Below are 57671 nucleotides of genomic sequence, written 5' to 3'. Positions count from 1 at the left end.
GTGCAGGGCTTTCAGGATCAGAGTCAGGGCGGCTTTACCGGAGGAAACCAGGAAGCAATGGCGCTGATGGTAATGCAAGGCTAAATCAGCAGCAAAATCATCACGTGACTTATTGCCTTTTGTCAGACCACGCAGACCGAAGGCAAGATTGGTCCAGCCGATGGGTGATGCGGCTGGTGGTAAAATTCTGCCGATACGCATGATTATAACCCGATATACTTTCGCAACGGCGGACCGACGACTTTAGTCAACGAGACCGGCAGCTTTTGCCAGAGCTGCATGGCCATTTCAAATTTGGATTTTTGTTGTGATGATGAGGGTTCAAGTGACAGTGTGCGCGTCAGTGCCAGCCAATGCAGCGGCACCTCCACGGCACCCCACTGCTGTTTAAATTTAAAGGTCCCCTCCCCCGGCGTTGAACGGCCAAAGTCGAACCTTTTAAAGCCATGATCACAGGCGTACTCTAGCATGGCCCAGTATAGCAGCATATTGGGGCTGGAGGCACTGTGTCGCCGCAGGGATGAGGCCCAGGGGTTATAGAGGGTGTTACCGCACCCCAGAGTGATGCTGACGGCGTAGACCTCATCGTTTTTATGAACGAGAAATATTCGCGCTTGATGAGCAAATTCGCTTAAGACAGCGGCGATGAATTTTTTGGCGTGAACCGGTGAGCCCAGATCACGCATGTTCTCGGCAAAAACGCGGTAAAAATCATCCAGCAGTTCCATGCCGCCGCTAACCGTTGTCAGGCCATCTTTCTGCGGACGGCGGATCTGGCTGCGCAGTTTGGCTTTGAAACCGGCCATTAACACATCAGCGGTTTCGGGTAAATCCAGCACCATACGCACCTTGTGGGCACTGGCAGCGCTCTGGTAAAAGCTGCCGGTGTTGTGGTTCAGTTCACTGCCCTGACGTAGTTCAATGACGGGGATCTTGTTGTCTGAGGCGATCTGGGTTGCCTGCTCAATCAGCGCAGTGGCGATTTGATCATCATCAGCGATCACCCCACCGAGATCAGCATAGGGCATGGAGAACAGGGTGTTGCCGAAGATCGGGTGTTTGATATGAACCAGGGGCAGGGTACCGGTGGTATTACCATTAGTGTCAGTCGCCATGAGCTGATAGAGCTTGTGGCCATAGGCGCTACTGATCGCCCTGCTCCACCCTGACAGCAGATAGGGGTTGCTGTGCGGGTGGTTAAGGACGTAGGTGTCCCAGGTAGGGGCATCAGTTTGTGTTGCGAATCTTATTTGCATTGGTACAAGAAAACCTTATCGTCCACGGAATACTCGGAAAGACACGGAAATTACTGAAAAAACAAAAATCTATTAGCCGCTGATGTACGCAGATGGTACGCAGATGACAAACACCAGAATACAGGGGTCAGAATTTAGAATTCAGGAGGTTTTCACATTCTGCTTACTGCTTACTGCTTACTGCTTACTGCTTACTGCTTACTGCTTACTGCTCACTGCTTAAAATCAAAGGCGGGCGGGCACAAGGACCCGCCCCTACGGTTACCCTACTCCCTATTCCCCCAGTTCCCATTACCAAGATTCTCATCGTTCATCTGCGGCTAATGCCTATAGATTTTCTCTGCGATCTCTGCGATCTCTGCGCGAGACGGTTTTAATTTTCTTTGACTCGATACACGCCGTGGTGCGCTTCGGTGTCAGCGCGGTGAGCCTTGAGATCCACGGCGATTCCATCGATTTTGGCGCTTAAACGTTGATCTGTTGCTTTGAGATCTGCATCAACACCATCGATTTTGGCACTCAAGCGTTGATCTGTCGCTTTGAAGTCTGCAGCAACTCCATCGATTTTCGTGTTCAGAATATCAATTTTAAAGTTGCACAGTTCAATGTCTTCTTTTAACTCGACCCGCGTCTCACGTATTTCACGCTGAAGGGTTTGATGACCTTCAAGGACCAGGTCAAATTTACCATTCATTTCTTCGAGTAATATTTCGATGTATTCCTGTTTCATTATCCCTCCTCCATTAAAGCTGTCATTGGTCTGCCGCTGAAGCGGCGTCTACCGCCAAGGCGGTGTCATTGGTCCATCGCTAAGCGATGTCATTTGTAAAAATCAGTAAACCGTGAACGGTGAGCGGCAACTGCTTACTGTTTACTGCTCACTGCCTGTTCACTGTCCCTTATTTTCGATAACTATCTTTGCGGTGAGCTGCACGTAACACCAGAATAACCAGTTGATTATCATTTATTTCGTACACAACGCGATAATTACCGGCACGTATCCGGCGAAGGCCGGAAAGATCTCCTTTGAGTGCTTTGCCAATATGCGGGGTATCAACAAGACGGTCGATGGATTCGATGACTCGAATACGCTCGGCTTTGGGTAAGGACTGAATCTCCTTGAGTGCGCTCTTTTTAATCTGAACCGAGTAGCGCACTGCGAGCCTCCTGCCAGTCAATACACTCATCACTCGGATCGCGTAGTCGGTCAAGGGCTACAGAAATATCGGCAAAATCTTCAAGATATGACTCAACCGCCTGACGGATAACGTCAGCACGGCTGCGATGCAGAGTTGATGCCGCAGTATCTAGTGCATCAACCAATTCATCGGATAGTCGGGCGGTAATCTGTGGCATAACAAACCCCATAATGTTGTTGACTGTCATTGACATCATATATTGTCGGTTACAGAAACGCAATCTGCCACCAAGGCGGTGTCTGCCGCTAACGCGGTGTCTGCCGCTAACGCGGTGTCTGCCACTTCGTGGCGTCATTGGTCTGCCGCTGAAGCGGCGTCCTTTGTGAAAAACCGTGAACCGTGAACCGTGAACCGTGAACCGTGAACCGTGAACCGTGAACCGTGAACTGCTTACTGCTTACTGCTTACTGCTTACTGCTTACTGCTTACATCTGCAATTTTTTTAGGTAATCTAAAATCTTCAGTACCTGCAGATTGCCTGACATCCGCTCGGTGGGCAGATTCTTGACAATCTGAACAGCAGGGATGCCGTATTTATGATGAAAATAATGCAAGGAGCGGCTAGCCCTGGTGTCGGAGAGTTTGACTTCGATAAGCTGTTGCGGCGCTTCGTCGATCACTGTCAGGAAACGGAATTCCATGAAGTTCCAAGTCAGTCATTGGTGTATCTACAGACTCTGTCCCCCCTACAACCGCCCATCCGTCAGATGTTTATCGTACATTCCTTTAATGTCGTACACCACGCCCCCATCTCCGACCAAATCGCGTGGATTCAGGCTGACAAATTCCTGGTGGGCTACGGCGACAATAACTGCTTGGTATCCTTGTGATTGCATCTGCTGTTCGCTGACCAGTTCGACGTTATATTCATGACGTACCTCATCGCTATCCGCCCAGGGGTCAAAAATCTCGATAGCACATCCGTAATCCTGCATTTCCTTGATGATGTCGATCACCCGGGAATTACGGATATCGGGGCAGTTTTCCTTGAAGGTGATACCCATCATCAGCACTTTTGCGCCGACGATCGCCAGACCTTTTTTAATCATGATCTTGACCACGCGACCGGCAACATAACTACCCATCCCGTCGTTGATGCGTCGACCGGCAAGGATCATGTGAGGGTGATAACCGATGGATTCGGCCTTGTAGGTCAGGTAATAGGGATCAACCCCGATGCAGTGGCCACCGACCAGGCCGGGCCTGAAGGGAAGAAAATTCCATTTGGTGCCGGCGGCTTCCAGTACTTCGATGGTATCGATCCCCATCCGGTCGAAAATCAGCGCCAGCTCGTTAACAAAGGCGATATTGATATCGCGCTGAGCATTTTCGATGACCTTGGCCGCTTCCGCCACCTTGATACTGCCGGCCTTGTAGGTGCCGGCGGTAATGATTTGACGATAGAGGGTGTCAACCCGCTCAGCAACCTCGGGGGTTGAACCACTGGTCACTTTGAGGATGTTGGTCACGGTATGCTGTTTGTCGCCGGGATTGATGCGCTCGGGGCTGTAGCCACAGAAAAAGTCCTGATTAAAGCTCAAGCCGCTGTGCTGTTCAAGGATGGGGACACAATCATCTTCGGTGCAGCCGGGGTAAACAGTCGATTCGTAAATAACCAGATCACCAGGTTTGAGGACCTTGCCGACACTGGCACTGGCAGCCAGCAGCGGGCGCAGGTCAGGCTTTTTATGATCATCTATCGGCGTCGGGACAGTAACAATATAGACCGTGCACCGGGCAATGTCTTCCAGCTTACTGGCATAGCGCAAATGCTCGGCGGCCTGGAGATCCGTACTTTCCAACTCGCGGGTGCGGTCATAACCACGGCGCAGTTCGTCGATCCGCTGCTGATTGATGTCGAAACCGACGGTAGGAAAATGCTTGCCGAACTCGGCAGCCAAGGGTAAACCGACGTAACCCAGGCCGATGATGGCGATGGAGGTATTATTGCTTTGTGGTTGAGTCGTCATGTATTTTAAAGCTCCTGTCTCGTTGTCTGTCGTCCAGACAAAATATATCGATATCGTAACTCTTCACCCCGGCCCTGGTGCAGGGTCAGGGTTTTTTATGGCAAGGGTGTTTGTCGCCATGAACGGCGACAACAAACGGTCAGGGATGATCCAACGGGAAACAATCGCGTCTCTTGACATAGGAATCGAAGATCCGGTGCTGAAGAGATACTCGATAGCTTCAATAAAAAGGGGTAACTGTGGTTGTTTACTCATAGCGACAAACCAGCAGACAGACTACCCATCGACCTTCTGCCTGACAAGAAGAAAAATCAGGCCGGGCTCGATTTCAAAATCCATTCTTTTTAACGGCAAAGGATGTTAAGATTCCGGCTCTTTGGGAGGTCTTTAGCACACCCTTACCAGCAGGAGGGAACGCCTTGCAGAAGATTGATCAGATTATTCAGGCCAGCTGCCTTAAACACAGCGACCTTGTGGCATTTAAGCATAAAGTCAATGGCCAGTGGAAGGAGATTTCTTACGGCCGTTTTTGGAATAATGTTGAAAAACTGACGGCTGGGTTGCAACAGCTTGGCATCAAGGAGATGTCACACGTAGCGATCCTTGCACCTTCGTCACCGCGCTGGGTCACTTCCTATCTGGCCATCCTCCATGCCGGCTGCGTTGCCGTACCGATTGACAAGGAGCTCAAAGCAGCGGAACTGCGTCATATTCTTGGTGATGCTGATGCCCAGGCGATCATTGTCGGCCAGGTTCAGTTTGACACCTTGCTGGAAATTATTGACGATCTGCCCGATTTGAAGAACATCATCCTGATCGATACTCCGATTGAGGAAATGGGTGATCAGGATGACATCATCGAAACCATGCAGGAGCTCAAAACCCTGTGGCAGCAGCTGGTTGCTGATCTGAATATAGCCCCGGAGCGACGTGAACCGCTCGAAGCCGCCGCGCAACAATTACGCCAGCTGGTTACCAGCAGCCCTGAAACCTCTGAAAAAAAGAAAAAAGAGCGACACTTCCTATCTGATGCCGAGTTGATCCGTAACCGCCTGCTGAAAGAGAAGCGGCTGTTTTCTTACAAGGCCATTTTTGCTGATGATCCCGTGGTTGTCGGCAGCACCGATGCGGATCAGCGCGCGGTGATTCTCTATACCTCGGGCACGACGGGTCGCTCAAAGGGCGCTATGCTGAGTCATCGCAACATTGTCAGTAATATTTATGGCGCCCAGGCGCATTTCAAGCTCGACAGCTCGATCGCCACCCTCTCTTTTCTACCGATCAACCACGTCTTTGAACAGGTCTGTGGGATCCTGTTACCCCTGGCCCTGGGTGGCCGGATCAGTTTTGCCGAATCGATCAAAAAACTGGGGGACAATCTCAATGAAATCAAGCCGACCTTCCTGCTTGGGGTACCGGCGGTCTATCGACTGTTGTACGACCGCATCATCAAAAAGATCGATTCCAATACTTCCTCAAGGATGTTATTCAAATTCTCCCTGACCCGGAAAATTGTCGCTGCCAATGTCAAAAAGGCGGTGGGAGAACACACCACCTTTGTCAGTGGTGGAGCCGCCCTTGATCCAGCTATTTCCGAAGGATTCCGAAATCTTGGGCTGACCCTCTATCAGGGTTACGGCATCACCGAGACTTCACCCGTCATTTCGGCGGAGAGCCCGTTTAAAAACCAACCCGGCACCGTGGGGGAATGCCTTCAGGATGTGCAGGTGCGCATTGATAACCCCAACGCCGATGGTGAAGGAGAAATCCTGGTTAAGGGGCCCAATGTCATGCTCGGTTACTACAATAATCCAGCCGCCACGACAGAGGTGCTACAGGAGGGCTGGTACCGTACCGGCGATCTGGGCCGCATTGATACAAACGGCATGCTCTCTATCTGCGGACGGGTAAAGAATCTGATTGTGACCCCCAACGGCAAGAACGTTTACCCGGAAGAAGTTGAAAATCAACTACTTAAAAGCCCTTATATTGCCGAAATCATGGTCTACGGCCATCGTATCGGCAAGACGGCTGAGGAGGTATACGCCGTCGTCTTCCCCGATGAAGAGGCCCTGTTTACCCTGGCGCGGGAGCAAAAGGACAAGCCTCTTTCTGCCGGAGAAATTGAAAATTTGATCCGCCGCGAGATTCAGACCTATGGCAAGGAACTCGCCGACTACAAACGGGTGAAAAAATTCACCCTGCGTGAGGATGAATTCCCGAAAACCACGACCCGTAAAATTAAGCGCTATATCGTCGAACCGGAGATATCGACGAACTAAAAAGCAGTAACTGCTTTTCACCCACTGGAGAAGACTAATGACGACCGACATCCGCTGGCAGCAGCGCTTTTCCCAGTTTGAAAAGAGTTACAAACGGCTCCAAACCGCCCTGGCCATTGAACGCCCCAGTGAGGTTGAACGCGCCGGTCTCATCCAGTTTTTTGAAATAACCTTTAAATTAGGATGGAAACTTCTCAAGGATTTCCAGGAAGCAGAAGGCTACACCATCACCAGCCCCCGAAATGCGATCAAACAGGCCTTTCAGAATGGTCTGATCACCCAGGGGAAATATTGGCTGCAGGCACTTAACGACCGTAACCTTACGACCCACACCTATAATGAAACCACGGCCCGGCAGGTAGAAAACGACATCCGTACGTTATACGCTCCATTTGTGCAGGAGCTGCACGAATATTTTCTGCCGAGGATGGTTAAATAATGGATCCTTCACCTTTTGGTCTACTTCAAGCTGACTATGATGAGATGCTGCAAGCCATCAGATCTTTTCCTGATATTACCAAGGTCACGCTATTTGGTTCGCGGGCGAAAGGCACCGACAAACCCGGCTCTGATGTAGATCTGGCGATTGAAACAGATAGCACAAATAACCGCACAGCCATCGAGCTGGCGATCCGGCTCAACGAAGAGACCCCCCTGCCCTACATGTTTGACGTGATCGACCATCAACAGATCAATGAACCGGCGCTGCTTGATCATATTGAGCGGGTAGGAGTTGTGATTTATCCCTGAAGATTCCCGACCCTTCGCCAATCAGATAAAAAAACGAAAGTATCCGTTCACCACTGGATCGGGGATCCTATGGCAGGGATAGAGCTGAATAGTTACAAAAAAAAAGAGAAAAAAACGAAAAAAATTTCATTTTTTTTTGCTGAAAAGGGGGTCCTGTCAGATTTTTGTCAGAAATCGTGGGTATAGTGTTACCCATAACAAGGATCTGAACCACTTGCAATGCGATATCATGCAATGCGGTTCGGAGGGGGGGAGCTCCCATCCTGAATGGATGGGGGCTCTTTTTTTGCGACCCTTTTAACCTAGATCATGCTCGACCCGGATCAGGCGCGGATTCTGGCAGGTAATATCAAACGCCTCGATCTCTTTTAATGCTTTGACCACATCTGCTTCTTTGGCGGCATGGGTCATCAGAACAATGGGAACACAATCGGCTTCGTGACGCTCGGGCTGGATCATCGATTGAATGCTGATGTGATGGTCGCCGAGACAGCCCGCGATCCGGGCCAGCACACCGGGGCGATCGAGGCTTTTAAAATGCAGATAATAGTGGCTGATGATCTCACTCATCGGCTGAATCGGTAGCGACTGGACCGCCTCTTCACAACACCCCATAATCGGCACACGCAAACGGGCACCACAGAGGATATCGCGGCCGATGGCCATGACATCCCCCATGACCGCGCTGGCGGTCGGATCCATGCCGGCACCACTGCCGTACAGCAGGGTCGGTCCGACAAAATCACCAGTCAGGCGAACAGCGTTAAAGACCCCGTCCACTTCGGCGAGTTGATCCTCTGCCGGGATCATGGTCGGATGCACCCGCACCTCGATCTGATCACCATGATTCTTACCGATGGCCAGCAACTTGATCTTGTACCCCATCTGCTTGGCAAAACTGATATCAACGGCATCGATATTGCTGATCCCCTCGATATAAACCTGATTAAAATCCACTCTGGTGCCAAAGCACAAGCTGCTGAGCAGGGCGATCTTGTGAGCGGTATCCACGCCTTCGATATCAAAGGTTGGGTCCGCCTCAGCATAACCTAATTGCTGAGCCTCTTTGAGGACCGCAGCAAACTCACTGCCATGATCCGTCATCTTGGTGAGGATATAATTGCAGGTGCCGTTAAGAATACCGAGCACCGAACTGAACCGATTGGCCCCCAGGCTTTCCTTGATCGGAGAAATCACCGGAATGCCCCCACCAACAGCAGCTTCAAACATGACCGAGACACCGGCCTGGTTAGCGGCGGCGATAATTTCCTGACCATGTACCGCCATCAGCGCTTTATTGGCCGTGACTACGTGCTTGCCGTTGGCAATGGCTTTAAGCAGAAAACTTTTTGCCGGTTCATAGCCACCAATCAGTTCGATGACCAGGTCGATATCAGGGTGACTGATGACCTCCTCCACGTTGGTGGTCAAGATAGCTGGTGCGACCTGAACCCCGCGATCGGTGGTAATATCCAGATCGGCAATCTTGAGCAATTGAACCGGCGCGCCAAGGCGCTGCTGGATCACATCCGCGTTTTTTTGCAATACTCTGACCACCCCGGTACCGATGGTTCCGAAGCCGAGCAGGCCGATATTGATGCTGTTTTTCATGGATTGACTCCGTTGATAAATATGTTCAATCAGCTTTTTGTCTGGCTGAGTTCTTTTGGGCGATTTTATCCAGCAAGCCGTTAATGAAGGGAGGTGACTCCTTGGAGCCGTAGCGCTTGGCAATTTCAATCGCCTCGTTCAAGGTCACTGCCGTCGGAATATCGGTCAAAAATTGCAATTCATAGGTCGCCAATCGCAACAGGGCGAGATCAACCGTTGCCATCCGCGTCAGGGACCAGTTGTGGGCCACCGCCTTGATCCGCTCATCAAGTAACGGGCGCTGCTCCAGGACCCCGCGCACCAGTTTTTCGGTAAACAACCGAACCGCTTCCGGGACCGGTTGTGCCCCATCCTCCAAGGGTTCTCCCAGGATATCTTCCGAGTAATGGAGATTATCCCAGAAATTTTCCAGAATCTGATCTACGTTGACCTGATCAGACTGATATTTCAGGGCAAAGAGAATTTTCAGGGCATATTCACGTCCCCGCCGGCGGTTATTGCTCATCTGCGTTAAAAGCTCCCAGCACATTGACCATTTCCAGCGCACTCATAGCGGCCTCTGAACCCTTATTTCCCGCCTTGGTACCGGCGCGCTCGATGGCCTGTTCAACTGAATCGGTGGTCAACACGCCGAAGGCCGCAGGCAGACCATACTCCAGAGACACCTGGGCTACCCCTTTGGTAACCTCGGAACTGACGTATTCAAAGTGTGGAGTGCCGCCGCGAATGACCGCGCCTAAACACACAAGCGCATCAAACTTTTTTGATGCCGCCATCTGCTTGGCCATCAAGGGGATTTCGAAAGCCCCGGGAACCTTAACGACCGTTAATTGAGCATCGACGGCACCATGACGGACCAGGGTATCGATCGCACCTTCGAGCAGTCGTTCACAGATAAAGCTGTTAAAACGACTGACAATAATCCCGAAACGAAAATGACCGGCATCAAATTTTCCTTCAATGGTCTTTGGCATCGATAAACTCCTGTTGGTTGATGGCGTCGCAAAAACTCACCAACTTCTGCGTTGCTGCCAGTGGTTCACTGCTTCGACGTACGTAAGTACGCCTCATTGTTCAACAATGACGCGCCTTGCATTTGGCGCTTTTTGCTTATCCATCTAAATTGATGCTTTTTGCGAAAGCATCTTGGTTGGATCAGATTATAAATGTTCGAGCAAATGCCCCATTTTTTCCCGTTTTGTTGTCAGATACTTCACGTTGGACCCCTGGGCAGGAATCTCCAGTTCGACCCGTTCCACCACCTCCAGGCCGTAGCCTTCGAGACCAATGATTTTTTTGGGGTTATTAGTCATCAATCGAATTTTGCGAACCCCCAAATCAGCGAGGATCTGGGCACCGATGCCGTAATCACGCAGGTCAGCAGCAAAGCCGAGCAGGTGATTGGCCTCAACCGTATCATGCCCCTGATCCTGCAAGGCGTAGGCTTTGAACTTGTTGATTAAACCAATGCCACGCCCTTCCTGCCGCATATACAGGACAACGCCTGTCCCTTCAGTGCCAATGCGATCCATCGCGGTATGAAGCTGAGTACCACAATCGCAACGCGCCGAGGCAAACACATCCCCGGTCAGACATTCGGAATGCACCCGTACCAGAATCGGTTTTTCCGGATCAATGGTGCCTTTAACCAGGGCAATATGATGGGCCTTATCAACCTCATTCTCATAAATAATAGCGGTAAACGGGCCACCATGAGGGGTAGGCATGTGGGTTTCAGCCGCCCGACGTATCAGCAGTTCCTTGCGCATCCGATAGGCGACGATGTCAGCAATGGAAATGATCTTCAGGTCGTGCTCTTTGGCAAACACCTCAAGTTGCGGCATGCGCGCCATGGTGCCGTCTTCATTCATGATTTCACAAATAACCCCGGCTGGTTTGAGTCCGGCCAGACGCGCCAGATCAACCGAGCCTTCAGTCTGCCCGGCACGCACCATCACGCCACCTTTTTTAGCCCGCAAGGGAAAGATATGACCCGGTCGGGCCAGGTCCCTGGCCGTGGTATCATCAGCAACCGCAACTTCAATCGTCCGGGCGCGATCGGCAGCGGAGATACCGGTGGTCACCCCTTTGCGCGCTTCAATCGAGATGGTGAAAGCGGTACCGAAGGAAGAACTGTTGTCGCTGACCATCAGCGGCAGCTCCAGTTGATCGGCCCGTTCTTCGGTCAAGGACAGACAGATCAGGCCCCGGCCGTGGCGGGCCATGAAATTGATCGCTTCCGGGGTCACCAGCTCGGCAGCGATGACCAGATCACCTTCGTTTTCGCGATCCTCATCATCAACCAGAATCACCATTTTGCCGTTACGGATATCCTCCAGGGCGGCATCAATTTTTGCAATTGTCATGATCAAAGTTCCTTTGTATCTCTGTATTTCATCAGCTTGTCAGCTCAAGGCGGAATTTATCTCACACAAACCCGTTTTTAGCAAGAAACTCACGGCTCAATGAGCCGCCGGTTGCTCCGGACGGGGAGGCGACAAACCGTTCAACATAACGGCCGATCAGATCGGTTTCTATATTGACGGCATCACCGACACGCCGCTCTTTCAAACAGGTCTGCTCAAAGGAATGGGGAATAACCATAATGCTGAAACGGTCACTGAATACCTGATTGACGGTTAAACTGACCCCATCAATGGCGACCGAACCCTTGGCAACGATATAACGCAGGGACTCCGCCCCCACAGCAAACTCGAAATACACGGAGTTATGTTCTTTGCGCATTTGCCGCACGGTACCGACACTGTCGACATGACCGGCCACCAGATGGCCACCAAGACGGTCACACATGCGCAAGGCCCGCTCCAGATTCACCGCTGTACGCGGTGACAGGCCTCCCAAGGTTGTGGTCCGCAAGGTTTCCGGCGACACGTCAAGGGTAAAGCTGTCGCGATCCCAGCTGGTGACGGTGAGACATACCCCATTAACGGCAATACTTTCTCCCAGGCACAGATCTTCATGCACCAGGGCACTGGCAATGCGCAAGCGGCCGGATTCACTTCCACCTTCAAGACTGCGCACCTGGCCGATAGCCTGAATCAGTCCAGTAAACATGTCTGCACCTTTGCTCTGATCAACAGATCACTCCCCGATGTTTCGTGACGCACATCTTCCAGCATGGCGCTGTCAGCCATCAAGATCGCTCCGACACCTGAGAACAACCCGCTGGTCGGGCAACCGCCAACCAGTCGGGGCGCCACGAACACCATCAGTTCATCAATCAAACAGGCGTTCCACGCTGATGTCGCCAGGGTACTGCCACCTTCAAGCAGCAGATACTGAACGTTGCGCCGCCCAAGCTCATCCCACAAAGACTGAAGAGGGACGCGACCTGCCTCATCGGCTGGCAGCACCAGGACCTCGGCCCCGGCAGCGGTCAGGGCACTGATCCGTGCCTTATCATCACAACAGGTGGCGATCAGGGTCGCTGCCGGCGAGTCTTGCGCCAGCATCTTCGCGGTCAGGGGAAAACGCAGGCGACTGTCGACCACAACCCGTAGCGGATCGCGGCTCTGCTCACCCGGCAGACGCACATTGAGCTGCGGATCATCCTTCAGAACGGTTTCAATCCCCACCATAATAGCTTCGACCCGGTTACGCAAGCGATGCACCCGCAGCCGGCTTTCCTCACAGGAGATCCAGCGCGAATCGCCAACTGCGGTTGCGGTATGGCCATCCAGGGTCATGGCCGCCTTATAGATGGTCCAGGGGTGGCCACAGCGTAGATGCTTGCTGAAGCCGGCAAGCAGTTCTGCTGCCTGCTCCCGACCCAAACCGACTGTCACCTGGATACCGGCCTCGCGTAACAGGGTGATACCGGCGCCGGAGACCCGTGGATCAGGATCAATGACGGCAACAAAAACGCGACGAATCCCGGCAGCGATCAGAGCCCGGGCGCAGGGGGGAGTCCGACCGGTATGGGAACAGGGCTCGAGGGTAACATAGACATCAGCGCCCTGTGCTTTGGCGCCGGCCTGTTCAAGGGCATAGACTTCGGCGTGGGGCATACCGGCTTTGGGATGAAACCCTTCACCGACAATCTGTCCATCCTTGACAATCACTGCCCCGACCGGCGGATTGGGCGCGGTGCGCCCCCGTCCCTGCTCGGCCAGTTCAAGAGCCCGCTGCATAAATAAATGAGATGAAAATGACGGGTCGATCATGGTTTTAAAGACTTTTCAACGGGAACAGTGAACCAAAAAAAACGTAACTATTCAGCTCTATACTTGCGCAGGGTCGGGGATCCTGTGGCAAGGGTTTTTGTCGCCATGGACGGCGGCAAAAAGCGGTCATGGATGACGAAAAGCGTCCCTTGACATAGGATTCCCGAACCGGTGCTGAACAGATACAAAAAAACTACCTGTGCGACGCCATCACCCTTTGCCGGAGTTTTTGAGCAGGTCGGTAAGTTCCGTCATAAATTCATTAATATCCTTGAATTGACGATACACCGAAGCAAAACGGACATAGGCCACTTCATCGGTCTCGTGCAAGGCATCCATCACCGCTTCGCCGATCAGGCTGGCCGGAATCTCCTTGTCCCCGCACTCTTGAAAATGTCGCTCAAGCCGATCTACCAGGGCTTCAATCTGCTCCATGGAGACCGGGCGTTTTTCACAGGCGCGCTGCATGCCGGAAACAATCTTGGCACGATCAAAAGGTTCCCGGCGACCATCTTTCTTGATGACATAGGGAAGGATTTCCTCTACCCGTTCATAGGTGGTAAAGCGCCGTTCGCACGAGGGACATTCGCGACGGCGGCGGACATTGTTGCCATCCTTGCCGAGGCGTGAATCAACCACCCGGGTGTCTTCATGATGGCAGAACGGGCACTTCATGTAGCACTGGCCGGCTGATAATGATGAAAACGGATTCCGGCCTCACCAAGCATCTCCAGGGACAACTGATCAGGATAGCCTCGACCATAGATGATGTCCGTCACCCCGGCGTTGATCAGCATTTTGCTGCAGATAATACAGGGGGAATCGGTGCAGTAAAGGGTCGCAGCGGCAACATTGGTGCCGTGACGGGCCGCCTGGATAATGGCATTCTGCTCCGCATGCAGACCGCGACAGAGTTCATGACGTTCGCCGGAAGGAACCTTCAGCTGATCACGCAGACAGCCGGTGACATCGCAATGGGTGATGCCGGTGGGCACCCCATTGTAACCGGTTGCCAGGATATTGCGATCCTTAACCAGCATGGCACCAACCTGACGGCGCATACAGGTAGAGCGGGTTGCAACCAACCGGGTAATTTGCATGAAATATTCATCCCAATCGGGGCGCACCATGTTTTGGTTACCCAAGACGCTGAGGATAGAGGGGGAAACGTTGACACAATTGCTTGACCTCGGCCCTGATTTCAGAGAGAACATCGGGATGATCACTATTTTTAAGTGCTCGATCAATCCACCCTGCGACCTGCTCCATCTCTATTTCAGTCAGCCCACGGGTGGTGGTAGCCGGAGTACCGATACGGATACCGCTGGTGACAAAAGGAGAGCGGGTGTCAAAGGGTACGGCATTTTTGTTAACGGTTATCCCGGCATGTTCGAGGGTTGCTTCGGCTACCTTACCGGTCATCTCGGTTCCACTGAAATCAACCAGCATCAGATGATTGTCGGTACCACCGGACACCAGATTGTAGCCACGTGCCACCAGACCTGCCGCCAGAGCCCGGGCGTTTTTCACTACCTGGGCTGCGTAGGTCTTGAATTCGGGCTGGAGCGCCTCTTTAAAGGCAACCGCTTTGGCGGCAATCACATGCATCAGTGGTCCACCCTGGATGCCGGGAAAAATCAGGCTGTTGAGTTTTTTTCCCCACTCTGCGCTGCACAGGATAAGACCACCACGGGGACCACGCAGGGTTTTGTGGGTCGTTGAGGTGACAAAGTCAGCATAGGGAATCGGATTCGGGTGAACACCGGCAGCAACCAGACCGGCAATATGGGCCATATCCACCATCACCAGTGCTCCGACCTCATCAGCGATCCGGCGAAAGGTGGGGAAATCGAGCTCACGCGGATAGGCGCTGGCGCCAACAACGATCAGTTTAGGTCGATGCTCATGGGCCAGACGGGCAACCTCGTCATAATCGATGGTACCGGTCTCGGCTTTTACCCCGTAGGCAACGATATGGTAGAGCTTGCCGGAAAAGTTTACCGGAGAACCGTGGGTTAAATGCCCGCCATGGGCCAGATTCATCCCCAGCACCGTATCGCCCGGTGCACAGGTGGCCATGTAGACCGCCATGTTAGCCTGAGAACCGGAATGAGCCTGGACATTGGCATGTTCAGCTCCGAACAGTTCTTTCGCCCGATCAATGGCCAGCTGCTCGGCGACATCAACAAATTCGCAACCACCATAATAACGCTTGCCGGGGTAGCCTTCAGCATATTTATTGGTCAGTACCGAACCCTGCGCTTCCAGCACCGCTTCACTGACAAAGTTCTCCGAAGCAATAAATTCAAGGCTGTATTCCTGCCGGGCGACTTCCTGCGCTATAACCTGTGCAATCTCAGGGTCAATCGTTGCCAACGTCTCTGCGGTCATGCTTATTCTCCTGTTAAATAATTGATGGCGTCACAAAAAACTGTAATTATTCAGCTGCCGTCCTTCGCGCAGGAGCCCCGACCCGGTGCTGAACAGATACAACACTTTGCCACAAATAAAAAACGGAGCCGTTAACCGCTCCGTATTGATCGTAGCAGCGCCCCTTGAACTACTCCAGCGCTGCGATCTTATCCAACCGGCGCTGGTGCCGCCCGCCCTCATAGCGCGAGGTCAACCAGATATTGACTAACCGCACGCCCTGCTCAACAGAAAGCACGCGACCACCTAAAACCAGGATATTGGCATCGTTATGCTCTGCCGCCATTTGCGCAGTGAACTCATCATGAACCAGTGCGGCACGGATACCGGGGATTTTGTTGGCAGAAATCGACATGCCGATCCCGGTTCCACAAACAAGGATTCCAGCCCTGGCGCTACCGGAAACAACAGCCGCAGCAACCTTCTCGGCAAAGTCGGGATAATCAACCGAGGCGGTACCATCAGTGCCAAGGTCAGTACATTCGATCTGCTGCTCACGCAGGAATGCGACAATCGCGTTTTTCAGATCCAATCCACCGTGATCGCTGGCAAGGGCTATCATCAAAAACTCCTAGATTTTTTTAAAGGCCAGGGTTGCGTTGGTTCCACCAAAACCGAACGAATTGGAGATGGCCACCTGACAGGATATTTCCCTGGCAGTATTGGGGATGTAATCAAGATCACATTCAGGGTCCGGCTCCTGATAATTGATTGTCGGCGGCAGCACCCCGCGATCGAGCGCCAGAGCGGTATAAACCGCCTCCATGCCACCGGCTGCACCGAGGCTGTGACCGGTCATACTCTTGGTGGAACTGATCATCACCTTATCAGCATAGGATCCAAAGACCGATTTAATGGCCATGGTTTCGTAGAGATCGTTGAAATAGGTCGAGGTGCCGTGGGCATTGATGTAACCGATCTGCTCAGGATGAAGACCAGCATTACGCAGTGCCATTTTAATACAACGGGCAGCACCTTCGCCGCCGGGAGAGGGTTGGGTCAAATGATGAGCATCACTGCTCAAACCATAACCAACCAGCTCACAGTAAATTTTTGCGCCGCGCTGTCTGGCCGATTCATATTCTTCCAGCAACATCACTCCGGCACCTTCAGACATGACAAAGCCATCACGATTTTTATCAAAGGGACGGCTTGCTGCCTGGGGATCATCATTGCGGGTTGACAGGGCCTTCATCACATTAAAACCGCCGATCGCCAGCGGGGTAATGGTCGCCTCGGTGCCACCGGCAAACATGACATCCGCATCACCACGAGCAATCATGTGATAGGCATCGCCAATCGAGTGGGTGCCGGTAGCGCAGGCAGAAACGGATGACAGATTGGGGCCTTTGGCACCAAAGCGGATGGAAATCTGTCCGGCAACCAGGTTGATGATCACAACGGGAATAAAAAAGGGAGAAATTTTCTTGTAACCACGCTCAAGCATCACCTGATGATAATGCTCAATTGCCGGCAAACCGCCGAGGCCGGAACCGACCAGCACACCGACCATTTCTGCGTTGTCAGGGGTGATTTCGTAACCGGAATCTTCATACGCCATGGTGGCTGCAGCCAGACCATACTGGATAAAGAGATCCATCTTTTTGATCTCTTTTTTGTCAATAAAGTCTTCGGGGTTGAAGTCCTTAACCTCACCGGCGATCCGGGTGGCAAGGTCAGAAGCATCAAATCGGGTGATGGGTCCAATTCCTGATTGACCACTGGTAACGGCTGTCCAGTTTTTTTCGACACCGGTTCCCAGGGCAGATACGACTCCCAGACCGGTCACCACAACTCTACGCATAGATCAACTCTCTTTAAACAAAAGTTTGGTTTTTCGTCAGGTGAAGAATAAGTACGCCTGAATAGGTAACGGGCTGGGGGCAATCAGATCGCCTCCAGCCCGCGGCAGCATCAGGAAAGCTTGCTGATGTAGTCGATGGCATCCTTGACCGTCTGGATTTTTTCAGCATCTTCATCAGAAATTTCAATATCAAATTCTTCTTCCAGCGCCATGACCAGTTCAACGGTGTCGAGCGAGTCAGCACCGAGGTCGTCCATGAAAGCGGCATCTTCAGTAACCTGATCTTCATCTACACCCAGTTGCTCAGCAACAATCTGTTTTACTCTTTCTTCAATCGAAGCCATTGTATGTTTCTCCTTTGTTATGTCGGTCTGTTGCAGACCATTATGTGTTAATTTACATGTACATTCCACCATTGACGCCAATCACTTGTCCGGTAATATAACCGGCCTGATCCGACGCCAGAAATACCACGGTTGCTGCTATATCATCAACATGCCCGAGACGCTCCAGAGGAATCTGGGTGGTCAATTCAGAACGTTGCTGCTCAGTCAGAAACTTGGTCATATCGGTCTCGATAAAACCGGGAGCAACTGCGTTGACAGTAATCTGACGTTTGGCCAGTTCACGGGCATTGGATCTGGTTAAACCATGGAGACCGGCCTTGCCGGCACAATAGTTGGCCTGACCGGGGTTTCCCATCTGTCCAACGACAGAAGAGATATTGATGATGCGGCCGCTACGCTGTTTGGTCATCAGGCGGGCCACGCCACGGGTGCATAAAAAAGCGCCCTTGAGGTTGACATCAATAACGGTGTCCCAATCATCTTCCTTCATGCGCAACATTAAACCATCACGGGTAACCCCCGCATTATTAACGAGAATATCAATTCGGCCAAAGTGTTCTTTGGTACTTTCAACCAGCCGTTCGACATCGTCCGCGCGGGAGATATCCGCACCGATACCAAGCGCCCGGGTGCCACCCTGTTCGATCTCAGCAGCAACCGCGACAGCTTTTTCGGCCTGAGTACCAACCACAACCAGATGAGCACCCTCTGCTGCCAGGGCCAGAGCAATTGCCCGGCCAATACCGCGAGTAGCTCCGGTGACAACAGCGACCCTATCCTTTAACAGCATGCGACTATCTCCTCAACGGCTGGCATCCAGCGTAACACAACAGATTACCTTTGCAGGCGCTTTAAACTTTCAACATCACCAACCTGATCCAAAGTTGCCCCGCGCGCAATCCGTTTGATCAAACCAGTCAGCACCTTCCCTGGACCGACCTCAAGATAACGATCAACCCCCAGAGCAGCGCAATGGTCAATTGACGCATCCCATCGCACCGGGGCACACACCTGCTGGACCAGGAGATCCTTGACCCGATCGGGCTGATCACAGAGGGTCGCCTCAACATTGGTGACTACCGGGAAGGAGAACGGGCCAACCGCTATCGTGGCCAGAGTCTGCTCCAGGCGCTGCGCTGCAGGGGCCATCAGGGCACAATGGAACGGGGCACTGACCGGCAGCTTGAGGGCACGTTTGGCGCCGCGCTCACCGGCGAGAGCAATGGCACGCTCAACCGCAGAGGTATGACCGGCAATCACCACCTGACCAGGCGAATTAAAATTAGCCGGGGCAACGACTTCCCCTTGAGCAGCATCATGGCACAGCTGTTCCAATGCCTCACCTTCTAGACCCAGTATCGCCGCCATGGCTCCAACTCCGACGGGTACCGCTTCCTGCATAAAAATACCGCGCTGCCGCACGACTGTCAGGGCGTCAGCAAAAGAAAGGACACCGGCAGCGACCAGCGCGGAATATTCACCGAGGGAATGGCCGGCAGCATAGGACGGTTCAAGCTCAACTTCCTGTTGCAGGACACGCAGCGCGGCCATACTGACCGCCAGAATCGCCGGTTGAGTATTAGCCGTCAGCTTCAGTTCCTCTTCCGAACCGGAGAAGCACAGGTGCGAAAGGCTAAAGCCCAACACATCATCAGCTTCTTCAAACAGTTGCCTGGCAAGGGGAAAGTTCTGAGCCAGATCCTTACCCATACCTGAATATTGCGATCCCTGGCCGGGAAACACCAGTGTCAACATGGTATCACATTCCTATCAAAAAAAATCAGGCCCAGCGCAACAAGGTTGATGCCCAGGTAAAGCCACCACCAAAAGCAGCCGACAGCACCAGATCACCGGAGGCAATCAGACCCTGACGGTTAGCCTCATCCAGAGCCACCGGAATGGTAGCACTCGAGGTATTACCATATTTATGCACATTGATATAGGTCTGTTCGTCGGTTAAATGCAACCGCTTGGCGGTCGCTTCGAGAATCCGGCGATTGGCCTGGTGGGGGACGAACAACTTGACATCTGCGTGGGTAAACCCATTGGCTTCGAGGGCTTCGATGGATACCTCGGTCAGAGAGCGAACCGCAACCTTGAAAACTTCATTACCCTGCATCTTCAAAAACTGCAGACGCGAATCAACACCGGCGGTCGATGCCGGGTGCTTAGCACCAAAACCCGGCTGATAAAGAAGTTCGAGATAGTTACCATCGGAATGCAGGTGACAGGAGAGGATTCCGGCGCCATCCTCGCCGGCTTCAACCACTACCGCCCCGGCGCCATCGCCAAAAAGAACGCAGGTATTACGATCAGTCCAGTCAATCGAACGACTCAGAGTTTCAGCACCAATCACCAGTACTTTGGTGCCATGGCCACAACGAATATAATCATTGGCACAGGACAGGGCATACAAAAAACCGCTGCAGGCGGCTGACACATCATAGGCAAAAGCCTTTTTGGCACCAATTTTAGCCTGAACAATACAGGCGGTTGCCGGCCAGGGGTAATCCCCGGTAATGGTTCCAACAATGATCAGGTCGATCTGATCAGCGCTGACTCCGGCCATTTCCATGGCCCGCTCTGCGGCAATGACCGCCATATCAGAGGTGCATTCATCATCAGCAGCGATTCGTCGCTCCTCGATACCGGTACGAGCCATGATCCACTCATTGTTGGTATCAACCATTTTTTCGAGATCGAGATTGGTAAGGATCTTTTCAGGCATATAGGATCCCGTACCGGTGATGCGTGCTCTCATGCCTGTACCTCCTGGAGAAAGCCTGTCATTGCTGAAATACCGTTGCCAGTCGCTCAAAAAATCCGCTCTGGGCATATTCTCCGGCCTGGCGAATAGCGATACTCATGGCGACAGGATCGGAGCTGCCATGACACACAATCCCTGCGCCGGCAATACCAAGCAATGGCGCACCACCATATTCTGCCGGATTGATTTTATTTTTGAATGAGTTAAAAGCCGGACGGCTCAGTAAATAACCGACTCTGGCCCAGAAACGGTTCTCAATCTCGCGCTTGAGCATGGTGCCAATCGCCACGGCCAGACCTTCAGACACTTTGAGCAGCACATTACCGACAAAGCCGTCACACACAACCACATCGACTGAACCGTTATAGACATCGCCACCCTCAACGTAGCCACCATAATTCAGCGGCGCTTCTTTGAGCAACAGATGAGCTTCACGCGTTAACTCATTCCCTTTTTTTTCTTCGGCGCCGTTAGACAGCAGTCCGACCCGGGGTCTGGATTTACCCAGATGATGTTCTACATAAAGGCTTCCCATCAGGGCGAATTGATACAGGTGACTAGGCTTGCAGTCGACGTTTGCCCCCATATCAAGAACCATCGTCTGATCATTTAGATTCGGCAGGGAGGTACCGATAGCCGGGCGTTCAACGCCGTTGATACGACCACAAACCAGCATCCCGGCGGCCATAATGGCACCGGAATTGCCGGCACTGACAACGGCCGTAGCCGAGCCTGACTTGACCAGATCAAAGGCCACACGGATGGACGAGTCTTTCTTACGCCTTACCGCTGACGGTGAATCGTGCATACTGATAACGTCACTGGCATGATGGAGCTCGATGTGCAGTCCGCCGATATCATGCTTGGCTAATTCCTGCTGCACCCGAGGAGTATCACCAACCAGAATAACCTGACATCCCCAGCGGCGACATGCGCCAACAGCGCCGGCGACTTCGACTTCAGGAGAGTTGTCACCCCCCATGGCATCAACAGCTATTTTCTTCAACATGCCCGCGCCGATTCAGGTCAGATGTTATCACTGCTGATAACTTCTTTCCCTTTATAACTACCGCAACTGGAGCATACCCGATGGGGAAGCTTGGGCTCGTTGCAGTTAGGGCACGTGGAGATACCCGGGGCGTTGATGGCATCATGAGCACGACGCATATTTTTTTTGGACTTTGAGGTCTTTTTCTTTGGAACAGCCATCTTATTCTCCTTGAATGGATGACACCGGCTATTGCCGGAGTACTTTTTATTGATTACCAGTTAAAACCAACAAGCCTTAATCAGCCTTGCCTTTTAGTTTGGCCAGGGCTCCAAATTTGTTATTGAACACGTTTTTCTCACACCGACAATCCGTCATATTTAAATCAACCCCGCAAACCGGGCATAATCCCCGGCAGTCGGCAGAGCACAAGGGATGCATCGGCACCGCCAACAACAATTGTTCCTGCACCGGGATCAGCAACTCCAGACGATCCTCACCGTAAGGGATCAGTCCCAGTTCGTCAGGCTCAAGCTCCTGCTCGGTCGCCGGATCGGCTGGTTCCGTTTCCGGCACAAAGGTCAGGTCAAAATCCTCTGCCAGTGCGTACGCAAAAGTGGTCAGGCAACAACCGCAGGTTAACTCAAGGGTTGCCTGAACATGTCCGGCGACTTCGACCAGACGACCGGACTGGGTAAAGCGTAAGTGCACACCGATGGGGTCACGGTAAACACACTCACCGTTATTGGCCAACTCCAGCAGTTCCGGAAAATCGCCAACAGCACAACTGTAGTCTTGCTCCAGCTGTCCACCCTTGATATGTTTCAGTTCCAGCTGCACGATCGCCCCCAGAGCAAAGGGAACAGTATAAAGGGAGAGCCATCCATGTCAAGACAAAAGACCTGCTCTCCCCCGTATTTATGGCGCTCTTGTCTAGCCTATCCCTGACCGTTTTGCAAGATTTTTTTACTCTTTATTAACCTTTACGTTATGGCCAATCCGGTACACACCTAACAAGGATGAATGACCCATGTCAGAGACCCCAACGCAGTCCAACAGTCAGCATGATCTGTCACCTCTGGCCACCATCATGGCGACCCTGCGCGCTCCGCACGGATGCCCATGGGATCAGCAACAGACGCCTTTAAGCTTAAAAAGCTACATACTTGAAGAAGCCTACGAACTACTCGAAGCAATAGACAGTGACGATCCTGCAAGCATCTGTGATGAATTGGGGGATCTGCTCCTGCAGGTTGTTTTTCTGGCCCAGATCTACCATGAACGCCGTGCGTTCGACCTGACCACGGTGATTGAGGGAATCTGTGCCAAAATGGTGCGGCGTCATCCTCATGTTTTTGCTGACGCCGACAGCCACGGACACGCCCAGCGCTGGGAGCAGATTAAACAACAGGAACGTCTGGACAAGGGGCTCTCTCAACAACTGGCTCAGCGCCTGCCCCCTTCCCTGCCGGCACTCAAACGTACCCAGAAACTGATTAAAAAAACGGACGACCGCTCAGCCGCCGTCCGACTTCAGCAGCTTCATGCCGGGCAACAAGAACTGGAACAATGTCTGGTAAAAACATCTTCTTCCAAGCAGCATACCGAAGACATTGTCGCCCAGTTGCTTTTTGATTTGACCGGTTTGGCAGTGGCGCTTGGAATTGATGCGGAAGATCTGTTGCGCCGTAAAACAACTACGACTATTGCGGAAATGGACGGCTCAAATGCCGCTCTTACTTCGTCAAATTTGACAAATTCCTGAAATTCTGTAACTTTTGCCAACAGTCCACACCAACTGTTGAAAACTTGTGGATAGACCTGTTAATTATAACCAAAGCCTAACAACAAGCGCCCTACCCTGCGTCTTGCACATTTTTTAGTCACTTATTTTTCATATATATTTCAGCTAGTTAAAAGTTTATAGAAAATCTGAAGGACAAATACCATATGATGGTACTGAAGCATTTACTTTTTTTGATGAAAAGGCCTCTACATGTTTATAAAGCTGCTGATTCTGTTTACTTTTATCCCCATTCTGGAAATTTTCGTGCTGATCGAGGCGGGGCGGCAGATTGGCGTGATCTCTACTATCAGCCTGGTCATCCTGACCGGAATTGCCGGGGCATTTCTTGCCCGTAGCCAGGGATTCGAATTGATGATGCGCATTCAATCTGATTTACAGGCAGGACGGGTTCCGGCTGAAGAGTTGTTTGATGGGGCGATGATTCTGGCGGGGGGGGTCGTGTTACTGACCCCCGGCTTCTGTACCGACCTGATCGGTTTTATGCTCCTGACCCCGGTCACCAGAAGCCATATCAAAACATGGCTGAGACGATGGGTTGAAAAAAAAGTGGCTCGCGGGGAGATTCAGTTCCGTCGCTATTAAGAATGTTCTATTGGCTGTTTGTAGCGTCGCAATTTATTTCTGATCAGTCGCAACAACTGATGAATTTCATCAATCTTCAGCAATAGACAACTGCCGGCAAAAACCACAACGCCTGACCCCACGGCAAAGACCAGCATCAGCCCTTTATAGGCAGACGATCCGAACTGATGCCAATCAACCATCCCCAGCACCAGATACACCAACAGCGCCATCGGCAGACAAGCGATGACAATCCTGACACTCTGGGTCAGCAGCTGCCGGGTCAACCTCAGATTGAGTTTACGCTGTAACAGGGTCAGTAATACGACGGCGTTAAACAAGGAAGCAGTCGTCAGGGCCAAAGCCAATCCGACAAACCCCAGCCATTGCATCAATAAAAGACCGGCACCCAAATTGACCAGCAGTGTCCAGAACGAGACGATCACCGGTGTACGGGTATCCTGCAAGGCATAAAAGGTTTGTGCTGCAATCCGGCTGCAACCGACAAACAGCAACCCGGGAGCAAAACAGACTAACGCCAGGGCGCTGTTATCCATAGCGATCAGACCAAACTCGCCACCCAGAAAAAACAGCGAGAACACCGGTTTGGCACACAACACCAGCCCGACCATGGCCGGCAGGGTAAACAGGGCAATCAGGGTCAGGGAAAAGTTCAATGATTGCCGCATCCCCTCTTCGTCACCATCGGCGATCTGCCGGCTCATCATCGGCAGCACCGCCTGGGCGAGAGACACCACAAAAATCCCTTGAGGAAATTCAAACAGGCGCTGACCGTAATAGAGATAAGAGACACTGCCATCAGGCAGGAAAGATGCCAGTAGGCGGGATACCACAATATTGATTTGATAAATTGCCACCCCGGCAATACCCGGCAACATGAGCAGGGTGATTTTTCTCAGCTGCTCATCGTGAAAAAAACGAAAATCGGGACGCCATCGCATCCGATAACGCAGCAGGACCGGAAACTGCAACAACAGCTGCAGCACCCCGCCCAACAGAACCCCGAGAGCCAAACCGAAAATCGGACGCTGGAATAATTGTCCCAGGCTCAAAGCCCCGAAAATCATCGCCAGATTGAGTAGCAACGGCGAGAGAGAAGGGAGAAAAAAGTGGCCGCGCACATTAAGAACGCCGGTCAGTAACGCCAGCAGCGACACCAGAGCGATATAGGGAAACATGATCAGGTTGAGCTGATGAGTCAACTCCAGTTTCCCTTCCGTCTGACCAAAACCATAGCCGATCGCCTGAACAATCCATGGCGAGCAGATCAACCCCAACGCCACCACTACGATCATCACCAACAGTAAAAGGGTGGCACAACGATTAGCCAATCGCTGTGCTTCATCTTCACCACGGCGATGAAACACCTCGGAAAACACCGGGACAAAGGCCGCCGTCAGTGAGCCTTCAGCAAAAAACCGCCTGAGCAGGTTGGGAATAGTAAACGCCATAAAAAAGGCATCAGTCGCAACCCCGGCCCCAAAAAAACGCGCCACCACCATATCCCTGATCAAACCGGACACCCGGCTGATGGAGGTGGCGATCGACATCACCAGGGTCGCTCCCATAATGCGCTTGCGGCTTGACATAAATAATATTTAATCCTTTTTGCCGACTCCACAACCTACTGAAGCTACGTATTTTTTTCTGCTAAAATAAATATTTCTAACTTGACAGTCAGGATCCAGCTCCCTATGATTGCGAAACTTTCAGGCAATCACAGAGGTTATTACTAAAACCAAGGAGAACTCGTTCGTGGCAAATCACAAATCGGCACTGAAAAGAGCCAAACAAAATCTGGTGCGTAATGCACGCAACACCCATATCCGCTCAACCATGCGCACCCTGGTTAAACATGTTCGTACGGCCGTCACCGCCGGTGACGCTGATGCTGCCAACGCTGCACTGGCCAAAGCCATTCCTTACATTTCCCGCAGCGCCGCCAAGGGCATTATTCATAAATCCACTGCCAGCCGCAAAGTTTCGCGCCTGACAAAGCTGGTCAACAGTCTGGCACAGGGGTAATTTTCAGCGAGCCTTGGCGGCTCAACGACTGTCACCCTCATAATATTAAAAAAAACCCGCTGAACATTCCCAGCCTGGGATCGACGTGCGGGTTTTTTTATTTGTCACGCATCAGACGAATCACCATCAATTCAAGCAGTGCCCCAGCATCACCGCCACTGGATTTCATCGCCAGATCGGTCTCAATAAACAACGCGTAGGCGGCCATAAAATGACGACGGGAGAAGCGTCGTGCCTGTTCCAACAGACGCTGAACAACAAAGGGGGGGCGGGCGACCTGCCTGGCAATTTCGGCCGCAGCACACCGCTGGTTATCCAGGGCTCTGATTTTCCACAGCAGGCGATAATGACCGGTGATCAGATTCAGCACCAGCAGTGGTGGTTCCGATGCCGCGGCAAAGCGGCGCACCAGGGTCAGGGCACGAACCAGATCGCCCTTGGCTATGGCCTCTCCGAGCACAAAAACATTCTCACTGCGACCGCGTGAGATGATGGCTTCGACATCGTCCACCCCAATATCCCGGCGCGACCCGAGGTACAATACCAGTTTATCTAACTCACCCTCGATCTCATGCAGGCTATTACTGACCAGTGAACAGAACAGGTCGAGGCCATCCCTGCTGATACTGATACCACGCTGCTGCATTGCCCGGCGGACAACATCGGGAAGCTCGCGATCTGTCAGGGGGTCAAATTTGAGAACGACCCCCTTCTTTTTAAACAGCTGGAAAAACTTGCGGCGACTGTCGATTTTATCAGCGATCATCAACAGGCAGGTTTGCTCAAGCGGGTGTTCGAGATAGGCGCTGAACTTATCCTGATCTGCAGCAGCCAGCAGCTGAACATCCTTAACAGTGACCAGCTTACGCGAAGCGAAGACGGGATAGGTAGAGGCAGCGTCCAGAATTTCTTCAACTCGCGCGCTCTTGGCGTGGAACTGATGGTCGTTGAAATCATCCCTGGTGGTGCCAAAAATGGCAGAACGGATACGTTGGTGGGCCTGGTTCAGCAGATAGTCTTCTTCACCATAAAGTAAAATAAGCGCAGGGGGTTCGACCTCAAGCTGACGATAAAAATCCTCAAGTCGCATCAGCTGGTCATGCTAAAAGTCGTCGAGCAGACGAGAAAAGAGTTCTTCGGCCAGCCGCCGCGCCAACTCATCCTGGGCCCGGCGCTCGTCGTCCCCTTGCAGCATTTTATCAGCAGCGGCGTCATATTCGGTCTGCCAACGCACCGTACCATCCCACAATAACCTCTGGTTATCGATACCCTGCAAGCGAACGGCAACAACCATGCCGGCCCGATACTTACTGATCTGATCTCCCTGTTGATAGGCAATAGAACTGCTGTCATAAGAAAGAATACGGCCGCTCAGCTCCGCTTGGGCGTCTTCGATGGGAACAAGCCGAATATTGGGATGGCCGGAAAAGATATCGATCACTTCTGTTGTCAGGCGGTTTTCCAGTAAGGGTTCGCGGGACAGATTATCAAACATCGCCACATGAATACGCTCAACCCCACCAGGCAATGACCCGCCCTGACCGGGAAAATGGTAACCGCAGCCCCCCAAGAGCAAAACCACCATCAGTAGCAACAGGGGCATCAGGAGACCACCACGTTGACCAGACGGCCGGCAACCACAATCACCTTGCGCACCTGCTTACCTTCGATATAGCGCTGCACATTGGCTTCGTTTAGGGCCTCTTGTTCAATCAGTGTCCGTTCGGCCGTAGCCGCCACCTGGATTTTTCCTCGCACTTTACCATTGACCTGAACAACCAGATTGATGATGTCTGACTTAAGGGCCTCCTCGTTCCAGCTCGGCCAACCACTGGCCTCGACGCTCTGTTGATGCCCGAGGGCTTGCCACAGTTCTTCGCAGATGTGAGGAACAAACGGGTTTAATAAACGTACCACGGCCTCCAGGGCCTCTTTCAGGACAGTTGCTTCCCGGCGGCGCTCCGGCAGGGCATAAATGGCATTCACCAATTCCATGACTGCGGCAATGGCGGTATTAAAATGAAAGCGTCCGTCAATATCTTCGGTGACCTTTTTAATCGTCTGATGGGTCTTGCGGCGCAGCTCCATTGCCGCTTCGGATGACGACTCTGACATTGTACCAGCCTGTTTAAGATCGTCCAGACTGTCGCTCACGGCGCGCCAGACCCGACCAAGAAAACGTGCGCACCCTTCTACCCCCTGTTCATTCCATTCCAAATCTTTTTCCGGCGGTGCGGCAAACAGGGAGAACAGACGGGCAGTATCGGCCCCATAGGTATCGATCAGTTGATTGGGATCAATCACGTTCTTCTTTGACTTGCTCATCTTTTCGGTGCGACCTGCCTCCACCGTCCTGCCGCAGGTGCTGCATTTGCCTTCAATCACCTGTTCGGGGTAGAGCCAGCCGTGTTCGGAACAACGCTGGGTCTCCTTGCAGACCATCCCCTGGGTAAGAAGATTGGTAAAGGGTTCGTCAACATCAAGCAGCCCTAAATCACGCAACACCTTGGTGAAAAAACGCGCATAGAGCAGATGCATCACAGCATGCTCGATCCCCCCGATATACTGATCGACCGGCAACCAGTAGTTGACCGCATCGCGGTCAAGAGGAGCCTCATCGTGCTGCGGACAGGCATAGCGGGCAAAATACCAGGAGCTTTCCACAAAGGTATCAAAGGTATCGGTTTCACGGCGTGCCGGTTTGCCGCAGGTTGGGCAATCGACCTTGACAAAGGATTGATGACGCGCCAGGGGCGATCCTCCGGCACCGGTTAATTCGACATCGGTAGGCAACAGCACCGGCAACTGCTGTTCCGGAACCGGGACGGTGCCGCACTGGTCACAGTAGATCACCGGGATCGGGGTACCCCAGTAACGCTGACGGGAAACCCCCCAGTCTCGCAAGCGGTAGTTGAGGGTCTGCCGGCCACTGTCCTGCCCGGCCAAAAAGGTAGCGATGCGATCTTTGGCCGTTTCGTTGTCGAGGCCGTCAAACGCGCCGGAATTCACCAGGACACCGCTGCCGGCATGAGCCTCGGTCATGGACGGGGCGTGCAGCTCTTCGCCTTCGGGTTGAATCACCACAATGACCGGCAAATCATATTGACGGGCAAACTCAAAATCACGCTGATCGTGGGCGGGAACCGCCATCACGGCGCCGGTACCATAGTCCATCAAAACAAAATTGGCCAAATAGACAGGAAGGCTGCGTCCGTCCGCCGGATTGATACAGTAGGACCCGGTAAATACCCCCTTTTTTTCTACTTCACCACTGACGCGGTCGGTCTTTTCCTGGCGCGCCACCTCGCTAATAAAAGCCTCGACCTGCGACCGCTGCTCATTAGTCACCAACGCATCAACCAGCGGATGCTCCGGTGCCAGGCTCATAAAGGTCGCGCCAAACAGGGTGTCAGGCCGGGTCGTAAAAACCTTGATCTGCTCTTTACGATCGGCGACCGGAAAAATGATTTCACAACCATAGCTCTTGCCGATCCAGTTACGCTGCATGGCCAGCACCCGCTCGGGCCAGCCACTTAATTTGTCTGTTCCCTCAAGCAGCTCATCGGCATAATCGGTTATCTTGAAGAACCACTGCTCCAGTTGCTTCTGAGCAACAGTCTGGGAGCAACGCCAGCAACGTCCGTCTTCCACCTGCTCATTGGCAAGCACCGTCTGACAATCCTCACACCAGTTGACTGACGAGGTTTTCTTATAGGCCAGGCCACGCTCCAGCATTTTCAGAAAAATCAACTGTTCCCAGCGATAATAAGCGGGATCACAGGTGGCAAACTCGCGCTCCCAATCGTAGGACAAGCCGATCCGTTGCAACTGTTTACGCATATTATCGATATTTTCATAGGTCCATTTGGCCGGATGAATGCCATGCTCGATAGCGGCGTTTTCCGCCGGCATACCGAAAGCATCCCAGCCCATCGGATGGAGCACATTGTACCCCTGCATCCTTTTGAAGCGAGCCACAACATCGCCGATAGCGTAGTTACGTACATGCCCCATATGAATGCGGCCGGATGGGTACGGAAACATTTCGAGCAGATAAAATTTGTCTTTACTGCTGTGCTGATCCGCCCGAAAGGTTTTCTGTTGATCCCAGTATTCCTGCCATTTTGTTTCAATCCGATCCGGGCTGTACTGGCTTTCCATATCACCTCCGACACATCATTAGTGTCACGTTGATGTTCTCTGATGTTAAAAACTCTGAATTCTATCGTCTCAAATTCTGTAGTCAGTTTTTTCGATTCCAGATGCACGAAAACCGGCTGTAGCCGGCATCGTCGTAAATCAGGTTTATGCGTTGCAGTGGGGGTATCCGGCGCGGACAGGGGATCTTCGAGACCAGCATAAACTCACTGGCAACCGACAAGGCAAAATTACTTGGCCCGGTAAGTGATCCGTCCACGGGTAAGATCATAAGGTGAGAGCTCAACCGTAACCCGGTCGCCCGGCAGAATACGGATATAGTACTTTCGCATTTTTCCTGAAATGTGCGCAAGAACAACGTGATCATTATCGAGCTTGACCCGGAACATGGCGTTCGGCAAAGGTTCTACTACTGTTCCTTCTACTTCTATCGCTTCTTCTTTAGCCAATGGAGCCTCCTGCCCACTTTACGTTGATAAATTAGAGAATGGCGACTTATTGCACGTTAATCACGGAGTGTCAAGCCCCTGTCGGCACAGCAACGATCGTTACATAACCACCTGTCAGGAAAATATACCGGCAGCCTGATTGCGCCCCAGACCATCGGTACCCTGTGCCGAACCAAAAGTCGCAACCATGGTACCTGATTCAGACGCGTCAGGGGACGGCCGGGCCAATATTGCTCAACGCCGGCCATTACCCAAAAGAACGAACAACGGCACCATTATTGGTATCTGTTCAGCACCGGGACGGGAATCCAAGGTCAAGGGACGCGCGTGTTTCCCGATGGATCATGGATCCAAAGGCTCTGCCCATGGATAGCGCTGAATCGTTACAATTATTCATAGAAATCATGACATGACAAGGAATCATTAGGCAGGATTCAACAGTTTTTCAATTGAGGCAATCACCATGGACGACTTGAATGGCTTGGTAATATACAGTTCAGCACCCACCTGTTTGCCCCGCGCCATGTCTTCCGGAGATTTTTTAGCCGTCAGCAGGATCACAGGAATATGGCACGTCTGCGGTGAGTCTTTAATCTGCCGGCAGACGTCAAACCCGTCCATCTCCGGCAACATGATGTCAAGCAGAACCAGATCAGGCGGATTTTCAGCAACCGCCTTGAGAGCTGCAATTCCGGTCGTAACCCCCTGAACATGAAAACCCTTGGTCGTTAATAGAATACTCTCAAGCTTTAACAAACTCTCTTCATCTTCAACGATCAGAATTTTTTTCTGCATGCCGTCCTCCTCATTTAAAAAACCTCAATGATTCACAGTATACCATCTTTTAAAGCGCTGTTTCCGGTTGCAGTAACTTCTCCATAACGATACCGGCCTGCGACAAAAAAACGGCAAAAGCATCAAAAGCCAGAGCGTCATCAGATCGATGAAAACCATCCCCATACAACAGGGCCACGACGCGCCCGCCACTGACTAAAGGAGCCACCAGGACATCATCCGGAACCCGCCCCAACACCACAGCTAGACGTTGCTTGGCCACAGCACAGTTGAGGGCCCCGCGCACCAGGGTCCGTCGTCTGGTCGCCTCGGCAAAAAGGGAATCAGGGCTGATGTCAACATGTAGCCGGCGTACCAATGAATCAGCGTGATGACCGTTACTGGTCAGGCCGAACTGACCCAAACCGACTAATCGCGAACCACGCACATCGAGGATAATGGCACGTCGCAACAATTCACTGGCATAGCGTAAGATCAGTAAAACAATTCCGCCACCCAACTCAGGGTCCTGCAATTCTGCCAACATACCGCGCAACAGGGTGATACGTCCTCGATCCTGGCGATGTTGCAGTTCAGAGAGTCTGGCGTCAAGCTGTTCATCATTGAGAGTCACATTGGTACTAGCTGCTTCGAGCAGTTGCATCTTGACCGCCAACCGCTGTGGACTCAATCCTTTTTCAAGGATCAGATCGAAGGGGTTGAGTTGAGCGCTACCATAGGGATCAACCTTCTCAATGTTGAAACTGAACGCGCCCTCTTGCCAACGGCAGAAATCGACAACGATCTGCTCTATCTGGTCACCAACCACCTGCTCGATGTCATGAGCAGCCAATTTGTACAGGTAGCTGATAATGACCCCCAACGGCTGATGCTTGCGTAACCGCTGCTGAAATGTCAGCGCCTGTTCCATCTGCGACAGGGAAATCAGCTGACGCTCGCACAATAAAGTGCCAAGGCCCTGAGGAAAAAGGCTGGAACTGGCGCGCACCACCTGACCGTCATAAAAACTGATACTGCCGTGATTTTGCCCACTGTTCAGCATCAGTGTCCCGGATTTCTTGCCAAGACTGATCAACTGTAAAATGGAGCAGATATTCAGATCTTCGAGGCGTCCCTGCAAGCTCATAACGACAACAATTCACTACCAAAAGATAGGGTTAATGGGTCTCTTTGCCGCGTCCGCGAAACTGCAGGCGCAGCGGCACCTTGTCAAAACCGAACTTTTCTCTGAAGCAGTTTACCAGATAGCGCTCATAGGAAAAGTGGACATCGTCGGGCCGATTGCTGAACAGGACAAATGTTGGCGGACGCACAGCACTCTGGGTTGCATAATAAAACTTCAGCCGCTGACCGCGCACCAGTGACGGTGGATGCTTGGCCAGGAATTCTTCCAGCCCCTGATTGATCTGACCCGTAGTTATCCGGCGATTAAACTGCTCGGCGACCTCGGCAACCAGCGGCATGATCTTGTTAATTCGTTGCCCGGTGAGCGCCGAGACAAACAACAGCGGCGCAAAGGGCAGGAATTTACAGCGCCGCCGTACCTCTTCGACAAAGCGGGCCATGGTGTGATTTTCTTTTTCCGGCACATCCCATTTATTGACCAGCAGAACCACCGCCCGCCCCTTTTCATAGGCATAGCCTGCAATGGTCAGATCCTGATCGGTAATCCCCTCAACCGCATCAATCACCATCAACACCACATGGGCACGATCCATCGCTTTCAAGGCATGGATAGCACTGAATTTTTCCAGCGCCTCACTGACCTTGCCTTTGCGCCGGATACCGGCGGTATCAATCAGCACGTAGCGTTGCTGATCAAACATGAAGGGGGTGTCGATACTGTCTCTGGTGGTACCGGCTACCGGATTGGCAACCACCCGCTCATAGCCGAGCATGCGGTTCACCAGGGATGACTTGCCGACATTGGGGCGACCGATCAAGGCCAGCCGCACCTCGGTTTCGACTTCAGCGACAGCAGCCTGCTCGGGGAGTAAGGCCTCCAGGGCATCGATCAACTCACCAATCCCGCGACCATGTTCGGCCGATAAAGGAATAAAGGCATCCATCCCCAGACGATAAAAATCGACAGTTCCCGCTTCCTGCTTGTCACCATCAACCTTGTTGACAACAAAAAGCACCGGTTTTTCAGTGCGCCGCAACATAGCGGCAATTTCCCTATCTGCCGGCGTCAGGCCATCCCGCGCATCAAGCAGAAAAACAATGATATCAGCCTCTTCAACTGCCACTTGCGACTGTTCACGCATCTGACAAAGCAGCTGATCAGCGGTTTGCGGCTCGAAACCGCCGGTGTCGACCAGCAGAAAAGGTTTATCATAGCGGGTAATCTCAGCGTAATGACGATCTCGGGTGACCCCGGGAAAATCTTCAACGATGGCCTTGCGTTGACCCAGCAGACGGTTAAACAGGGTGGATTTCCCGACATTGGGGCGACCGACAATGGCAACAGTTTTGAGCATAAATGTTCATTCAACTTTCACGAGATAAAATAGGACGGCGATCCGTCTATAGCTAACGGTTACTGTAGCCAAGTTCGCGCAACATCCGTTCACTCTGACTCCAGTTTTTATCTACCCGCACAAACAGTTCCAGAAACACCCGGACACCAAGCAGACGCTCGATGTCCTGACGCGCCTGCTGACCAAGGCGTTTGATCATCTGGCCGCCCTTACCGACAATAATCTTTTTGTGGCTGTCGCGTTCAACATGAATCGTCGCCTGGATAACCACCAGGTTCTTTTCCGGCTTTTCCTCGAACTGCTCTACTTTGACCCCGACGCCGTAAGGAATTTCATCGCTGGTCTGGCGCATGATTTTTTCGCGTATCATCTCCGCCGCGATGAAACGCTCGGGCAGATCAGTGACCTGGTCTTCAGGATAATAGGGTGGGCCGGGGGGCAGCATGCCGGTTACCGCCTGTAATAATTCCGGCACCCCATCACCGCTGATCGCTGACAATGGGATAATCTGGGCAAATTCAAAGGCATTGCTGAACTGCCTGATCTGTTCCAGCAACAAGGGCGGGGCAATTTGATCGATTTTGTTGATAATCAGAAAAACCGGGGTATTTAAGGGTGTTAACAGGCCAAAGATCGACTCATCAGCGGGGCCGGGACGAGTTCCGGCTTCTACCAGAAGAAGGATCAGATCAACATCTGAACAGGCACCTACCGCCTGGTCTACCATAAACCGGTTGAGTTTGCCTTGTGGCCGATGAATACCGGGGGTATCCAGAAAAAGAACCTGCGCCTGCGAAGTATTATGAATACCCAATATCCGGTTGCGCGTCGTCTGGGGTTTGTTCGAGGTAATGGCAATTTTCTGTCCAAGAATCTGGTTTAACAGGGTGGACTTGCCGACATTGGGTCGCCCGACAAGAGCGACAAATCCCGAGACAAATGGCGGGTTGAGATCATCGGTCATCAACAGCTACTCCTTTAAGTAACGGATGGTCAAGTGCTGCTGCTGCTGCCTGCTGTTCTGCACTTTTTTTGCTGGAACCGCGGCCCCGCCCCAAAATCCGGTTGTTAAAATGAACCTCCATAAAAAAAACCTTGTCATGTTCCGGTCCTTCAATCTGTGACAGGCGATACTCAGGCAACTTGTTATAATGAGCTTGCAGGCGCTCCTGCAAGCAGGTCTTATGATCACTGCCGTAGCGCAAGCGGGCTGACGCATCAATGGCCGCGGCAAAACTCTTTTCAACAATCTGACAGACGGTAGCAAAACCCCCATCCCGGAATACGGCGCCAAGCAGTGCCTCAAGGGCATCGGACAACAGACTGGGCTTATTGAAACCCTGATTATTCACCTCTCCCCGTCCCAGGCGCAGGCAGGAACCGAGATCAAGTCCCCGGGCAATCTCTGCCAATCCTTTCTCACAGACAACCTCAGCACGAATTCTGGTCAACCCCCCCTCAGGGATATCAGGGAAAAGGCGATACACCAGATCACTGACAGCCAACTCAAGCACGGCATCGCCAAGAAATTCAAGGCGCTCGTTGTGTGCCACGCATTCCGGCTGTTCATTACTGAACGATTTATGGGTCAATGCCTGGACAATCAGATTGAAATCAGTAAAGGTGTAACCGAGCTTTTGCTGTAACTGGGTATAGTTATCTTCCACTTTAACTCCGTAAAAAACCAATAATTGACGCAGTATAGACAAATCATCGAGATAGCACAATTTCTTTTGAGCCCCGGCAACAATCGGTATCCTGTTGAAATTTTTACTTTTATGGTCATCAAGGGAGGCGGTAACGAGCTATTGTCATGTTACAGGGATAGAACTTGAAAACTTGCGGCACGTGAACCATAATGCCCCTCCCTGATTTTAAGTGCTAAATCACTGAAACCTGTTTAACCCAGGATCCCTGACCCGATACTGCACGGCAGTAATAGCTCGGTATCAGGTCCAACAAGAAAGCATGACAGCAGGAATGAATGTGGACTCCATTGTAGGCCATCAGCAGCAGATCAGGATATTAAATGCTGCCATCGAGCACAATCGTGTTGCCCACGCTTACCTTTTTGATGGGCCTGACGGCATCGGCAAGAAACTTGTTGCGCAAATCTTTGCCCGTAATTTTCTGTGCGAGTCAGCTAACGGCTGTGGTCTTTGTGCGTCGTGCAGTCAAATGGCAGCCCACACCCACCCTGATTTTTTCACCCTGGAGCCTGATGGAACAGCGATTAAAATCGACCAGATCCGTGCCCTGCAACCACAACTGGTGCTGCGTTCCTTTGCTGGTCGGGGGAAGGTGTGCCTGATTGACAGTGCGGAACTGATGACCCATGAAGCTGCCAACGCCCTGCTGAAAACCCTTGAAGAGCCTACTGCCGGAACCCTGATCATATTGATCAGCAGCCGTCCCGACAGTCTGCTATCGACGATTCGTTCGCGCTGTCAACGGGTACGTTTTAACCGCCTGCCAAGTCGTGAGCTTGCCCGCCACCTTGAAAAAGCACTCACCATCAGCGCTGCAGAGGCCAAGGTACTGGCGGCGGTTGCAGATGGTAGTTTTGAAAAAGCGCTGGGCCAGCACCAGGATCTCTACCTGAAAAAACGTGCCGGACTGATTCAATCCTTGTCAGCCCTGTCGCCAACAAGTAGTATTCAAACGTTCGAACTGGCGCAAGCCCTTAAGGCCGAAAAAGATACTATCGATGAGATCCTTAACCTGTTCGATGTTTTTTTTCGTGATCTGCTGCTTGTTCAACATGGTCAAGCAGAAGATCAGCTGATCAACCAGGATCTGTTGCCTCTGATTCAACAGCAAAGTCGCCAACTGTCAACCCCGCAAGTGATGGATAAACTCGAAGCCGTGGCAAGAGCGCGCCGTTATTTGAGCCGCAATGTTAATCTGCATCTGACGTTGGATCATATGCTGATGCAGATTGCCCACGCCTGAACTTACTAGGGACACCTATGACCCAAACGCTAAAGCTTGTCAGTGTATCTTTTCACTGTGCAGGAAAAATATTTGATTTTGACGCTCGCGACCTGCAACTGTCATCCGGTGACAAAGTCATTGTTGAAACCGAGCGCGGTCGTGCGCTTGGAACAGTGGTCAACAGCCCGCGTGAGACGCCTCCCGCTGATGCACCGCCTAAACTCAAATCCGTTCTGCGCCTTGCTACTGAAGCTGATCTGGCCATGGCCACCAGTAACGACGAAAAAGAAAAAGAAGCTATTGCTTATTGTCGAGCGCGCATTCGTGAACGTGGACTCGACATGAAGCTGGTCCGGGCGGAATACCTGTTTGACGGCTCTAAAGTCCTTTTCTACTTCACCGCTGAAGGCCGGATCGATTTTCGTGATCTGGTCCGCGATCTGGCCCAGCAACTGCGCACCCGCATTGAAATGCGCCAGATCGGGGTGCGCGATGAAGCCAAACTGGTCGGAGGCCTCGGCGTGTGTGGCCGGGAACTCTGTTGCAGCAGCTACCTGCGCGACTTTGCCCCGGTTTCGGTAAAAATGGCTAAAGCTCAAGGACTGGCTCTTAATCCAACCAAAATTTCAGGTCAATGTGGCCGACTGCTGTGTTGCCTTGCCTACGAATATGAAAATTACCACGAGATGCGCAAAAAACTGCCTAAACTCGGCAAAAAAGTCACCTTGACGACGGGCCCGGCTGAAGTTATCTCTCTTGATATCATGCAACAGTTAGTCACCCTCTCCTGCCCTGGCGGTGAACGCTGCCGCATGCAGATTGAAGCGCTCCAGCATGAGATTGCCCTCGCGGCGAAACCCCAACCGGCAGCCAGCCCGGAGACGCCACCCCAGGCGACAGAAAAACCGCAATCGGTCCAGGAAAATCAGCCGGCAAAAAAAACCAGGAGTCAGGCGCGCCGCGCCCGTCAGCGGCGGGAGCCAACAACCCAAGAGACAACCCAATCGACATCAGCACCGACAGCTGCTGCGCCTAAGCAGGCGGCACCACCCCGGAATGAAGAGTCACCCCAGGATAAGCCGGCAAAAAAGCGGCGGCGCCCCAGACGACGGTCAAACCGCCCCAAAAATCCGGACAAGACGACTAGCTGATCAACAGGATAATAACCCTCTTCCTCGCGGGAGCGACAACTAATGGAAAAGACCTTCTACGTTACGACACCGATCTATTACGTAAATGATGTTCCGCACATCGGCCATGCCTATACCACCCTGGCCTGTGACGTAATGGCCCGCTATAAACGTTCCCGTGGCTATCAGGTGGCTTTTTTAACCGGGACGGATGAGCATGGGCAAAAAGTGGAAGCGGCAGCCAAGACCAATGGCGAGACCCCGCTTGAGCTGGCTGATCGGGTGGTCAAGCGTTTTCAGGCGCTCTGGGATAAACTCAATATTTCCCATACCGATTTTATCCGTACCACCCAGGAGCGGCATAAACACACGGTTCAGGAACAATTTAAAACCATTGAGGCCAAGGGGGATATCTACCTCGGCGAATACGAGGACTGGTACTGCACCCCCTGCGAGACCTTCTGGACCGAGACCCAGATGATTAACGGCAACTGCCCTGACTGTGGTCGTGCAACCACCAAACTCAAGGAAGAATCCTATTTTTTCCGCATGAGTAAATATCAGGAGCAACTGCTGGCCCATATCGAGGCCAACCCCGACTTCATTCAACCCAAATCACGGCGCAACGAAATTCTAAGCTTTGTTCGTGAAGGTCTGCGGGACCTGTCGATTTCCCGCACCTCTTTTTCCTGGGGGATCCCGGTACCGGGCAACGAGAAGCACGTTATTTATGTGTGGTTTGATGCCCTCACCAACTATATCTCCGCTTTGGGTTATCCCGAGGATCAGAATCAGCTGTTTGCCACCTTCTGGCCGGCTGTGCATGTTATTGGCAAGGACATCCTGCGCTTTCATACCGTCTACTGGCCAACCTTTCTGATGGCCGCCGGTCTTCCTCTACCGCAGCAGATTTTTGCCCACGGCTGGTGGACGGTTGAAGGACAGAAAATGAGCAAGAGTCTGCGCAATGTGGTTGAACCCCATATGCTGGCTGATACCTACGGGGTCGACACCATTCGCTACTTTTTATTGCGCGAGGTCCCCTTCGGACTGGACGGTGATTTTTCCCACAGCGCCCTGATCGGCCGTATCAACTCCGACCTGGCTAACGATCTCGGTAATCTGGTCAGCCGTTCCACCGCCATGCTTGGAAAGTATTTCGGTGGCACATTGCCACAAGCCGACGTGGCTGAAGCCATCGATGACAGGTTTGTCGATATATTCAGCGAAACCGTCCGCAAATCTGATGCGCTGCTCAACGAAATGGCCTTCAACAAGGCATTGATTGTCATCTGGGAACTGATTTCAGCCGGCAACAAATATATCGACGATACCGCCCCCTGGACCCTGGCTAAAGATCCGTCACAACAACAGCGGTTGGGCACCGTCATGTATAATCTGATCGATTCCTTACGGGTAATTGCGTTGCTCATTACCCCGTTCATGCCCGAGACCGCCGAAAAGATTCTGACGCTGCTTGGACGCGAGACCAGTTCTCTGCACACCGAGGAGTTTGATTTTTCCGTGCGCCTGACAGCGGGTACCACTATTGATAAAGCTACACCGATGTTTCCACGCATTGAAACCCAGTAACATTTCTATCTGTTGAGCAAATAACCATGACTGATGCTACCCCCAAACTGATCGACAGCCACGCTCACCTCGACAACAGTCGCTTTGCTGAAGATCTGGAACAGGTCATCCTGGCTGCTCAGAGCGCTGGTGTGCGCTATATCCTCTCTATCGGCTGTGATCTGCAAAGCTCTGTGATCAATGTCGATCTGGCCTCCCGCTATGAACCTCTGTATGCGGCTGTCGGTTTCCATCCACACGATGCGCCAGGACTTGATGATAACTCCCTGACCCAATTACGCCACCTTGCGCAACAGCCGAAAGTTGTTGCCGTTGGTGAAATCGGTCTCGACTATTACCGTAATCGTGCCCCTGCCGACATCCAGCAACAGGCTTTTCGCCGCCAGATCCAGCTCGCCAGAGAAATAGACAAGCCGGTCATCATTCATGACCGCGATGCCCACGAGGACGTGTTGACCATCCTTGCTGAGGAAAAAGCTTCTGAAGTGGGTGGCGTCCTGCACTGTTTCAGCGGCGACCTGGTAATGGCTCATAAATGCATGGATATGGGCTTTTATCTCTCCTTTACCGGAGCGATTACCTATCCAAAAAATGATGAGGTCCGCGCCATGCTGCGCCGGTTGCCCTTAGAGCGAATTCTCCTTGAAACGGACTGCCCCTATCTGGCGCCGCAACCGTATCGGGGCAAACGCAATGAACCCGCTTACCTGCTTCACCCTGCCGAAACCCTGGCAAAAATAAAGGGCTTAACGTTAGCTGATGTTGCTCGTATTACCAGTCGCAACTGTTACGATCTGTTTGGCATCGGTACCATTGAAACCGCTGCAACCATCGCCTATCAGATTCGCGATTCGCTTTATCTCAATATCACGAACCGCTGTACCAATAGCTGTATCTTCTGCGCCAAATTCAACGATTTTGTCGTCAAAGGACACGAGCTTAAACTGGATCACGAACCGGATGTCGATGAAGTGATGGCGGCCATTGGAGATCCGGCTCCCTATCACGAGATCGTTTTCTGTGGCTATGGCGAGCCGCTGTTGCGTCTCGATCTGATCCTGACTGTAGCCCGGCGGCTTAAAGAACAGGGTTGTCGTATCCGGATCAACACTGATGGCCAGGCCAACCTGGTGCATGGCCGTAACATTTTACCTGAGCTAAACGGGCTGATCGACGCTATCTCCGTATCACTCAACGCTGCTGATGCGACAACCTATCAGAATCTCTGCCAATCCCGCTTTGGCGAACAATCGTTTGCCGCGGTTAGCGAGTTTTTGCGTCTGGCTAAGGACCATATTCCTGACGTAACCGCGACCATGGTCACCTATCCGGGGATCGATATCGGGGCTTGCGAAAAGTTGGCAAACAAACTCGGGGTTCAATTTCGTATTCGTGAATACAATGAAGTGGGATAACCAGGGTGCCTAATATGAACGAAAACCATCAATATCAGTACGACCTGTTTGTCATTGGTGCCGGCTCAGGCGGCGTCAGGGCCGCCCGCATGGCGGCCGCGCTGGGGGTGCGGGTTGCCGTTGCTGAGCAGGATCGCACCGGTGGCACCTGTGTCAATCTGGGCTGTGTCCCGAAAAAGCTCTACGTCCATGCCGCTGAATATGGTTCCGCTTTTGTCCAGTCTGCCGGTTTTGGTTTTAGCAGCCAACGTCCCTCCTTTGACTGGCAGCGCCTGCAGCAGAACAAGGACAAGGTCATTGTCAGGTCCAATCGCGCCCTAGAGGGAATGTTAAGCAAAGCAGGAGCAACGCTGATCAGGGGCAAGGCGACCATTACCGGCAAGCATGAGGTAACGGTCGCCGATACCAGCTACAGCGCTGAACGGATCCTGATTGCCACCGGCGCGCGCCCCTACGTGCCGGAGTTTCCGGGCAGTGACCTGATGATCGTATCTGATCAGGTATTTGCCCTGCCAACCCTGCCGAAACGCGCCCTGATTGTTGGTGGGGGCTATATTGCAACCGAATTTACCGGCATCTTTCATGGCCTCGGAGTTGCGGTTACCCAGGCCTATCGGGGTGAGCTGTTTTTGCGTGGCTTTGATCAGGAAATCTGCAGTTACGTCGCTGACCAGATGCGCAAAAAAAAGATCGATCTGCGCTTTAACTGTCAACCGCAACGGATAGAAAAAACCGCCGATGGCGCTTTGCAGGTAACCTTTACTGATAGTTCTGCTCTTGAAACCGATATGGTGCTGGCGGCGACCGGCCGCCGTCCCAACACCGCTCAGCTTGGTCTTGAAGGGGTGGGGGTGGAACTCGATGAGCGCGGTGCCATCAAGGTAAATGACGGATTTCAGACCAATGTGCCGTCCATCTATGCCCTGGGCGATGTCATCGACCGCCTGCAACTGACCCCTGTCGCTCTGGCTGAAGCGATGAACCTGGTCGATCGCCTGTACCGTGACCAAAAAGCCCGGCTAAACTACGCGTTGATCCCCAGCGCGGTTTTCAGTTCACCCAACATCGGCACCGTCGGTTTAACCGAGGAAGAGGCAAGGGATCATTACCCCCGGATCGACATCTTCTCCACCGAGTTCCGTTCCCTCAAGCAGGCCCTGGCTGATACAACCGAACGCTATCTGATGAAACTGATTGTTGACGCAGACAGTGACCGGGTGGTCGGTGCCCATATGGTCGGCGAAGGTGCCGGAGAGATTATCCAGGGGATTGCCGTGGCCCTACAGGCAGGAGCCACCAAGACGATGTTCGATCAGACCGTCGGCATTCATCCAACCAGCGCTGAAGAATTCGTTACCATGCGCAGTAAAACCCGTTCCATCACCAGATAAAACAAAGCAGCCGGGAATTGCCTCTCCCGGCTGCTGTTGACTTGACCTAAAAAAGCTTGCCGAGTGGTTGCGCCGCCAACCGTTACTGAGGACGCAAGCGCTTCAGGGTATTATCCAGCAGTTTTTTCATCGACTCCCTGCTTTCCCCCTCAACCTCCGGCAACAGCTTTTCCAACAAGCGGTCCGACGCTTCAGATCTGACCTGGTCAAGGGCCTGCTGTTCCAGCGCCCCGGTATCGAATCGAACCTGCGGGCTGGTTAGACTGCCACCGATTTCCAGCGGCAGGACCCCCCAGCCACTGCTGTCAACAAAAGCCTGTTTCAAGCGCTCGGAAGCTCCCATGCGCCTGAGAATGTCAGGTGCCAGGCGGGTGGCCAACGACAGATTGACCGTGCCATCGACACCGATACTCCCTTTCGGAGTCATAGTCACCTGGTTCCCATCGAAATGACTGTCAATCAGCGCCTTACCATCCTTGAGCCGATAACTACCCTTAACATCACGGAATGACAAATTTTTCAGATCCGGGCTGTCAAGAAACCAGGACACCTGATCAAGCAAGGCAAAGCCACTGATCGTTCCCTGGAACAACTGGATTTCGCCCTCCAACTGCAGTGCCTTGAGCAGATTATCCGTCATGGTACCGCGCCCGGAAAAGCTGTTAACCCAGTTCACCCGACCGCTGGCTTTCTGGCTGGCCGCTGGAAAAATTCCACTCATCAGGGTAGCCAGATCGGGTTGAGCCACCTCTGCCTGCCCTTCATAGCTGAATCCCGCGACCCCCAGATCAACGGATGAGTCGAGAGTGAATTGTCCTTCGCCAATGCGGCCCCTCAGGGGTGAAAGGGTCAGCCGATTATCTTTCAGACTGAGCGCAGCATCGACCTGTGACATCGTCAGTTGCCGGTACAACAAGCGGTCAACCGTTGCCGTCCCACTAACATCAAAGGGCAGATCGAAAGGACCGGGTTCCTGTGCCGGCAAGGGGGGAGGTCCGGGAGAAGCGGAAGGTTGGGAATGCTCCTGTTCTGCCGGCAAAAGCCGGTTCAGATTCAATTCCCGTGAGGACAGGGCAAAGGTACCCTTGATCGGTGGCGTCATAATATTTGTCAGGTTAAAAACCAGCTGCGCCTGCTGGTCTCCCCCCTTTAGCAGCAGATTGTCCGAGGTTAGCCGGTTCTGGGCGAAAGCAATATCACCGTTTAAGCCGGTACGCAGATGACCTACCGTTGCCTGGACCTGATTGAGGCTGATACGGGCCGAATGAACCAGCCTGTCAGCAGCGCTTAGTGGCCCCAAAAGACGCAAGTGAACCGTTAATTCACCCGCCGGGCTGTAGGGTTGTAATTGTCGGGTGAGGTTGTGCGGCAGACTTTGGATGCTGTGACGCAGATCGGCTTTATCAAGAACAACCTGAAGATCAAACTGGGGGCCGGCACCGGTCAGATCAATATTCCCCTGTAAGGAGGTTTTAATGTCATTGTAATTCAACAACGCGGTCGAGATATCAAGCAACTGCCGAGGGATATCATAACGTATTGAGTAATCGGTGGCGATACGAACCCCGCGCAACGGCAAATCCGGCAGGTCGCGCAACACCATATCAACCTGATTCAGAATAACCTTACCACGAGACAGCAAACGCTCGGGGGTCCAGTCGAGGTCAAGATTGACCTCCAGTTGGGCACTGCCCAAGGGACCGGGAAGCTGGTTGCGGTAGTAAGGAGCGAAGGGAACCAAATCCAGAGGGGTCACCCGCAACGCGGCGTTACCGCTTTGACGTGACAGGTCGACCTGTGCCGACAAATGAACCTGTGATTGATTCAATACCATGGAAATATCAAGGGGAAAACTGCCACTGAAAGAAATGTCTTTAGCGCTTAAGTTCAGATTACTGAAGCTGTAGCGAAATGGAGCAGTAGGATTAATAAAACGATCAATAAAAAGAATCTGTCCGTTACGCATGGTAATGCGCTGGATCAGCAGCTCAAACAGAGACTCCTGCGGGTTGTGCGCATCAGAACCCTGGTCCGGGCCGGTCTGAGTCTGTTGCCGGTTTTCACTTAACAGGGTGGAAAAATTGAAACGACCGTCAGGATAACGGATGATGGTGATCTCCGGCCCATCCAGGAAAATTTCGCTGATATCCAGTTGTCCCTTGAGTAGCGACCAGAGCCGATACGTCAGACGTGCGGTTTTCACCACGACAAACAGATCCGAGGAATCAGCTTCCTCTATACTCAGATCAGCAACTGTCACGCCGGAAAAAATACCGATGTCAATGTCACCAATGGCGACAGTACGCCCAAACTGTTTTTCCACCATCGGCAAAAATGTTGTACGCACCCGCTCCGGTGTCAGCTGGGTTTGTATCAGAACAGCCAGAGCCGCTAACAAAATACTGATGATAGCAACAACAATCAAAAAAAATCTGACCATTCCAGACATGGACACACTCCAAAATTATTAAGAGTTCATTAATTTCAGTATCAGTGATCTATATCGGCAGAGTCAATTAAAACCAGCATATTTTTCAACAAATTTCCTAAAAAACCAAAATCTGACCCGAAGTCGACACCGATACGTAAATCGGTGAACGATTTGAAATTAATATTAGAATTATTTACTTTTTTTACCGGCGTCAATAGATTGGGCTAAACATTAACCCATTCTATGAGGGTACGTATGAAGAGAGCTAAGCATTCATTGCTGGTTGATGTTGGTTGGTGTGAATGGGTCGCCTTTCCACAACTGAAAATACCGGCGATTGAGGCACAAATCGATATGAACAGCCAGATATCCCTGCTGCATATTTTCGACTTTACCACCTTTAAGGAAGGCGAGGATCTGTTGATCAGTTTTGGTGTCAATCCGATCCAGAAAAATACCGATATCGAAGTTTATTCAGTAGCAACAGCAAAAAATCGTCGTCAGTTAACCGCAGCAGATGGTACCCGTCACTGGTGTTACAGCATTGAAACCGAACTGCGCATCGGGTCTATGAAAAAAACCGTAGAATTGTATCTGGTCAAAGATCCCTGCTCCACCTTTCGTCTGCATCTGGCATCCCAAGCCATGAAAAAACTCGTCAACATCGACCCGCGCCAACGTTACATGACCGGCAATCTACTCAGCCCTGCTACCATCGGCGCACTTCATTAACACCGAATCCGTCAACAGGGCAGCGGATAAGACCGTCAGCAACTGACAACATGCCGGCAAGTCAGCGACATCATGGCTAAAATCAACCCTTTGTGGTATCGATTTCCAGCCAGCCATCCACCAGAGGAAAATATAAGGCCGCCTGGACTCGATGATCCGGATCAAAGCGCTGCATCAGTTCTGCATATATCTGCAGTTGCGGTTGATAGCGCGATCCTTCACGCTGAAAAAAATCTTTTAGTTTTTCTCCCGGCGCCGGAGTGCTGGTTTTATAATCAATCACCCAGCGCAAACCGTCAGTGACGAAGGTCCGGTCAATGACCGCATGGATCAATTGCTTATCGTTAAATCCACTGAGAGGCAACTCTGCGGCCTGATCAAGATAGGAGGCTAACAACCATGTTCCGCGTGAACTTGCCAATGTTCGGTCAACAGCCTCTATCACCTTTTGGGTCGCTTCGGCCAGATCTTTCTGTCTGACACCTAACCCGCGTAACGATTGCTTGATCCCTGCCATCCGTTGATTCTCGTCCACATCGTTCCAGACACCGCTACCGGTCTGGGTAATACGTTCAAAAATCTGATGGACCAGGGTACCGACATGGCGATACAGCGATTTTTCCCAGCCACTGTAAAGGGTATCAACCAGATTCTCGGCAGCGGACATGGAAGCCGTTTTTTCGGCAGGCAGGGAGATCAGTGGGACCTCAGCAGAGGCCGGCAACGTCCACGAACTCTTCAAACGCTGGGATCTGACCAGCCGATCTTCAGCTACGACCGGATCTGCCGAGAGATCAAGTTGCTGATAGGCATGGCCAACCTGGGGCCAGAGTTTTTCCAGCAAGGAACCTGACGCCGGCTGCAGTTCCCCATTTTTATCCATCTGGGCGTGTCCGAGCAGGTGCAGATGACGGATGGCCCTGGTGGTGGCAACATAGAGCAGCCGCGCATTCTCAAAATCGTCCTTACACGCCTCGAGGTGAGCTACCAGTTGGTAGACCAGGTCTTTTTCCCGGCTGCCTCGAGCACTCACCGGAGCCAGTAGCAGGCCATGTTCCGGATGTTCAAGCCAGCGCAACAAAGGAGCATCGGAGCTGCGGGTTTTCTTCCCCAGACCGGGCAGGATGACGGTATCAAATTGCAGACCCTTGGCTTTATGGATCGTCATGATCTGAAGGTTGCCGCTCGCGCGACTGTCGGGAGGGGAATAAAGCTGCTGTAAACGCCTTGTCAATTGTTCCATCTCCGCGAGGTCTCCCCCCTGATCGAGCTCCTCAATCAGCGCGAAAACCAGATTGATATCTGTCATAACATTTTCTGCCAGCCCCACCGGGCCTCCGAGAGCGACCCAGCAGCCTTCAACCAGATCGCGCAATGGCAACTGGGATCTGGCTTTCATCCCCCGCTGGAGGACAGGCCAAACCCGTTCCAGACGGCGACGACCATCGTCACTTAAGCGCGCAATGACTGTCATCTCTGCCAACCGGGAGGGGATGGTACGTTCATGGGGATCGTCACAGAGGTGATGCAGATCGTTCAGGGTCAGGCCGCACCAGGGTGCCCTGAGAACCGCGGTCCAGGCAAGGCGATCGCCGCGATGAAGCAGCGCGCGGGTCAAGTGAACGATATCAAGCACTGCCGGGCGAGCTTCAAGACGATCGATGTCTTTAGCCTGGTAGGCGATATTTCGCTGACGCAACAACGGTAACAACTGGCGCAGATGGTTACGGCCACGCACCAGGACAGCAATGGTCTGGTGCGGATCCCGGTCCTGGGCAGCGGCAATAATAGCGGCAATCCGCTCGGCCTCTGCGCCATCATCTACCTCTGCAAAGGGGTGAATCTGGACCGCGTTGCCGGCCAGTGCCGGTTTGACGGCCTGTGCGGTGGCCACCGGAACGGCACCGGTAGTGACATCCATCCGGGGTGGAAAGATGGTGGTAAACGCCTGATTGACCCAGTCGACAATCCCCTGTTGCGAACGGAAATTACAGCATAGGCGCAAGGGAGTCAGCGGCACATCGGCGTTGCCGAAAGATCCTTTAAAACTATGGAGAAACAGCCCGACCTCGGCTTCACGGAAACGATAAATCGATTGCATTGGATCACCGACCAGAAACAGGGTCCGACCATCGCCAGCGGTCCATCCTGCAGTCAGGGTACTGAACAACTGATACTGCAAACGCGAGGTATCCTGGAACTCATCTACCAGAATATGTTGCAGTTGATAATCCAGCTGCAACAGCAACTCGCTTGGATGATCAGCAGCCCCCAGAGCCGTATTCGCCTTCAGAGCAATCTCGGTGAAATCGGCCTGACCGCGTGAGCGAAACACCAGCCACAGCTGAGCTACCAGGCGCGGCAACAGATCGAACAAAGCATCCAGCAGTTGCCACTGTTGAGCGCCGTAGAGTTGCTGCGGCAGGGAACGCACCCGCAGGAACGCGTCGGCCAGATCAGGGACCCGTTCAAACTGTTGCAACAGGTCGACCATTCCCTGTTTGTTTTTTTTGTAGTGATGACCTGCAGGAAAGCCGACATTTTTGTTCAATGACTTTCTCAAGGTGCCGGAACTGGTTAACAGCAAATCAGCAAGCCCCAACCACAAGGGCATTTGTTCCATGGTGGCCGGCGGTAGCACCTCCTGAACCCGCCAATGGGCAATGGCGGAATCGTCAGAGCAGTGATGAGCGGCAAAATTAACACAGGCCAGCAGTTCAGATACCAGGGGAGCGGGGATACTCTGACGTGCCTGCTCCAGATGTTCATTACAGATACGTTCAAGACCGGCATTAAGCTCACGGTGGAGCTGATGTTTATCGCTGGTCAAGTGTCTGAGCCACTGATCGCGCCGGGCGAGGAGGCCGATGAGCATACGCTGCACTACGGCCATGTCGTTGTCCAGATGTTCAAGGACAATCTTCAAGGCATCACTGACCGGGCCCGGCTGTTCCAGTTGGGCGAGGAGCTGGGTTACTGCCGCCTCGTACAGTTCCGACGCGTCATCACTCATATCCGGCATGCCACCAAAACGCGTTACCCAAGGCATCTTACGAACAATGGTGGCACAGAAGCTGTCAATCGTCTGAATCGCCAACTGGGCAGGATTCAGCAGCAGACTCTCCCCCTGGCGTTCCAGGGCCTGGCGCGCCAGACGCCAGGTCAGGGCTTCGTGCTCCGCCTGTGGTTGGGGTGCCGTCCTGGCCTGGTCCAGGGCATCAAGCAAACGCCGGCGCATTTCGGCAGCAGCCTTATTGGTAAAAGTGATTGCCAGAATCTGTTGAGGCTTGTCGACCACGGCCAGCAATGCCAACAAGCGCTGGATCAGCAGCTCGGTCTTTCCTGAACCGGCCGGGGCCTGAACAATACAGGAAATATTAGTGTCGATGGCCTGGAGTCGCTGTTGCTGGTCGGCACTACTCATTGATCCCCTCCTGGTCAATATCACCGATGCGACACAGTCCGGGCAGATCACAATAGCGACAGCTTCTAAGCGGGTCGAAGGGTTTGACTGCAGCAACTCCGGCAGCAAAGTCGGTGGCAAGCTGATCGAGTTGCCGGTGCCAGAAATCAACCAGGGTGGTCCAGTCACTGATGCCGAGTTCCCGGGCCTTTGGCAAGGCGGCCACGGAGCGTACCTTAGCCAACAGATCATCGTCACTGGTGATCCCCTTTAACCGGCACTGACCCGCCTTGACCAGCGCAACCACAATCCCCTGGACCCGGTCCTTTTTTTCGTCCCCGACAACGGCGTAGCTTGGCAACTGCGGTTCAATTAACGGCTCGGTTAAAAAGTCGGCAATATTCATGGCACTGCCGGTTTTATAATCAATAATGATACGCTCACCCCCGACCACCTCATCGACACGATCAACCGTCAAGGTCAACTCCAACGGACCAATCTTGGCCTGAAGATTCTGTTCAATCTGGACAACGGTGAAGGGCTCACGCCGGCTCTCGATGTTTTCAAGCCATTCGCTCACCAGTCTGACCAGACGTTGTTTTTCCAACAGACAAAGCTGTTGATGACATTCAGGTTCTGCGCCTAATCCGGCCGCCAAGGCTTTGTCAACTGCCGAGTTAATGTCCTCTTGCACCTGAGCAGCGGTTAAATGCAGGTAATGGTGTTGACTGCCCCACCGTTGCCACACCTCCTGCAGAACCAGATGCAGCAGATTGCCGCGTACCAGGGGTGACAGTCCGGCTGCAGCCTGATCAAAACGGCGTACGGCAAGACGATGATGAACAAAAGCACGAAAAGGACAATGGGCCTGATCCTGCAATAAACGGGTGCCACCGCTGGACTGGTGGGAAGACAATGAGGGCCCCTGGTCATCCTGCCAGGGTTCGAGTTCTGCACCCATGGTTTGCATCCGGTACGGCAAATCGGCACACTCAGCCAGGGGCAAGGCGTCAACCCGTTCGATGTCCTCAATTAAAGGACTTGGGCTCAAGTCGGTGTCACCGCTACGCCGGGGATAGCTGAACACAATATTGCCGGCAGCACAGCGCAACCGTGACACAACCTGTCCGGCAAACTCCAGTTCCCGGGAAAAACCGGCATGGGGCATCTGCATTTCATCCTGCAGCCGAAAAGGGATGAAGGGGTTAGGGCGGGGATAAGCCGGCAAGGTAGCGGCATCCAGGCCCATCACCCAGAGGTGATCGAAATGCAGCCCCGACGATTCCAGCAGCCCGACCACCTGCACCGGCCCGCTCGCCCGTTGCGGCTGAAATTCCGTCTCGGTGGCGATTCTCCGGACGATCCGCACGGCCCGACTGCGTTCAAACACTTTCGCGGTTGGATCCACCGCTGCAAAGCGAGTCAGGACCTTGTCATACCAGGCGCTTACTGCTTGATAACTGACACTCGACAGTGGCACGCCCTGGGGCCAGCCGCTGGATTTGAGCTCAGCAGCGAATAGATCGGCCCACTCTTCTGCCGTCACCGCCTGCTGATGAATATTCATCAGACCAGACAGCAACCCCTCAAAAACACCCAACCCGCCGAACCCCTTAGCCAGGCGCAGCAAGGCAGGAAGACTGAACTGCTGCTGTTGAAATGACCTCAACCGCCGGTCAAACAGGGCACGGCGATCAGCCTCCTGCTGACTGCCGCTGACAAAAGGGGTTCGCAACAGGTAAGAAATCCGATCCATCGTCATCTGTGGCTGGATGTCGAGACACGCCAGGGCGGCAGCAATAACCCCCTGTTGCGCCAGAGGAGAACCGAGGGAAAGTCCGAATAAACTGGTTTCGTCAAACCTTACTGCCGCAAGCGGATCGATCTGCTGCCTTAATGCGCGTTCAATCTGCGCACGGCGGCGCTGGAGATCGGGAACCACAACACCAATTGACTCAACCCCCTGCTCCAGCAACAAGCGGACCCAGCGTGCCATCCGCTGGGTTTCATCATCTTCATCGGCGGCGGCAAAACGCACAACCCGCCCCTCTGGTGCCTGGCTCATATCGAGTTCATTGCATGGGAAGCCACGCTCATTCATCAGCGCTTTAAGTCTGATGATACCCGGCGGGAGTTGATCAAAGCCAACCAGCAGTATCTTCTGCGGCAGAGGCAACTGCCTTTGGGCAAAGGCATCAAGAACCCGGATTGACAGTCCCCCCTCATCGAGCCAGCGGTATTCTTCGCATATACGCAAATACTGGCTGCGCCAGGCACAGAACATGTGCTGGTCAGCGGTTAAATCACAGAATTCCGTAGTCAGATCGTACTCGCTCAACAAATTATGGGCACGCACCGCCGTGTCGGTAGTGCGATCAAGATTCATCAGCTCCAGAGCTGAGCCACGGGTCGTAGCGGAAATACAATTTTCCCACAGGTGATGTTGCTGATAAGTGCCCAGCAGACGACGACTTTCGCCCAGGCTGTCTAGACCCTGCTGCAGCCAGGTTGCATAGGGGAAAATACGCGCACCTGGCCATACCAGGACCCCCTTCTCGGCCATAGAACGATCGTAAACTGTCCGCAGATATCGGAACAGTCGCTTGTTTGCGGTCAACACGACCGCCCCTCCTGCAACAGCAGCAACAACCTGCTGGGCAATACTGTTAACCATGATAGCTCTTTCGAGATAAAGAGGAATGACAGGAAAAATCAGGCGGAAGATACCATGTCAGAAGTACCACATAACCGATACAGATTCAAATCTGAGGGATATCAACGACAACCGGGTCATTGTGATTTATACTACTTTTGCCGGTTTATTTTCGCTACAATAGAACCGTTAAATTTGATGTGCGAATAGTCAAACTGGCGATTCCCAATTGACTGGCGCATTGACTGAATCCTGGCCACACTTTTTAAAGGCCAAAATCAATCTCTCTGAACAAACGGGCAAACAACAATAATGGACATCGAACTGACAGACTATGAATTAACACCGGAAACCACCATGATACGAGGTTTCTGGCTTGATCTTGGCAGCCGGGTCGAGAAGGACTCAGGCTGGATGCGGATTGAGTGGCTGATCGCCAATCGTCTGGAGCTGGTCAAGCAGGGAGACACCGAGAGAGGAATGCTGTACCGTTATCCGGCTGACAACAGTCTCTGGCATTACTGGCTGGTTGCCCCGCAGATGGCAGACGGCGGGCCACCTGCCCTGGAAAAAATCAGTACCGAGCAGGCGGCAACAATCTTCGGCTAATGGCACGCCATCACGCACTTGCACGGGAGGCCTACCCTGTCAATCAGCTGGAGGCATTTCAGCAATGTCATGGTCGTTCTTTTTACCCATCTCAGAAAAGACGAGTTCATGAAAACGACTAACCTGATCATCTATTTTCTGCTGGCTGTGATTATTGCCTTTGGCTTATCGATCTATTTCCACAGTCGCGTCGATGATCTCATCGTCAGTGAGCCAGAGATTCTGGACCCCTTGCAGGAGCCACTCAAGCGCCCGGTGGTACGCTATCCGGTGCCGGACAGCGTACCGGCACCGGAGCTCTCCCCTGCAGAACAACCACCGATTGCCGAGGTCTCACCGTCGCCGCTGAATGACCCGCTCGGAGACCTGCCTGAATCTCTGCCGGCCATTGGGCAGAGTGACGCCCTGGTCGATCAGGCCCTGACCGGTCTGCTCGGCGGTCGTTATTTCAGTAACCTGGTGATTGTGAACAGCTTTATCCAGCGCCTGGTACTGACCATCAACAACCTGCCGGAAAAGAAGCTGCCACTGGCTCACATCCCCTTTGAATTTCCGGAAGGAGGCTTTGTCGCGGCGGGAGAGGAAGAGCGTCTGCGGATTTCGCCGGAGAACTACCAGCGCTATGCTCCTTATCTCGATCTACTGGAGCATACCAACCCCGATACGGTGATCAGGGTCTATGTTTATCTTTATCCTTTGCTGCAAACCGCCTATCAACAGCTGGGTTACCCCAACGCCTATTTCAATGATCGACTGGTTTACGTACTTGCTCATCTATTGGAAACACCGAATCCTGATGATCCACTGGCGCTGGAGCGCCCCTCGGTGAACTACACCTACGCCGACCCGACCCTGGAAAACTTGTCTGCCGGACAAAAAATCCTGTTGCGCATGGGCCAGGAACAGCGTACCCGGGTCATGTCAGTGTTACGCAATTATCATTTTCGCCTGACCCGTCTGCTCCCGTAACGGAGCAGCCGAAGCTATAGAGACCAGACTTAGTGCATGTGGCGACGCTCGGGTCCAGGATAGTCAGGTCTTTGTTTTGTGCGAACCGGGTCTACTCCGACATAGACCCATCCTTCGCCACGCTGAAACTTGACGATCATTTCTTCTTCTATAAGGACTTGAAGACTCTGGGGATCAACCTGATCCATCATTCCATCTTCATAAACAATCGGCACAATCAGCATGATAATCCTCCACTTCTAAATATCCCTTTCGACATTATAGCAGATTTTCCTGGAACCAGGCGTCCCTCTTATGCGGTTGAATATATCGTTTGCAACATGACCGGTTTACCTTGACACCTTTGACAGATAACGCATAATAACGGATTGTAAACTTTGTCATTATGCTTTTGTTGCTACGTCCCAAAAAATCAAAAAACTGAACAACTAACGTTAGTTAAATCATTATTTATATGGAGGAACAAGCAGTTATGAAGCGTGTATTACTCTTTATTGCAACCAACCTGGCCATTATTTTTGTTTTGAGCATTGTCTTGAACCTGCTCGGTGTGGGCAGCATGCTGGACGAGCAGGGTGTCGGTCTGGACATGACCAATCTGCTCATCTTCGCGGCGGTATTCGGTTTCGGCGGTGCCTTTATCTCCCTGGCTATGTCCAAATTTGTTGCCAAGCGGATGACCGGTGCCAAAGTGATTACCACCCCCGGCAATGAGGCTGAAGCCTGGCTATTGCAGACAGTGAAGCAGCAGGCGGAAATTGCCGGCATCGGCATGCCGGAAGTGGCAATTTATAATGCTCCGGAAATTAATGCCTTTGCCACCGGCATGCGACGCAACAACGCCCTGGTGGCAGTCAGTGCCGGCCTTTTGCAGTCCATGACCCGTGATGAAGCTGAAGCGGTTCTGGCGCATGAAGTCAGTCACGTTGCCAACGGCGACATGGTCACCCTGGCGCTGATTCAAGGGGTAGTGAATACCTTTGTTATTGTCCTGTCACGGGTTGTTGGTCATTTTGTTGACCGCGTTGTTTTTAAAACCGAACGTGGCCACGGCCCGGCGTTCTTTATCACTTCGATTGTTGCCCAGATTGTGTTCGGTATCCTGGCCAGTGTGATCGTCTTCTGGTTCAGTCGCCAACGAGAATTCCGTGCGGACGCGGGAGCGGCACGCTTGTCCGGTCGGGAAAAAATGATTGCAGCACTGGAAAAGCTCAAGCGCAACAGCGGCCAGGCACAACTGCCGGAGCAAATTGCCGCATTTGGTATTTCCGGCGCCAAAGGGCTGGGAATCAAGCGTTTATTCACAACGCATCCTCCCCTTGATGAGCGCATCGAAGCCCTTAAGCGCATGGTATAGTGACAACATCCTTTAGCCTTGCTATAAAATACAGACAACCCAAAGCTTTTCTGGGTTGTCTGTATTTTTTTCTGCAAACGCTTCAGATCAAATAACGAGAAGACTGTCGATGCCGGTAAAACTCATTTTATCAGCCATTCTGGGCCTTCTGCTGACGGTCTCTTCACCACTGACCGTTACTGCTGAAGTCATCTCGCCAAAACTTCAATCAGTACTGGATCGCACCCCTTCAGAGTCCATTTCGGTCATCATAAGCTTAACGACCGATGAAACCCCGGTCATGCTCGCCAAACGACTCGGGCCTCGGCAACGTAGCGAGATCGTCAGGGAATTAACATCTGTCTCCGAAAAGAACGGTAGACCGCTTAATCAGTTTTTAAGCCAACGCAACCTAACTTCTGCCCGCCCCCTATGGCTTGTCAATGCCATGGCATTGACTGTATCGCCTGAACTTCTCGCCGAACTGGCTACTCTATCTTACGTTGAGGCAATTACCCTTGATGAAGAAGTCCAGTTGCCATCGCATCGCGACGCTGATACCAGCTCAGCGGAGTGGAATATTGGACGAACCGGTGCGCCGTTGCTGTGGCAACGAAGCTATGATGGTAGAGGCATTACTATTGCTATCCTTGACTCAGGCGTAAATATTGAGCATCCCGATCTGGCCGGGAGGTGGCGCGGTGACGCCGGGGACTGGTTTGACCCTTATAATGGCAGCACTGAACCCTATGATTTTGGCGGCTACCATGGTACCGGCGTTGCCAGCGTTGCCCTCGGTGGCCATCACAGTGGCAGCACGATTGGCATGGCTCCGGGAGCCAGCCTGATAGCAGCAAAATTATTTCGTGACGATGGCACTGGAAATCTCTCCTATATCATTGAAGCATTGCAGTGGGTACTAAGCCCTGGTGGTAACCCGGAGCGGGCACCGGCAGTTATTAACAACTCCTGGGGGTTTGATGATGAAGCAGGAAACTGCTTGTCTAGCTTTGGTTCCGGGAGCAGTATCTATCATTTGCGTACGGCCATCCAAACCATAAAAGCCGCCGGAATCTTCGTTGTTTCTGCAGCCGGCAATAACGGGCCGGATGCAGCAACCAGCGTCAGCCCTGCCAACTATCCTGAAAGCTTTTCCGTCGGAGCAACCTGGCCGGATAATACGATCGCCGGGTTCAGTTCACGTGGTCCATCCGCCTGTCCGGAGGACTTCACCTACCCTGATCTGGTTGCTCCCGGCATAGCGATCAAAGTAGCAGCGAGCGGTAGTGGGGATACCACTTCCTATCAGCAGGTTTCAGGCACTTCTTTTTCTGCTCCTCATGTTACCGGCGCTGCGGCATTGCTGCTGAGTGCGGCAAACAGCCTCGGACTTACCCTTGGCGTTACTGAAATTGACCTGGCACTGAAATATTCCGCAACCGATCTTGGTCCCCCCGGGGCAGATGATGCCTATGGTTTTGGACTTCTCAATGTGGCGAACGCGCTCAACCTGATCGAAAACAAGGTATTACCCGATATTGCCGGCAATACCCCACCCTCAGCGCCACGAACTATTATCCCGACAGCGGATACCATTTTCTCTACAACCGACACCATTACCCTGGCCTGGGAAGAAGCAACAGACCAAGATGGCGATGAACTTTATTATGTTGTCGTTGTTGCTGATAATCCCTACCTGAACAGCCCTCTTGATATTGGTACTTACGGTTTTGCCACGACCTTTGTTGGACTGTCGTTATTTGGTATAGCCCGATCACGACGACCAGGGAAACTCATCGTAACAATGTTTATCCCTTTTTTGCTGGTGTGGTTGATTTCCTGCGGGGGCGGGGGGAGCGGAAGCAACGACAGTCCACAAACGACCGCCTACGATTTCAGTCAAACCATCGGGCCGCTAAACGCAGGCACCTACTACTGGAAAGTTGTCGTCAATGATGGTCGGGGTGGGGTCAGTGAGAGCGCCGTGGTGCGTTTTAAGGTCATGTCATCATCGGCGCCATGACTAGTACCCTGTAACCCATAATCTTTCTCATCTTGCTGGCACACAAAATCTCTGCGCAATCTTACGATCCTACGAGTTACAGGGTACTAGATGGCCAAACCCTTGTCTCAGTCGCTCAATAAGCCATTGATAGCCTATTTTTTCCTGTTCCAGACGAACCGAACTACCCAATGTATTGGTGCACAATTCCTGATAGAGACTGTTTTCGTCCTGATTCAGCCCCGACAAATTCGCTATTTTAGGCTGGGCTTCAGTACCCCATACAGGTTGGTGTGCCATCAAGGTCGATCGATCCATCAACAGTGATTCAGCGTGCGGGAACTGGCGGCGTAATTGGTGAAGAATGGCAAAACCGTGGGTATCGATATCGCCCCAATAGTGGATATGTTTTCGCTGCAGCCAGGATGCCGCAACCAGATTGGCAAACCCGTATCCACCACCAAAAATCACCATCGACCCGGCGACCTGCGGAAAGGCAAGAAAGTTGATTTCATTTTCGGTAATAAACACCGTTGAAATCGGTAGATCAAGGTCAGCAAAGGCTGCTTGCGTGACAACAAGATCCTGATCAGATCGCGTCGGCAATAAAGGGAGGTCTGGATCCAGCAAGCGAAAACGCACCCGCACCGGCTTGTCCAGAAATCCATAACGCCGACAGAACCCGCCGCTGCCTGAAAACCTGGCATCGATCGCATCCTCAGGCACAACCAGATCGAATAATTCCGTCAAAATGCCGCGATACTCTTCAATGAATTTGCTGTGGACACCTGGCAGATCGATCTGGCGCAAATAGATACCCGGGCGCGGATTCTTTCTCAGCCAGGCAACCACATTCAGCAGTTGTGGCCAGACGGCTTCAAGTTCAAGAGCTTTCAGCGGTCGTCGTGCAAGCCAGGGGAGTAGTTCGGGTTGCTGTTGGCTGGTCAATGCCACCAGTGTACGAAACGTTCCTACACAACGACCCTTGTCAATCAACTCAATAGCATCGGCCAACGTATCGACCCAGATCGCGCAAGGTATGTCGTTACCACCAAGGACCGGGTGATTGATCCGGCGCCATTCAATCCGGTAGGTTCCGGACCCAGCGGTCAAACGGCCAATCCAGCTCCTGACCTCGGCAAAGGAGTCACTCAACTGGCGTGAATTTGGTCCTTTAAGGGTAAGGCGC

The 57671-nt window shown here is 52.6% G+C and carries 56 protein-coding genes (2 of these 56 cut by a window edge); 16 read left to right on the top strand and 40 right to left on the bottom strand.

The features are described from left to right. The 7 genes from ICT70_RS02950 to tviB form a co-directional block, all read right to left on the bottom strand. Positions 1 to 201, bottom strand: partial view of a DegT/DnrJ/EryC1/StrS family aminotransferase gene (locus tag ICT70_RS02950; protein ID WP_191153892.1) — the beginning only. It extends 984 nt beyond the left edge of the window; only the first 201 of its 1185 coding nucleotides appear in the window; it begins with the start codon at positions 199 to 201; its stop codon lies off the left edge, out of view. A gap of 2 nt (positions 202 to 203) precedes the next feature. Further along, positions 204 to 1256, bottom strand: a complete 1053-nt coding sequence (locus ICT70_RS02945; RefSeq protein WP_191153891.1) for a FemAB family XrtA/PEP-CTERM system-associated protein — start codon at positions 1254 to 1256, stop codon at positions 204 to 206. A 373-nt stretch (positions 1257 to 1629) separates the two neighbouring features. Next, positions 1630 to 1986 carry a hypothetical protein gene (locus ICT70_RS02940; protein ID WP_191153890.1) on the bottom strand — a complete coding sequence of 119 codons (357 nt, stop codon included), beginning with the start codon at positions 1984 to 1986 and terminating at the stop codon, positions 1630 to 1632. 169 nt (positions 1987 to 2155) lie between these two features. Further along, positions 2156 to 2413 carry a type II toxin-antitoxin system mRNA interferase toxin, RelE/StbE family gene (locus tag ICT70_RS02935; protein WP_191153889.1) on the bottom strand — a complete coding sequence of 86 codons (258 nt, stop codon included), beginning with the start codon at positions 2411 to 2413 and terminating at the stop codon, positions 2156 to 2158. After that, positions 2391 to 2612, bottom strand: a complete 222-nt coding sequence (locus tag ICT70_RS02930; RefSeq protein ID WP_191153888.1) for a ribbon-helix-helix protein, CopG family — start codon at positions 2610 to 2612, stop codon at positions 2391 to 2393. The genes ICT70_RS02935 and ICT70_RS02930 overlap by 23 nt, the downstream gene beginning before the upstream one ends. A 268-nt stretch (positions 2613 to 2880) precedes the next feature. Next, positions 2881 to 3096 (bottom strand): hypothetical protein, encoded by a 216-nt coding sequence (locus ICT70_RS02925; RefSeq protein WP_191153887.1) that lies wholly within the window; start codon positions 3094 to 3096, stop codon positions 2881 to 2883. Between the two features lie 45 nt (positions 3097 to 3141). Beyond that, positions 3142 to 4425 carry a Vi polysaccharide biosynthesis UDP-N-acetylglucosamine C-6 dehydrogenase TviB gene (tviB, locus tag ICT70_RS02920; protein ID WP_191153886.1) on the bottom strand — a complete coding sequence of 428 codons (1284 nt, stop codon included), beginning with the start codon at positions 4423 to 4425 and terminating at the stop codon, positions 3142 to 3144. 419 nt (positions 4426 to 4844) lie between these two features. Here tviB and ICT70_RS02915 point away from each other — a divergent pair, with 419 nt between their 5' ends. Genes ICT70_RS02915 through ICT70_RS02905 form a run of 3 tightly spaced genes read left to right on the top strand, consistent with a single transcriptional unit; the run spans position 4845 to position 7457 of the window. Further along, on the top strand, positions 4845 to 6707 hold the full coding sequence (locus tag ICT70_RS02915; protein ID WP_191153885.1) for an AMP-dependent synthetase/ligase: 1863 nt from the start codon (positions 4845 to 4847) through the stop codon (positions 6705 to 6707). A gap of 37 nt (positions 6708 to 6744) precedes the next feature. Further along, positions 6745 to 7146: a nucleotidyltransferase substrate binding protein gene (locus ICT70_RS02910; protein WP_191153884.1), complete on the top strand. Its 402-nt coding sequence runs from the start codon at positions 6745 to 6747 to the stop codon at positions 7144 to 7146. Then, on the top strand, positions 7146 to 7457 hold the full coding sequence (locus ICT70_RS02905) for a nucleotidyltransferase family protein (protein ID WP_191153883.1): 312 nt from the start codon (positions 7146 to 7148) through the stop codon (positions 7455 to 7457). The genes ICT70_RS02910 and ICT70_RS02905 overlap by 1 nt, the downstream gene beginning before the upstream one ends. A gap of 297 nt (positions 7458 to 7754) precedes the next feature. On the opposite strand, the gene ICT70_RS02900 is transcribed toward ICT70_RS02905, so the two are convergent. From ICT70_RS02900 to ICT70_RS02815, 18 genes are all read right to left on the bottom strand, one after another. Continuing rightward, complete coding sequence (locus tag ICT70_RS02900) at positions 7755 to 9068, bottom strand: homoserine dehydrogenase (protein WP_191153882.1); 1314 nt, start codon at positions 9066 to 9068, stop codon at positions 7755 to 7757. 25 nt (positions 9069 to 9093) lie between these two features. Then, positions 9094 to 9573 carry a transcription antitermination factor NusB gene (nusB, locus tag ICT70_RS02895; protein ID WP_191153881.1) on the bottom strand — a complete coding sequence of 160 codons (480 nt, stop codon included), beginning with the start codon at positions 9571 to 9573 and terminating at the stop codon, positions 9094 to 9096. Beyond that, positions 9563 to 10042: a 6,7-dimethyl-8-ribityllumazine synthase gene (gene ribH / locus ICT70_RS02890; protein WP_191153880.1), complete on the bottom strand. Its 480-nt coding sequence runs from the start codon at positions 10040 to 10042 to the stop codon at positions 9563 to 9565. Before ribH ends, nusB begins: the two co-directional genes overlap by 11 nt. 186 nt (positions 10043 to 10228) lie before the next feature. Further along, complete coding sequence (locus tag ICT70_RS02885) at positions 10229 to 11434, bottom strand: bifunctional 3,4-dihydroxy-2-butanone-4-phosphate synthase/GTP cyclohydrolase II (protein WP_191153879.1); 1206 nt, start codon at positions 11432 to 11434, stop codon at positions 10229 to 10231. Between the two features lie 61 nt (positions 11435 to 11495). Beyond that, the gene (locus ICT70_RS02880; protein WP_191153878.1) at positions 11496 to 12143 is read right to left on the bottom strand and encodes a riboflavin synthase; all 648 of its coding nucleotides are present in this window, start codon (positions 12141 to 12143) and stop codon (positions 11496 to 11498) included. Beyond that, a complete protein-coding gene (ribD, locus tag ICT70_RS02875; protein ID WP_191153877.1) occupies positions 12128 to 13252 on the bottom strand; it encodes a bifunctional diaminohydroxyphosphoribosylaminopyrimidine deaminase/5-amino-6-(5-phosphoribosylamino)uracil reductase RibD in 1125 nt (374 codons plus the stop codon). Before ribD ends, ICT70_RS02880 begins: the two co-directional genes overlap by 16 nt. A 210-nt stretch (positions 13253 to 13462) precedes the next feature. Continuing rightward, positions 13463 to 13927 carry a transcriptional regulator NrdR gene (nrdR, locus tag ICT70_RS02870; RefSeq protein WP_191153876.1) on the bottom strand — a complete coding sequence of 155 codons (465 nt, stop codon included), beginning with the start codon at positions 13925 to 13927 and terminating at the stop codon, positions 13463 to 13465. Continuing rightward, on the bottom strand, positions 13924 to 14382 hold the full coding sequence (locus ICT70_RS02865) for a deoxycytidylate deaminase (RefSeq protein ID WP_191153875.1): 459 nt from the start codon (positions 14380 to 14382) through the stop codon (positions 13924 to 13926). The genes nrdR and ICT70_RS02865 overlap by 4 nt, the downstream gene beginning before the upstream one ends. 7 nt (positions 14383 to 14389) lie before the next feature. Next, the gene (locus ICT70_RS02860) at positions 14390 to 15643 is read right to left on the bottom strand and encodes a serine hydroxymethyltransferase (RefSeq protein WP_191153874.1); all 1254 of its coding nucleotides are present in this window, start codon (positions 15641 to 15643) and stop codon (positions 14390 to 14392) included. A 169-nt stretch (positions 15644 to 15812) separates the two neighbouring features. Beyond that, positions 15813 to 16244: a ribose 5-phosphate isomerase B gene (rpiB, locus tag ICT70_RS02855; RefSeq protein WP_191153873.1), complete on the bottom strand. Its 432-nt coding sequence runs from the start codon at positions 16242 to 16244 to the stop codon at positions 15813 to 15815. Positions 16245 to 16253: 9 nt separating this feature from the next. After that, a complete protein-coding gene (fabF, locus tag ICT70_RS02850) occupies positions 16254 to 17486 on the bottom strand; it encodes a beta-ketoacyl-ACP synthase II (protein ID WP_191153872.1) in 1233 nt (410 codons plus the stop codon). Positions 17487 to 17596: 110 nt separating this feature from the next. Further along, a complete protein-coding gene (gene acpP, locus ICT70_RS02845; protein WP_191153871.1) occupies positions 17597 to 17830 on the bottom strand; it encodes an acyl carrier protein in 234 nt (77 codons plus the stop codon). A gap of 52 nt (positions 17831 to 17882) precedes the next feature. Continuing rightward, positions 17883 to 18623 carry a 3-oxoacyl-[acyl-carrier-protein] reductase gene (gene fabG / locus ICT70_RS02840; RefSeq protein ID WP_191153870.1) on the bottom strand — a complete coding sequence of 247 codons (741 nt, stop codon included), beginning with the start codon at positions 18621 to 18623 and terminating at the stop codon, positions 17883 to 17885. A gap of 44 nt (positions 18624 to 18667) precedes the next feature. Further along, positions 18668 to 19588 carry an ACP S-malonyltransferase gene (gene fabD, locus ICT70_RS02835; protein WP_191153869.1) on the bottom strand — a complete coding sequence of 307 codons (921 nt, stop codon included), beginning with the start codon at positions 19586 to 19588 and terminating at the stop codon, positions 18668 to 18670. Positions 19589 to 19613: 25 nt separating this feature from the next. Continuing rightward, positions 19614 to 20594: a beta-ketoacyl-ACP synthase III gene (locus ICT70_RS02830; RefSeq protein WP_191153868.1), complete on the bottom strand. Its 981-nt coding sequence runs from the start codon at positions 20592 to 20594 to the stop codon at positions 19614 to 19616. Between the two features lie 25 nt (positions 20595 to 20619). After that, entirely contained in the window at positions 20620 to 21609 is a 990-nt protein-coding gene (gene plsX / locus ICT70_RS02825; protein WP_191153867.1) for a phosphate acyltransferase PlsX, read from the bottom strand. Between the two features lie 17 nt (positions 21610 to 21626). Beyond that, positions 21627 to 21809 (bottom strand): 50S ribosomal protein L32, encoded by a 183-nt coding sequence (gene rpmF / locus ICT70_RS02820; RefSeq protein WP_191153866.1) that lies wholly within the window; start codon positions 21807 to 21809, stop codon positions 21627 to 21629. Between the two features lie 76 nt (positions 21810 to 21885). Further along, positions 21886 to 22428, bottom strand: a complete 543-nt coding sequence (locus ICT70_RS02815) for a YceD family protein (RefSeq protein ID WP_191153865.1) — start codon at positions 22426 to 22428, stop codon at positions 21886 to 21888. 190 nt (positions 22429 to 22618) lie between these two features. On the opposite strand from ICT70_RS02815, the gene mazG reads away from it, so the two are divergent. Both mazG and ICT70_RS02805 read left to right on the top strand, forming a co-directional pair. Beyond that, complete coding sequence (mazG, locus tag ICT70_RS02810) at positions 22619 to 23353, top strand: nucleoside triphosphate pyrophosphohydrolase (RefSeq protein ID WP_191153864.1); 735 nt, start codon at positions 22619 to 22621, stop codon at positions 23351 to 23353. Positions 23354 to 23584: 231 nt separating this feature from the next. Beyond that, positions 23585 to 23977 carry an FxsA family protein gene (locus ICT70_RS02805; RefSeq protein ID WP_191153863.1) on the top strand — a complete coding sequence of 131 codons (393 nt, stop codon included), beginning with the start codon at positions 23585 to 23587 and terminating at the stop codon, positions 23975 to 23977. Here the strand turns inward: ICT70_RS02805 and murJ are convergent. Beyond that, the gene (murJ, locus tag ICT70_RS02800; RefSeq protein ID WP_191153862.1) at positions 23974 to 25566 is read right to left on the bottom strand and encodes a murein biosynthesis integral membrane protein MurJ; all 1593 of its coding nucleotides are present in this window, start codon (positions 25564 to 25566) and stop codon (positions 23974 to 23976) included. The two genes, ICT70_RS02805 and murJ, sit on opposite strands and share 4 nt — an antisense overlap. Before the next feature lie 166 nt (positions 25567 to 25732). Between murJ and rpsT the strand changes: the two genes are divergently transcribed. Beyond that, a complete protein-coding gene (gene rpsT / locus ICT70_RS02795) occupies positions 25733 to 26002 on the top strand; it encodes a 30S ribosomal protein S20 (protein WP_191153861.1) in 270 nt (89 codons plus the stop codon). Between the two features lie 97 nt (positions 26003 to 26099). Here rpsT and holA read toward each other — a convergent pair whose 3' ends face one another. The 9 genes from holA to rnc form a co-directional block, all read right to left on the bottom strand. Continuing rightward, positions 26100 to 27092, bottom strand: coding sequence for a DNA polymerase III subunit delta (gene holA, locus ICT70_RS02790; protein ID WP_191153860.1), 993 nt, complete (start codon positions 27090 to 27092; stop codon positions 26100 to 26102). 12 nt (positions 27093 to 27104) lie between these two features. Beyond that, positions 27105 to 27605 carry an LPS assembly lipoprotein LptE gene (gene lptE, locus ICT70_RS02785; protein ID WP_191153859.1) on the bottom strand — a complete coding sequence of 167 codons (501 nt, stop codon included), beginning with the start codon at positions 27603 to 27605 and terminating at the stop codon, positions 27105 to 27107. Then, the gene (leuS, locus tag ICT70_RS02780) at positions 27605 to 30163 is read right to left on the bottom strand and encodes a leucine--tRNA ligase (protein WP_191153858.1); all 2559 of its coding nucleotides are present in this window, start codon (positions 30161 to 30163) and stop codon (positions 27605 to 27607) included. The genes lptE and leuS overlap by 1 nt, the downstream gene beginning before the upstream one ends. Positions 30164 to 30390: 227 nt before the next feature. Beyond that, on the bottom strand, positions 30391 to 30609 hold the full coding sequence (gene infA, locus ICT70_RS02775) for a translation initiation factor IF-1 (protein ID WP_092348240.1): 219 nt from the start codon (positions 30607 to 30609) through the stop codon (positions 30391 to 30393). Positions 30610 to 31032: 423 nt separating this feature from the next. After that, positions 31033 to 31404 carry a response regulator transcription factor gene (locus ICT70_RS02770; protein ID WP_191153857.1) on the bottom strand — a complete coding sequence of 124 codons (372 nt, stop codon included), beginning with the start codon at positions 31402 to 31404 and terminating at the stop codon, positions 31033 to 31035. A gap of 49 nt (positions 31405 to 31453) precedes the next feature. Further along, entirely contained in the window at positions 31454 to 32530 is a 1077-nt protein-coding gene (locus tag ICT70_RS02765) for a DUF4388 domain-containing protein (protein ID WP_191153856.1), read from the bottom strand. 31 nt (positions 32531 to 32561) lie between these two features. Further along, complete coding sequence (gene der, locus ICT70_RS02760; RefSeq protein WP_191153855.1) at positions 32562 to 33884, bottom strand: ribosome biogenesis GTPase Der; 1323 nt, start codon at positions 33882 to 33884, stop codon at positions 32562 to 32564. 52 nt (positions 33885 to 33936) lie between these two features. Then, a complete protein-coding gene (era, locus tag ICT70_RS02755) occupies positions 33937 to 34848 on the bottom strand; it encodes a GTPase Era (protein WP_191153854.1) in 912 nt (303 codons plus the stop codon). Continuing rightward, the gene (gene rnc, locus ICT70_RS02750; RefSeq protein WP_191153853.1) at positions 34838 to 35551 is read right to left on the bottom strand and encodes a ribonuclease III; all 714 of its coding nucleotides are present in this window, start codon (positions 35549 to 35551) and stop codon (positions 34838 to 34840) included. The genes era and rnc overlap by 11 nt, the downstream gene beginning before the upstream one ends. 319 nt (positions 35552 to 35870) lie before the next feature. On the opposite strand from rnc, the gene holB reads away from it, so the two are divergent. From holB to gorA, 5 genes are read left to right on the top strand one after another with little or no spacing between them, the layout of a single operon-like run. Further along, on the top strand, positions 35871 to 36836 hold the full coding sequence (gene holB / locus ICT70_RS02745; protein WP_191153852.1) for a DNA polymerase III subunit delta': 966 nt from the start codon (positions 35871 to 35873) through the stop codon (positions 36834 to 36836). A 17-nt stretch (positions 36837 to 36853) separates the two neighbouring features. Next, positions 36854 to 37969, top strand: a complete 1116-nt coding sequence (locus tag ICT70_RS02740; protein WP_191153851.1) for a PSP1 domain-containing protein — start codon at positions 36854 to 36856, stop codon at positions 37967 to 37969. A gap of 42 nt (positions 37970 to 38011) precedes the next feature. Continuing rightward, positions 38012 to 39541, top strand: a complete 1530-nt coding sequence (gene metG, locus ICT70_RS02735) for a methionine--tRNA ligase (RefSeq protein ID WP_191153850.1) — start codon at positions 38012 to 38014, stop codon at positions 39539 to 39541. A 26-nt stretch (positions 39542 to 39567) separates the two neighbouring features. After that, positions 39568 to 40956, top strand: a complete 1389-nt coding sequence (locus ICT70_RS02730; RefSeq protein ID WP_191153849.1) for a TatD family hydrolase — start codon at positions 39568 to 39570, stop codon at positions 40954 to 40956. A gap of 14 nt (positions 40957 to 40970) precedes the next feature. Beyond that, the gene (gene gorA, locus ICT70_RS02725; RefSeq protein ID WP_191153848.1) at positions 40971 to 42347 is read left to right on the top strand and encodes a glutathione-disulfide reductase; all 1377 of its coding nucleotides are present in this window, start codon (positions 40971 to 40973) and stop codon (positions 42345 to 42347) included. Positions 42348 to 42429: 82 nt separating this feature from the next. On the opposite strand, the gene ICT70_RS02720 is transcribed toward gorA, so the two are convergent. Further along, positions 42430 to 44796, bottom strand: a complete 2367-nt coding sequence (locus tag ICT70_RS02720; protein WP_191153847.1) for an AsmA family protein — start codon at positions 44794 to 44796, stop codon at positions 42430 to 42432. A 237-nt stretch (positions 44797 to 45033) separates the two neighbouring features. Here ICT70_RS02720 and ICT70_RS02715 point away from each other — a divergent pair, with 237 nt between their 5' ends. Next, positions 45034 to 45510 (top strand): putative ATP-dependent zinc protease, encoded by a 477-nt coding sequence (locus ICT70_RS02715; RefSeq protein WP_191153846.1) that lies wholly within the window; start codon positions 45034 to 45036, stop codon positions 45508 to 45510. A gap of 82 nt (positions 45511 to 45592) precedes the next feature. On the opposite strand, the gene ICT70_RS02710 is transcribed toward ICT70_RS02715, so the two are convergent. Next, positions 45593 to 48934, bottom strand: coding sequence for a UvrD-helicase domain-containing protein (locus ICT70_RS02710; RefSeq protein ID WP_191153845.1), 3342 nt, complete (start codon positions 48932 to 48934; stop codon positions 45593 to 45595). Then, the gene (locus ICT70_RS02705; RefSeq protein WP_191153844.1) at positions 48927 to 51587 is read right to left on the bottom strand and encodes a PD-(D/E)XK nuclease family protein; all 2661 of its coding nucleotides are present in this window, start codon (positions 51585 to 51587) and stop codon (positions 48927 to 48929) included. Before ICT70_RS02705 ends, ICT70_RS02710 begins: the two co-directional genes overlap by 8 nt. Before the next feature lie 291 nt (positions 51588 to 51878). On the opposite strand from ICT70_RS02705, the gene ICT70_RS02700 reads away from it, so the two are divergent. Further along, positions 51879 to 52175 (top strand): Imm27 family immunity protein, encoded by a 297-nt coding sequence (locus ICT70_RS02700; RefSeq protein WP_191153843.1) that lies wholly within the window; start codon positions 51879 to 51881, stop codon positions 52173 to 52175. Positions 52176 to 52283: 108 nt separating this feature from the next. Then, positions 52284 to 53144 carry a DUF3014 domain-containing protein gene (locus tag ICT70_RS02695; RefSeq protein ID WP_191153842.1) on the top strand — a complete coding sequence of 287 codons (861 nt, stop codon included), beginning with the start codon at positions 52284 to 52286 and terminating at the stop codon, positions 53142 to 53144. Positions 53145 to 53173: 29 nt separating this feature from the next. Here ICT70_RS02695 and ICT70_RS02690 read toward each other — a convergent pair whose 3' ends face one another. Further along, the gene (locus ICT70_RS02690) at positions 53174 to 53368 is read right to left on the bottom strand and encodes a GSU3473 family protein (protein WP_191153841.1); all 195 of its coding nucleotides are present in this window, start codon (positions 53366 to 53368) and stop codon (positions 53174 to 53176) included. Between the two features lie 248 nt (positions 53369 to 53616). Here ICT70_RS02690 and htpX point away from each other — a divergent pair, with 248 nt between their 5' ends. Both htpX and ICT70_RS02680 read left to right on the top strand, forming a co-directional pair. Continuing rightward, positions 53617 to 54501, top strand: coding sequence for a protease HtpX (gene htpX, locus ICT70_RS02685; RefSeq protein ID WP_191153840.1), 885 nt, complete (start codon positions 53617 to 53619; stop codon positions 54499 to 54501). Between the two features lie 109 nt (positions 54502 to 54610). Continuing rightward, positions 54611 to 56503 (top strand): S8 family serine peptidase, encoded by a 1893-nt coding sequence (locus tag ICT70_RS02680; RefSeq protein ID WP_191153839.1) that lies wholly within the window; start codon positions 54611 to 54613, stop codon positions 56501 to 56503. Positions 56504 to 56572: 69 nt separating this feature from the next. Here the strand turns inward: ICT70_RS02680 and ICT70_RS02675 are convergent, their stop codons facing one another. Beyond that, positions 56573 to 57671: the 3' portion of a DUF3322 domain-containing protein gene (locus ICT70_RS02675; protein WP_191153838.1), read on the bottom strand. The gene runs 104 nt beyond the window's last position; 1099 of the gene's 1203 nt are visible here — the last part of the coding sequence; its start codon lies off the right edge, out of view — the gene reads right to left on this strand; it ends in the stop codon at positions 56573 to 56575.

The organism is Pelovirga terrestris, from assembly GCF_014773365.1.
In the GTDB taxonomy this organism is placed as follows: domain Bacteria; phylum Desulfobacterota; class Desulfuromonadia; order Desulfuromonadales; family Geopsychrobacteraceae; genus Pelovirga; species Pelovirga terrestris.
The sequence above is the reverse complement of the archived record's forward strand: the minus strand, read 5'-3'. Positions and strand labels throughout refer to the sequence as shown.

Bases quoted from the DNA above. Each gene is read 5' to 3' on its own strand.
- lptE (WP_191153859.1), bottom strand. From the start codon at position 27,605: ATGCCCCTGTTGCTACTGATGGTGGTTTTGCTCTTGGGGGGCTGCGGT.
- ICT70_RS02885 (WP_191153879.1), bottom strand. From the start codon at position 11,434: ATGACAATTGCAAAAATTGATGCCGCCCTGGAGGATATCCGTAACGGC.
- ICT70_RS02925 (WP_191153887.1), bottom strand. From the start codon at position 3,096: ATGGAATTCCGTTTCCTGACAGTGATCGACGAAGCGCCGCAACAGCTT.
- ICT70_RS02740 (WP_191153851.1), top strand. From the start codon at position 36,854: ATGACCCAAACGCTAAAGCTTGTCAGTGTATCTTTTCACTGTGCAGGA.
- ICT70_RS02860 (WP_191153874.1), bottom strand. From the start codon at position 15,643: ATGACCGCAGAGACGTTGGCAACGATTGACCCTGAGATTGCACAGGTT.
- ICT70_RS02715 (WP_191153846.1), top strand. From the start codon at position 45,034: ATGAAGAGAGCTAAGCATTCATTGCTGGTTGATGTTGGTTGGTGTGAA.
- ICT70_RS02940 (WP_191153890.1), bottom strand. From the start codon at position 1,986: ATGAAACAGGAATACATCGAAATATTACTCGAAGAAATGAATGGTAAA.
- metG (WP_191153850.1), top strand. From the start codon at position 38,012: ATGGAAAAGACCTTCTACGTTACGACACCGATCTATTACGTAAATGAT.
- gorA (WP_191153848.1), top strand. From the start codon at position 40,971: ATGAACGAAAACCATCAATATCAGTACGACCTGTTTGTCATTGGTGCC.
- ICT70_RS02805 (WP_191153863.1), top strand. From the start codon at position 23,585: ATGTTTATAAAGCTGCTGATTCTGTTTACTTTTATCCCCATTCTGGAA.
- ICT70_RS02910 (WP_191153884.1), top strand. From the start codon at position 6,745: ATGACGACCGACATCCGCTGGCAGCAGCGCTTTTCCCAGTTTGAAAAG.
- ICT70_RS02690 (WP_191153841.1), bottom strand. From the start codon at position 53,368: ATGCTGATTGTGCCGATTGTTTATGAAGATGGAATGATGGATCAGGTT.
- ICT70_RS02695 (WP_191153842.1), top strand. From the start codon at position 52,284: ATGAAAACGACTAACCTGATCATCTATTTTCTGCTGGCTGTGATTATT.
- ICT70_RS02945 (WP_191153891.1), bottom strand. From the start codon at position 1,256: ATGCAAATAAGATTCGCAACACAAACTGATGCCCCTACCTGGGACACC.
- nusB (WP_191153881.1), bottom strand. From the start codon at position 9,573: ATGAGCAATAACCGCCGGCGGGGACGTGAATATGCCCTGAAAATTCTC.
- rpiB (WP_191153873.1), bottom strand. From the start codon at position 16,244: ATGATAGCCCTTGCCAGCGATCACGGTGGATTGGATCTGAAAAACGCG.
- ICT70_RS02730 (WP_191153849.1), top strand. From the start codon at position 39,568: ATGACTGATGCTACCCCCAAACTGATCGACAGCCACGCTCACCTCGAC.
- ICT70_RS02770 (WP_191153857.1), bottom strand. From the start codon at position 31,404: ATGCAGAAAAAAATTCTGATCGTTGAAGATGAAGAGAGTTTGTTAAAG.
- fabG (WP_191153870.1), bottom strand. From the start codon at position 18,623: ATGCTGTTAAAGGATAGGGTCGCTGTTGTCACCGGAGCTACTCGCGGT.
- ICT70_RS02710 (WP_191153845.1), bottom strand. From the start codon at position 48,934: ATGAGTAGTGCCGACCAGCAACAGCGACTCCAGGCCATCGACACTAAT.
- ICT70_RS02720 (WP_191153847.1), bottom strand. From the start codon at position 44,796: ATGTCTGGAATGGTCAGATTTTTTTTGATTGTTGTTGCTATCATCAGT.
- htpX (WP_191153840.1), top strand. From the start codon at position 53,617: ATGAAGCGTGTATTACTCTTTATTGCAACCAACCTGGCCATTATTTTT.
- plsX (WP_191153867.1), bottom strand. From the start codon at position 21,609: ATGTTGAAGAAAATAGCTGTTGATGCCATGGGGGGTGACAACTCTCCT.
- ribD (WP_191153877.1), bottom strand. From the start codon at position 13,252: ATGATCGACCCGTCATTTTCATCTCATTTATTTATGCAGCGGGCTCTT.
- ICT70_RS02900 (WP_191153882.1), bottom strand. From the start codon at position 9,068: ATGAAAAACAGCATCAATATCGGCCTGCTCGGCTTCGGAACCATCGGT.
- holA (WP_191153860.1), bottom strand. From the start codon at position 27,092: ATGCGACTTGAGGATTTTTATCGTCAGCTTGAGGTCGAACCCCCTGCG.
- der (WP_191153855.1), bottom strand. From the start codon at position 33,884: ATGCTCAAAACTGTTGCCATTGTCGGTCGCCCCAATGTCGGGAAATCC.
- ICT70_RS02765 (WP_191153856.1), bottom strand. From the start codon at position 32,530: ATGAGCTTGCAGGGACGCCTCGAAGATCTGAATATCTGCTCCATTTTA.
- era (WP_191153854.1), bottom strand. From the start codon at position 34,848: ATGACCGATGATCTCAACCCGCCATTTGTCTCGGGATTTGTCGCTCTT.
- leuS (WP_191153858.1), bottom strand. From the start codon at position 30,163: ATGGAAAGCCAGTACAGCCCGGATCGGATTGAAACAAAATGGCAGGAA.
- tviB (WP_191153886.1), bottom strand. From the start codon at position 4,425: ATGACGACTCAACCACAAAGCAATAATACCTCCATCGCCATCATCGGC.
- ICT70_RS02880 (WP_191153878.1), bottom strand. From the start codon at position 12,143: ATGTTTACTGGACTGATTCAGGCTATCGGCCAGGTGCGCAGTCTTGAA.
- ICT70_RS02705 (WP_191153844.1), bottom strand. From the start codon at position 51,587: ATGGTTAACAGTATTGCCCAGCAGGTTGTTGCTGCTGTTGCAGGAGGG.
- ICT70_RS02930 (WP_191153888.1), bottom strand. From the start codon at position 2,612: ATGCCACAGATTACCGCCCGACTATCCGATGAATTGGTTGATGCACTA.
- ICT70_RS02830 (WP_191153868.1), bottom strand. From the start codon at position 20,594: ATGAGAGCACGCATCACCGGTACGGGATCCTATATGCCTGAAAAGATC.
- nrdR (WP_191153876.1), bottom strand. From the start codon at position 13,927: ATGAAGTGCCCGTTCTGCCATCATGAAGACACCCGGGTGGTTGATTCA.
- fabF (WP_191153872.1), bottom strand. From the start codon at position 17,486: ATGCGTAGAGTTGTGGTGACCGGTCTGGGAGTCGTATCTGCCCTGGGA.
- rpmF (WP_191153866.1), bottom strand. From the start codon at position 21,809: ATGGCTGTTCCAAAGAAAAAGACCTCAAAGTCCAAAAAAAATATGCGT.
- ICT70_RS02905 (WP_191153883.1), top strand. From the start codon at position 7,146: ATGGATCCTTCACCTTTTGGTCTACTTCAAGCTGACTATGATGAGATG.
- ICT70_RS02700 (WP_191153843.1), top strand. From the start codon at position 51,879: ATGGACATCGAACTGACAGACTATGAATTAACACCGGAAACCACCATG.
- fabD (WP_191153869.1), bottom strand. From the start codon at position 19,588: ATGTTGACACTGGTGTTTCCCGGCCAGGGATCGCAATATTCAGGTATG.
- ribH (WP_191153880.1), bottom strand. From the start codon at position 10,042: ATGCCAAAGACCATTGAAGGAAAATTTGATGCCGGTCATTTTCGTTTC.
- murJ (WP_191153862.1), bottom strand. From the start codon at position 25,566: ATGTCAAGCCGCAAGCGCATTATGGGAGCGACCCTGGTGATGTCGATC.
- ICT70_RS02680 (WP_191153839.1), top strand. From the start codon at position 54,611: ATGCCGGTAAAACTCATTTTATCAGCCATTCTGGGCCTTCTGCTGACG.
- acpP (WP_191153871.1), bottom strand. From the start codon at position 17,830: ATGGCTTCGATTGAAGAAAGAGTAAAACAGATTGTTGCTGAGCAACTG.
- ICT70_RS02865 (WP_191153875.1), bottom strand. From the start codon at position 14,382: ATGGTGCGCCCCGATTGGGATGAATATTTCATGCAAATTACCCGGTTG.
- mazG (WP_191153864.1), top strand. From the start codon at position 22,619: ATGTCAGAGACCCCAACGCAGTCCAACAGTCAGCATGATCTGTCACCT.